At 66.7% G+C, this 57,042-nt stretch carries 47 protein-coding genes (1 of these 47 only partly in view); 30 read left to right on the forward strand and 17 right to left on the reverse strand.

The genetic code is table 11. The annotated features are described in order from the left end of the window. Positions 1–540: 540 nt before the first annotated feature. Together AC5P7U_RS16375 and AC5P7U_RS16380 are read right to left on the reverse strand one after the other, a co-directional pair. Entirely contained in the window at positions 541–1,968 is a 1,428-nt protein-coding gene (locus AC5P7U_RS16375) for an amino acid permease (protein ID WP_197565110.1), read from the reverse strand. Positions 1,969–2,050: 82 nt separating this feature from the next. After that, positions 2,051–3,526: an amino acid permease gene (locus AC5P7U_RS16380; RefSeq protein ID WP_006439800.1), complete on the reverse strand. Its 1,476-nt coding sequence runs from the start codon at positions 3,524–3,526 to the stop codon at positions 2,051–2,053. Between the two features lie 133 nt (positions 3,527–3,659). Here AC5P7U_RS16380 and AC5P7U_RS16385 point away from each other — a divergent pair, with 133 nt between their 5' ends. Then, entirely contained in the window at positions 3,660–4,274 is a 615-nt protein-coding gene (locus tag AC5P7U_RS16385) for an NUDIX hydrolase (protein ID WP_197565109.1), read from the forward strand. A gap of 71 nt (positions 4,275–4,345) precedes the next feature. On the opposite strand, the gene serA is transcribed toward AC5P7U_RS16385, so the two are convergent. Then, on the reverse strand, positions 4,346–5,587 hold the full coding sequence (gene serA, locus AC5P7U_RS16390) for a phosphoglycerate dehydrogenase (protein WP_014037034.1): 1,242 nt from the start codon (positions 5,585–5,587) through the stop codon (positions 4,346–4,348). A 169-nt stretch (positions 5,588–5,756) separates the two neighbouring features. Here serA and AC5P7U_RS16395 point away from each other — a divergent pair, with 169 nt between their 5' ends. The 3 genes from AC5P7U_RS16395 to AC5P7U_RS16405 all read left to right on the forward strand — a co-directional run bounded on the left by AC5P7U_RS16395 (position 5,757) and on the right by AC5P7U_RS16405 (position 9,344). Further along, positions 5,757–7,145, forward strand: coding sequence for an FAD-binding oxidoreductase (locus AC5P7U_RS16395; protein WP_197565124.1), 1,389 nt, complete (start codon positions 5,757–5,759; stop codon positions 7,143–7,145). A gap of 62 nt (positions 7,146–7,207) precedes the next feature. Continuing rightward, entirely contained in the window at positions 7,208–7,507 is a 300-nt protein-coding gene (locus AC5P7U_RS16400; RefSeq protein WP_006439835.1) for a DUF2388 domain-containing protein, read from the forward strand. A gap of 40 nt (positions 7,508–7,547) precedes the next feature. After that, positions 7,548–9,344 carry a DUF7844 domain-containing protein gene (locus tag AC5P7U_RS16405; RefSeq protein WP_495221274.1) on the forward strand — a complete coding sequence of 599 codons (1,797 nt, stop codon included), beginning with the start codon at positions 7,548–7,550 and terminating at the stop codon, positions 9,342–9,344. Here AC5P7U_RS16405 and AC5P7U_RS16410 read toward each other — a convergent pair. Together AC5P7U_RS16410 and AC5P7U_RS16415 are read right to left on the reverse strand one after the other, a co-directional pair. Continuing rightward, complete coding sequence (locus AC5P7U_RS16410) at positions 9,322–10,398, reverse strand: ATP-binding protein (protein ID WP_197564928.1); 1,077 nt, start codon at positions 10,396–10,398, stop codon at positions 9,322–9,324. The two genes, AC5P7U_RS16405 and AC5P7U_RS16410, sit on opposite strands and share 23 nt — an antisense overlap. After that, positions 10,398–11,114 (reverse strand): response regulator, encoded by a 717-nt coding sequence (locus AC5P7U_RS16415; protein WP_008267289.1) that lies wholly within the window; start codon positions 11,112–11,114, stop codon positions 10,398–10,400. The genes AC5P7U_RS16410 and AC5P7U_RS16415 overlap by 1 nt, the downstream gene beginning before the upstream one ends. A 129-nt stretch (positions 11,115–11,243) precedes the next feature. Here AC5P7U_RS16415 and AC5P7U_RS16420 point away from each other — a divergent pair, with 129 nt between their 5' ends. The 4 genes from AC5P7U_RS16420 (at position 11,244) to AC5P7U_RS16435 (ending at position 16,730) form a co-directional block, all read left to right on the forward strand. Further along, on the forward strand, positions 11,244–12,392 hold the full coding sequence (locus AC5P7U_RS16420; protein ID WP_197564929.1) for an efflux RND transporter periplasmic adaptor subunit: 1,149 nt from the start codon (positions 11,244–11,246) through the stop codon (positions 12,390–12,392). A gap of 36 nt (positions 12,393–12,428) precedes the next feature. After that, positions 12,429–15,578 (forward strand): multidrug efflux RND transporter permease subunit, encoded by a 3,150-nt coding sequence (locus AC5P7U_RS16425; protein WP_197564930.1) that lies wholly within the window; start codon positions 12,429–12,431, stop codon positions 15,576–15,578. Further along, positions 15,559–15,951: a nuclear transport factor 2 family protein gene (locus AC5P7U_RS16430; protein ID WP_006439874.1), complete on the forward strand. Its 393-nt coding sequence runs from the start codon at positions 15,559–15,561 to the stop codon at positions 15,949–15,951. The genes AC5P7U_RS16425 and AC5P7U_RS16430 overlap by 20 nt, the downstream gene beginning before the upstream one ends. Before the next feature lie 83 nt (positions 15,952–16,034). Next, positions 16,035–16,730 carry a COG3650 family protein gene (locus tag AC5P7U_RS16435; protein ID WP_197564931.1) on the forward strand — a complete coding sequence of 232 codons (696 nt, stop codon included), beginning with the start codon at positions 16,035–16,037 and terminating at the stop codon, positions 16,728–16,730. 82 nt (positions 16,731–16,812) lie between these two features. On the opposite strand, the gene yeiP is transcribed toward AC5P7U_RS16435, so the two are convergent. From yeiP to AC5P7U_RS16460, 5 genes are all read right to left on the reverse strand, one after another. Beyond that, the gene (gene yeiP, locus AC5P7U_RS16440; RefSeq protein ID WP_005409468.1) at positions 16,813–17,379 is read right to left on the reverse strand and encodes an elongation factor P-like protein YeiP; all 567 of its coding nucleotides are present in this window, start codon (positions 17,377–17,379) and stop codon (positions 16,813–16,815) included. 48 nt (positions 17,380–17,427) lie between these two features. Then, positions 17,428–18,198, reverse strand: a complete 771-nt coding sequence (locus AC5P7U_RS16445) for an SDR family oxidoreductase (protein ID WP_006440110.1) — start codon at positions 18,196–18,198, stop codon at positions 17,428–17,430. 100 nt (positions 18,199–18,298) lie between these two features. Next, on the reverse strand, positions 18,299–19,195 hold the full coding sequence (locus AC5P7U_RS16450; protein WP_197564762.1) for a hydroxymethylglutaryl-CoA lyase: 897 nt from the start codon (positions 19,193–19,195) through the stop codon (positions 18,299–18,301). Beyond that, the gene (locus tag AC5P7U_RS16455; protein WP_197564761.1) at positions 19,192–19,593 is read right to left on the reverse strand and encodes a VOC family protein; all 402 of its coding nucleotides are present in this window, start codon (positions 19,591–19,593) and stop codon (positions 19,192–19,194) included. The genes AC5P7U_RS16450 and AC5P7U_RS16455 overlap by 4 nt, the downstream gene beginning before the upstream one ends. Before the next feature lie 2 nt (positions 19,594–19,595). Then, on the reverse strand, positions 19,596–20,384 hold the full coding sequence (locus AC5P7U_RS16460; protein ID WP_049457462.1) for an enoyl-CoA hydratase/isomerase family protein: 789 nt from the start codon (positions 20,382–20,384) through the stop codon (positions 19,596–19,598). A gap of 119 nt (positions 20,385–20,503) precedes the next feature. On the opposite strand from AC5P7U_RS16460, the gene AC5P7U_RS16465 reads away from it, so the two are divergent. The 3 genes from AC5P7U_RS16465 to AC5P7U_RS16475 are packed head-to-tail and all read left to right on the forward strand — an operon-like array spanning position 20,504 to position 22,865. Then, positions 20,504–20,758, forward strand: coding sequence for a FeoA family protein (locus AC5P7U_RS16465; protein ID WP_005409473.1), 255 nt, complete (start codon positions 20,504–20,506; stop codon positions 20,756–20,758). Beyond that, positions 20,755–22,620 (forward strand): ferrous iron transporter B, encoded by a 1,866-nt coding sequence (gene feoB, locus AC5P7U_RS16470; protein ID WP_008265453.1) that lies wholly within the window; start codon positions 20,755–20,757, stop codon positions 22,618–22,620. Before AC5P7U_RS16465 ends, feoB begins: the two co-directional genes overlap by 4 nt. Beyond that, positions 22,620–22,865 (forward strand): DUF6587 family protein, encoded by a 246-nt coding sequence (locus AC5P7U_RS16475; RefSeq protein WP_414555179.1) that lies wholly within the window; start codon positions 22,620–22,622, stop codon positions 22,863–22,865. The genes feoB and AC5P7U_RS16475 overlap by 1 nt, the downstream gene beginning before the upstream one ends. Positions 22,866–23,009: 144 nt before the next feature. Here AC5P7U_RS16475 and AC5P7U_RS16480 read toward each other — a convergent pair whose 3' ends face one another. The 4 genes from AC5P7U_RS16480 to AC5P7U_RS16495 all read right to left on the reverse strand — a co-directional run bounded on the left by AC5P7U_RS16480 (position 23,010) and on the right by AC5P7U_RS16495 (position 25,441). Then, complete coding sequence (locus tag AC5P7U_RS16480) at positions 23,010–23,471, reverse strand: DUF4304 domain-containing protein (RefSeq protein WP_197564760.1); 462 nt, start codon at positions 23,469–23,471, stop codon at positions 23,010–23,012. Between the two features lie 138 nt (positions 23,472–23,609). Then, positions 23,610–24,191: an NAD(P)H-dependent oxidoreductase gene (locus tag AC5P7U_RS16485; RefSeq protein WP_197564759.1), complete on the reverse strand. Its 582-nt coding sequence runs from the start codon at positions 24,189–24,191 to the stop codon at positions 23,610–23,612. A gap of 55 nt (positions 24,192–24,246) precedes the next feature. Next, a complete protein-coding gene (locus tag AC5P7U_RS16490; protein ID WP_006440513.1) occupies positions 24,247–24,642 on the reverse strand; it encodes a MerR family transcriptional regulator in 396 nt (131 codons plus the stop codon). Positions 24,643–24,646: 4 nt separating this feature from the next. Next, a complete protein-coding gene (locus AC5P7U_RS16495) occupies positions 24,647–25,441 on the reverse strand; it encodes a 3-oxoacyl-ACP reductase (RefSeq protein WP_481458329.1) in 795 nt (264 codons plus the stop codon). 57 nt (positions 25,442–25,498) lie between these two features. Here AC5P7U_RS16495 and dapB point away from each other — a divergent pair, with 57 nt between their 5' ends. The 6 genes from dapB (at position 25,499) to recJ (ending at position 34,366) form a co-directional block, all read left to right on the forward strand. Continuing rightward, on the forward strand, positions 25,499–26,227 hold the full coding sequence (gene dapB, locus AC5P7U_RS16500) for a 4-hydroxy-tetrahydrodipicolinate reductase (RefSeq protein ID WP_197564758.1): 729 nt from the start codon (positions 25,499–25,501) through the stop codon (positions 26,225–26,227). 309 nt (positions 26,228–26,536) lie between these two features. Next, positions 26,537–27,664 carry a glutamine-hydrolyzing carbamoyl-phosphate synthase small subunit gene (gene carA, locus AC5P7U_RS16505; protein ID WP_049457474.1) on the forward strand — a complete coding sequence of 376 codons (1,128 nt, stop codon included), beginning with the start codon at positions 26,537–26,539 and terminating at the stop codon, positions 27,662–27,664. A gap of 149 nt (positions 27,665–27,813) precedes the next feature. Next, on the forward strand, positions 27,814–31,056 hold the full coding sequence (gene carB, locus AC5P7U_RS16510) for a carbamoyl-phosphate synthase large subunit (RefSeq protein WP_197564757.1): 3,243 nt from the start codon (positions 27,814–27,816) through the stop codon (positions 31,054–31,056). Between the two features lie 8 nt (positions 31,057–31,064). Beyond that, positions 31,065–31,529, forward strand: a complete 465-nt coding sequence (gene greA / locus AC5P7U_RS16515; protein ID WP_197564763.1) for a transcription elongation factor GreA — start codon at positions 31,065–31,067, stop codon at positions 31,527–31,529. 4 nt (positions 31,530–31,533) lie between these two features. Next, positions 31,534–32,451, forward strand: coding sequence for a phosphoglycerate mutase (locus AC5P7U_RS16520; protein ID WP_197564756.1), 918 nt, complete (start codon positions 31,534–31,536; stop codon positions 32,449–32,451). 157 nt (positions 32,452–32,608) lie between these two features. Continuing rightward, positions 32,609–34,366, forward strand: coding sequence for a single-stranded-DNA-specific exonuclease RecJ (gene recJ, locus AC5P7U_RS16525; RefSeq protein ID WP_197564490.1), 1,758 nt, complete (start codon positions 32,609–32,611; stop codon positions 34,364–34,366). A gap of 84 nt (positions 34,367–34,450) precedes the next feature. On the opposite strand, the gene AC5P7U_RS16530 is transcribed toward recJ, so the two are convergent. Beyond that, positions 34,451–35,500 carry a DUF1176 domain-containing protein gene (locus AC5P7U_RS16530; protein WP_006440932.1) on the reverse strand — a complete coding sequence of 350 codons (1,050 nt, stop codon included), beginning with the start codon at positions 35,498–35,500 and terminating at the stop codon, positions 34,451–34,453. Between the two features lie 228 nt (positions 35,501–35,728). On the opposite strand from AC5P7U_RS16530, the gene AC5P7U_RS16535 reads away from it, so the two are divergent. The 9 genes from AC5P7U_RS16535 (at position 35,729) to AC5P7U_RS16575 (ending at position 49,857) form a co-directional block, all read left to right on the forward strand. After that, entirely contained in the window at positions 35,729–37,972 is a 2,244-nt protein-coding gene (locus AC5P7U_RS16535) for a type VI secretion system Vgr family protein (RefSeq protein WP_197564489.1), read from the forward strand. A gap of 19 nt (positions 37,973–37,991) precedes the next feature. After that, a complete protein-coding gene (locus AC5P7U_RS16540) occupies positions 37,992–39,608 on the forward strand; it encodes a hypothetical protein (protein ID WP_197564488.1) in 1,617 nt (538 codons plus the stop codon). Beyond that, the gene (locus AC5P7U_RS16545) at positions 39,605–39,733 is read left to right on the forward strand and encodes a hypothetical protein (protein ID WP_006441023.1); all 129 of its coding nucleotides are present in this window, start codon (positions 39,605–39,607) and stop codon (positions 39,731–39,733) included. The genes AC5P7U_RS16540 and AC5P7U_RS16545 overlap by 4 nt, the downstream gene beginning before the upstream one ends. Before the next feature lie 19 nt (positions 39,734–39,752). Next, on the forward strand, positions 39,753–44,276 hold the full coding sequence (locus AC5P7U_RS16550; protein ID WP_495221275.1) for an RHS repeat-associated core domain-containing protein: 4,524 nt from the start codon (positions 39,753–39,755) through the stop codon (positions 44,274–44,276). A 15-nt stretch (positions 44,277–44,291) separates the two neighbouring features. Then, a complete protein-coding gene (locus AC5P7U_RS16555) occupies positions 44,292–44,690 on the forward strand; it encodes an Imm12 family immunity protein (protein WP_108765029.1) in 399 nt (132 codons plus the stop codon). 423 nt (positions 44,691–45,113) lie between these two features. Beyond that, complete coding sequence (locus AC5P7U_RS16560) at positions 45,114–45,503, forward strand: Imm44 family immunity protein (RefSeq protein ID WP_197564487.1); 390 nt, start codon at positions 45,114–45,116, stop codon at positions 45,501–45,503. A 154-nt stretch (positions 45,504–45,657) separates the two neighbouring features. Next, positions 45,658–46,011 carry an Imm12 family immunity protein gene (locus tag AC5P7U_RS16565; protein ID WP_197564486.1) on the forward strand — a complete coding sequence of 118 codons (354 nt, stop codon included), beginning with the start codon at positions 45,658–45,660 and terminating at the stop codon, positions 46,009–46,011. Positions 46,012–46,432: 421 nt separating this feature from the next. Then, on the forward strand, positions 46,433–46,759 hold the full coding sequence (locus AC5P7U_RS16570) for an SUKH-4 family immunity protein (RefSeq protein ID WP_197564485.1): 327 nt from the start codon (positions 46,433–46,435) through the stop codon (positions 46,757–46,759). Between the two features lie 182 nt (positions 46,760–46,941). Beyond that, positions 46,942–49,857, forward strand: coding sequence for a DUF2135 domain-containing protein (locus AC5P7U_RS16575; RefSeq protein ID WP_414555187.1), 2,916 nt, complete (start codon positions 46,942–46,944; stop codon positions 49,855–49,857). Between the two features lie 40 nt (positions 49,858–49,897). Here the strand turns inward: AC5P7U_RS16575 and AC5P7U_RS16580 are convergent, their stop codons facing one another. Beyond that, the gene (locus tag AC5P7U_RS16580) at positions 49,898–51,103 is read right to left on the reverse strand and encodes an acyltransferase family protein (protein ID WP_197564484.1); all 1,206 of its coding nucleotides are present in this window, start codon (positions 51,101–51,103) and stop codon (positions 49,898–49,900) included. A 175-nt stretch (positions 51,104–51,278) separates the two neighbouring features. Here AC5P7U_RS16580 and AC5P7U_RS16585 point away from each other — a divergent pair, with 175 nt between their 5' ends. Then, positions 51,279–52,139, forward strand: coding sequence for a LytTR family DNA-binding domain-containing protein (locus AC5P7U_RS16585; protein ID WP_197564483.1), 861 nt, complete (start codon positions 51,279–51,281; stop codon positions 52,137–52,139). 33 nt (positions 52,140–52,172) lie between these two features. Here the strand turns inward: AC5P7U_RS16585 and AC5P7U_RS16590 are convergent, their stop codons facing one another. Next, positions 52,173–52,913, reverse strand: a complete 741-nt coding sequence (locus tag AC5P7U_RS16590; RefSeq protein WP_080374907.1) for a M48 family metallopeptidase — start codon at positions 52,911–52,913, stop codon at positions 52,173–52,175. A 183-nt stretch (positions 52,914–53,096) separates the two neighbouring features. Here AC5P7U_RS16590 and prfB point away from each other — a divergent pair. The 3 genes from prfB to AC5P7U_RS16605 form a co-directional block, all read left to right on the forward strand. Continuing rightward, positions 53,097–54,222 (forward strand): peptide chain release factor 2 gene (gene prfB / locus AC5P7U_RS16595; RefSeq protein ID WP_099551678.1). Its coding sequence is split into 2 segments (ribosomal slippage): positions 53,097–53,171 and positions 53,173–54,222, totalling 1,125 coding nucleotides; the frame shifts between segments, so codons are not numbered across the junction. 45 nt (positions 54,223–54,267) lie between these two features. Then, a complete protein-coding gene (locus AC5P7U_RS16600; RefSeq protein ID WP_197564482.1) occupies positions 54,268–55,050 on the forward strand; it encodes an MmyB family transcriptional regulator in 783 nt (260 codons plus the stop codon). 694 nt (positions 55,051–55,744) lie between these two features. Further along, positions 55,745–57,042 carry the 5' portion of an NAD-dependent succinate-semialdehyde dehydrogenase gene (locus tag AC5P7U_RS16605; protein WP_197564621.1) on the forward strand. Its footprint extends 88 nt past the window's final position, so 1,298 of the gene's 1,386 nt are visible here — the first part of the coding sequence; it begins with the start codon at positions 55,745–55,747; the stop codon falls past the right edge of the window.

Genomic DNA, 57,042 nt, shown 5'->3' on the forward strand with positions numbered 1-57,042 from the left:
ACATCCACGGCTTCTACAATCCAGCCCGGCTACACTCGGCGCTGGGCTACCACTCGCCTAACAACTATGCCCGGCAGCTCCGGACTGCCGCCTGAAACGGCTTCATGGCGTCCGTTTTCAGGGGGCCAGATCAGACACCCCTGCGCAGCCCACCCAACCGGCCACGGACAGGTTCCGTGCGCGCCAGCCACGGAGTGAAGAAGGAAAAGCGAAAAGCGGGTCGCCGCGCTGCGCTTGCTCGGAGCCGAGCATGGCTCGGCTCTACAGGGAATTCATCGACCGGAGAGAATTCATCTCTCAGACGCAATTCATCCACGCATGGCGTGGATCTACTGGACGTGCCAGCAGACTGTCGGAGGTGGGGCGGGTTGGGTTCGCGGGGGTGTCCGCGGCATGGATGCCGCGGCCAAGCCCCCATGGACGGGTTCACGGCGTCCCCCGCGAACCCAACCCGCCCCACCAAAGCCTCAGCCCAGCGGTTGCCGTTGCTCCGGCTTCAAAGGCGGGTGCAGGGCCGCAGGCCCTGCAATGCAAAACCCCTTACTTCCCCCGCAGGCGGCTGTGCTTGAAGCCGTAGCAGAAATAGATCACGAAGCCGACGAACGTCCACACGCCCATCAGCATCCAGTTGTGCATCGTCATCGCCGACAGCAGCGCCAGGCAGCTCAGCACGCCCAGGCTGCAGATCAGCCACGCCATCGGCATGCGGAACGGGCGCGGCAGGTCCGGCTGGGTGCGGCGCAGGATCAGTACGCCGGCACACACCGCAGCAAACGCGATCAGCGTGCCCATCGAGGTCAGCTCACCCAGGATGTCCAGCGGGAACAGCGCCGCCAGCAGCGCGATGCCGATGCCGGTGATCACCGTGTTGATGTGCGGGGTGCGGTACTTCGGATGGATCCTGGTGAACACCGGCGGCAGCAGGCCATCGCGGCCCATGATCATGAAGATGCGCGGCTGGCCGATGATCATCACCAGCACCACCGAGGACAGGCCGACCAGGGCACCGACCTCGACCACCCAGCGCAGCCAGCCCAGCTGCGGGTGCGCCGCCACTGCGGTCACCACCGGCTCGTCGGTGCCCAGCAGCTGGTACGGCACCAGGCCGGTCATCACGGCGGCCATGGCGATGTACAGCACGGTGCAGATCACCAGCGACAGCATCATGCCGATCGGCATGTCGCGCTGCGGGTTCTTCGATTCCTGCGCCGCCACCGACACCGCCTCGAAGCCGATGTAGGCGAAGAACACCATCGCCGCGCCACGCAGCACGCCTTCCATGCCGTACTTGCCGGGGCCTTCGTTGGCGGGGATGAACGGGGTCCAGTTGCTGGTGTCGACGTACTTCCAGCCGACCACGATGACCAGCACGATCAGGCCGGTCTTGAGCACGACCATCGCCATGTTCATCGCCGAGGACTTGCTGATGCCGACGTAGCACAGCCAGGTCAGCAGCAGCACGAGGGCGGCGGCCGGCAGGTTGGCGATCGCGCCGGTCGGGCGCAGCTGCGCGTCGAGTGGCGCGCTGACCAGCGCCGCCGGTAGATGGATGTCGAACTGGCTGAGCAGGCTGAGGAAATAGCCGGTCCAGCTGACCGCCACGGCTGACGCGGAGACGCCGTATTCCAGCACCAGCATCCAGCCGATGAACCAGGCCGAGAGCTCGCCAAAGGTGGCATAGGTATAGGTATAGGCGCTGCCGGACACCGGCACCATCGAGGCGAACTCGGCATAGGCCAGTGCGCAGAAGGCGCAGCAGACCGCGGCCAGCACGAACGACAGCATGATCGCCGGGCCGGCGTGGTTGGCGGCGGCCTGGCCGGTGATGACGAAGATGCCGCCGCCGATCACCGCGCCGATGCCGAGGGCGGTCAGCCCCCAGGGGCCGAGGTGGCGACGCAGGCTGAGGCCGTTGGCGTCTTCATGGGCGGCATGCGGGTGCTTGGTGGCCCACAGTTGCTTGAACATGTGTGGTGGTCTTGTCGAAGCGCGCCGCCAGGGGCGCGCGGGGAAAACGGACGGGCCGGCGCGAGGCCGGCCCGTAGGCGGATCAGGGCGACTTGGCCAGCTTGCTGTTGCGGATGCCGTAGCCCAGGTAGATCAGCAGGCCGAGCAGCGTCCAGCCAACGAACAGGTGCCAGTGCACCACGAACGCCTGCCAGAACAGGAACAGGCAGGTGGCCGCGCCCAGCGGGCAGATGATCCACACCATCGGTACGCGGAACGGGCGGTGGATCTCCGGCTTGGTATAGCGCAGCACCAGCACGCCGATGCAGACCGTGGCGAAGGCCAGCAGGGTGCCCATCGAGACCAGTTCGCCCAGCACGTTCAGCGGCACCAGGCCGGCCAATGCGGCGGCGATCACGCCGACCACGATGGTGGCGACGTACGGGGTGCGGAAGCGGGCGTGGACCTTGCCGAAGAATTTCGGCAGCAGGCCGTCGCGGGAGATGGTGTAGGCGATGCGGGTCTGGCCCATCATCATCACCAGCACCACCGAGGACAGGCCGGCGATGGCGCCGATCTCGACCAGGGTCTTCAGCCACGACAGGGTCGGGTAGGGCTCCAGCGCGGTGGCCACCGGCTTGTCGGTGCCCAGCAGGTGGTACGGCATCATGCCGGTCAGCACCGCGCAGACGATGATGTAGACGATGGTGCACACCGCCAGCGAGCCGAGCAGGCCGATCGGCATGTTGCGCTGCGGGTCCTTGGTCTCGCCGGCGGCGGTGGAGACCGCATCGAAGCCGATGTAGGCGAAGAACACGATGGTGGCCGCGCGGAACACGCCGCTCCAGCCGAACTCACCCGGCACGCCGGTGTTTTCCGGGATGAACGGCTGCCAGTTGGCCGGATCGATATGGGCCGCGCCAATGCCGATGAACAGGCAGATGACGGTGACCTTGATCGCCACGATGATCGCGTTGACGAAGGCCGACTGGGTCACGCCCACGTACAGCAGGCCGGACACCGCCGCCACGATCAGCACCGCCGGCAGGTTGAACAGCTTGCCGGAGGATACGAACTCGCTGCCGGTCCAGGCAATGGGCGCGGCGCTGAGCAGGTCCGGGAACGGCATGTGCAGCGTGGTGGTGATGAAGCTGATCAGGTAGGCCGACCAGCCCACCGCGACCGAGGCCGAGGCGAACAGGTACTCCAGTACCAGGCACCAGCCGATGAACCAGGCCATGCCTTCGCCGAGGGTGGCGTAGGAGTAGGAATAGGCGCTGCCGGAGACCGGCATCATCGCCGCGAACTCGGCGTAGCACAGGCCCGCCAGGGCGCAGGCGAAACCGGCGATGACGAACGACAGCATCACTGCCGGACCGGCGTGGTTGGCCGCGGCCTGGCCGGTCAGCACGAAGATACCTGCGCCGATCACCGCACCCACGCCAAGCAGGATGAGGTGTTTAGCCGTGAGGGTCCGTTTCAACGTGGCTTCGCCGTCCAGGCTGCCTTCGATGGGTTCGCCGGCATCGACGTGCCCGGCCGGTTGGACCGGCTTGACCCTCAACAGAGCTTTCAGCATGCAGTACTTCCTAGTGATCGGATTGGGTGGGACGCCGATACGTTGCCGGCAACCCTGGAATGGTGAAGGCCGCGCGAACGGCCCGCTGTACCTTAGCCAAAGCTGAAGCCAACGCACAAGCGCAATCGCAACAATGAACGGCGATAATGAGCAGTATTTTTCCAGACGCCGCCCATTCATGAGCCAGACCGCCGAAACCCTTGCCGTGCTTGACGATCGCCTGCGTGGCCTGCTGCGGGACTATGCCCGTCGCGAGCCCGCCCACGACGCACTGGCTGCCGAATTCGGCACATTGTTGGATGATCCGGAAGATCCGTTCCGGCGCGAACGGCTGGCCGGCCACTTCACCGCCAGCTGCTGGCTGGTCAGCGCCGACGGGCAACGCCTGCTTCTGACCCACCACCGCAAGCTGCAGCGCTGGCTGCAGCTGGGCGGCCACGCCGACGGCGACCGTGACCTGGCCCGTGTGGCGCTGAAGGAAGCCGAGGAAGAATCGGGACTGAGCGGCCTGGTGCTGGAAGACCCGGCCATCTTCGATCTGGACAAGCACTGGATTCCAGAGCGCAAGGACGTGCCGGGGCACTGGCACTACGACGTGCGTTTCGTGATCCGCGCGCTCGGTGGCGAAGCCTTCGTGCTCAGCGAGGAGTCGCTGGAGCTGGCCTGGCGGCCGGTGACCGAAGTCGCGTCCGACCCGCAGTCGGACGAATCCATGCAGCGCATGGCACAGAGGTGGCTGGCCCGTTGAGATGAAAAGGGGACGGAGGGGATCAAGTCGTTTATGCCACAAACGACTTGATCCCCTCCGTCCCCTTTTTTTCAGTACAGGATGCGCGTGCGCAGCGTGCCCGGGATCGCGGCCAGTTCGTCGCGCACCGCGGCGGCCTGCTCCTCGCTGGCGGTGATGTCGATCACCACGTAACCCACCTTCGGGTCGGTGCGCAGGAACTGGCCGTCGATGTTGACGTTGTGGCGCGAGAAGATCTCGTTGACCTTGGACAGCACGCCCGGCACGTTCTGGTGGATGTGCAGCAGGCGCAGGCTGTCGGCATGCTCGGGCAGGGTCACTTCCGGGAAATTGACCGCCGACAGGGTGCTGCCGTTGTCGCTGTAGCGCACCAGCTTGGCCGCCACTTCCACGCCGATGTTGTCCTGCGCTTCCAGCGTGCTGCCGCCCACGTGCGGGGTCAGGATCACGTTGTCGTGGCGGGTCAGCGGCGATTCGAAGATATCGCCGTTACCCTTCGGCTCGACCGGGAACACGTCCAGCGCGGCGCCACCGACGTGGCCGCTGGCCAGCGCCGCGTCCAGCGCATCGATGTCGACCACGGTGCCGCGCGCGGCGTTGATCAGGTGCGCGCCCTTGCGCATCTTGGCCAGCTCGGTGCTGCCGATCATCCACTGCGTGGACGGCGTTTCCGGCACGTGCAGGGTGACGATGTCTGCGCGGGCGAGCAGATCGTCCAGGCTGGCCGCGGCCCGCGCATTGCCCAGCGCCAGCTTGGTTTCCACGTCGTGGAAGATCACCTGCATGCCCAGCGATTCGGCCAGCACGCCGACCTGGGTGCCGATGTGGCCGTAGCCGATGATGCCCAGCGTCTTGCCGCGTACCTCGTGGCTGCCGCTGGCCGACTTCGACCAGCCGCCGCGATGGCACTCGGCGTTCTTCTGCGGGATGCCACGGGTCAGCATGATCGCCTCGGCGATCACCAGCTCGGCCACGCTGCGGGTGTTGGAGTAGGGGGCGTTGAATACCGGAATGCCGGCCAGCTCGGCCGCGTCCAGGTCGACCTGGTTGGTGCCGATGCAGAAACAGCCCACCGCGATCAGCCGCTTGGCCTCGGCCAGCACCTCGGCGCTGAGCTGGGTGCGCGAGCGGATGCCGACGATGTGCGCCTCGGCGATGCGTGCCTTCAGTTCGTCCTCGGGCAGCGCCTTGGTGTGCGCTTCGATCTGGCTGTAGCCGGCGGCGCTGAACACCTCCACGGCGGTCTGGCTGACCCCCTCCAGCAACAGCACGCGGATATCCTGCTTCGGGAACGAGGTCTTCTTCGGCGACATGGGGCAACACGGCCAGTGGGACAGGGGCCAATCACTATGCCAGATCGCGAAGCCCATGGTGCAGTGCGCAATTGGTTGCATCCGTAGCTATCTGTACCGGTGTGGGGCTGGACGCTGGCGCGTGCCACTGGCACGCTTGCCCGTTCTTCACGCACCGCGCTGGACCGTCATGACCGATTCCCGCATTGCCTCGCTGCAGCAGGCCTGTCCCGGCCTGAAACTGAAGACCGATCCGGCCGATCTGGAGCATTACGGTCGCGACTGGACCCGGCGCTGGACGCCGGCGCCGCTGGCGATTGCATTGCCAGCCACGGTTGAAGAGGTGCAGGCGGTGATGCGCTGGAGCGCGGCCGAGGGCGTGCCGGTGGTGCCGTCGGGTGGACGCACCGGCCTGTCCGGTGGCGCGGTGGCGGCCAACGGCGAGCTGGTGCTCAGCCTGGAGCGGATGAACAAGGCGCTGGCCTACGACGCGGTCGATCGCACGCTGGTGGTGCAGGCCGGCATGCCGCTGGAGGCGGTGCACAACGCCGCGCTCGACCACGGCCTGATTTACCCGGTTGATTTCGCGGCGCGCGGCTCCTGCTCGATCGGCGGCAACATCGCCACCAACGCCGGCGGCATCCGCGTGATCCGCTACGGCAATACCCGCGAATGGATCGCCGGGCTGAAAGTGGTCACCGCCAGCGGCGAGCTGCTGGAACTCAACAAGGGCCTGATCAAGAACTCCAGCGGCTATGACTTCCGCCAGCTGCTGATCGGCTCGGAAGGTACCCTGGGGGTGATCGTCGAGGCGACGGTGAAGCTGACCGACCCGCCGCCGGCCAGCAATGTGATGCTGCTGGCCGTGCCCAGCTTCGAGGTGCTGATGCAGGTGTTCGCCGCGTTCCGCGCGCGCCTGCAGCTGCAGGCCTTCGAGTTCTTCACCGAGCGGGCGCTGGAGCACGTGCTGGCGCATGGTGCGCAGGCGCCGTTCGACGAGGTACACCCTTATTACGTGGTCACCGAGTTCGCGGCCAATGACGAGGCGCAGGAAGCGGCGGCGATGGCGGCGTTCGAGGACTGCATGGGCAACGGCTGGGTCAGCGATGGCGTGATCAGTGCCAGTGACGCCCAGGCTGCCCAGCTGTGGCGCCTGCGCGAAGGCATCACCGAGTCGCTTGCACGCTACACGCCGTACAAGAACGATGTTTCGGTGCGGATCTCGTCGATGCCGGCATTCCTGGCCGAGACCCAGGCGCTGATCGGGCAGGCCTATCCGCATTTCGACGTGGTCTGGTTCGGCCACATCGGTGATGGCAACCTGCATATCAACGTGCTCAAGCCGGACGATACCCGCGACGCCGATTTCCTGTCGCAGTGCGAGCACGTGACCAAGCTGCTGGCGCAGGTGCTGGCTCGTTTCGATGGCAGCATTTCCGCCGAGCATGGCATCGGACTGGTCAAGAAGGGCTACCTGGACAGCACCCGCGGCCCGGCCGAGATCGCGCTGATGAAGGCAGTCAAACACGCGTTCGATCCCCAAGCGCGGCTGAATCCCGGCAAGCTGTTCGACGTCTGAGCCGGGCAATTCCTTCACGTACCCGTTACGCTCCACGCATTCTCACAACCGGCTTCGAATCGATGACCCGTCCGCTTGTTCTACTCGCCCTGCTGTCCCTGCCGCTGGCCGGCTTCGCTTCCAGTTTCGCAGGCACCTCGGCCGGCTCGGCCACCGGCGCTTCCTCCGGTTCCTCGGCCAGCAGCTCGGGCGATGACAAGGTGGTGCAGGCCGCACGCGATGATGCTGCTGCGTTCGTCGCCAGCGACGGCCAGATCCGCGGCGCACGCCTGCAGGCCGCACTGGTCCACCTGCGCGAGCAGGATGCCGCTGCCCAGCAGCAGAGCGACCTGCAGCTGGCCCGCGCGCTGCTGGCGCGCTGATCCGGCCTTCGGGTAGTGCCGGCCGCTGGCCGGCAACGCCATGACATCTGCACGCAACGCAGCCACGCTTGGCGTGGCGCTACTGCTGATCGCCCACGTCGCGCACGCAGCCGACCGCCTGCAGCTCGACCCGGCAGGGCTGAGCCCTGCGCAGCAGCAACTGGCCGGCCAGACCCTGGCCGATGTGCAGTCACTGCTGCCGGACGGCCTGCTACGTGCGTTGCCGACGCAGGTGCAGGTGCGCTGGGGCGCTGACCTGCCCGCCGAGGTGCATGGCCGTGCATTCGCCGGCCGCATCACGCTGCGCCGCGACCTGCTGGACGACCGCGTGCCCGGTGCGCGACGGGCTCGACGCAGCGCACTGGTGCACGAGCTGACCCACGTCGCCGACCGCAATGGCGCCGATTGGTCGCGCAGTGCGCGCTGGCGCGATCTGGCCGGGTGGCAACGCAAGCCGTGGCATCTCGGTCGCGGCCACAACGACTTCCGTGATCGCAGCCCGGATGGCTATGAGCTGAAGGATCCGGCCGAATACCTCGCGGTGAATGCCGAGCATTTCGTGCTCGATGCCGAGTTCACCTGCCGTCGGCCGGCACTGGCGCAGTGGTACCAGGAGCACTTCGGCACACCGCCGTCGCTGCCGCAGCCGCAGTGCGATAGCAGTGTTCCGTTGCTGCAGGCGGAGCCGGAAGAGGGGGCGGCATCACTGCTGCAGCTGGATCCCTCACGGGTGTACGCGGTGGATTACCTGTTCGCCGAAGGCAGCGCGCAGCCGATGAGCCGCTGGGGCCACAGCATGCTGCGGCTGGTGATCTGCCGGCCCGGCCGCGCGCCGGGGCCGGACTGCCGCCTCGATCTGGAATACCACCGCGTGCTGTCGTTCCGCGCCTTTGTCGGCGATGTGCAGATTTCAAACTGGCGCGGCCTGACCGGCGGCTATCCCTCGCGGCTGTTCGTGCTGCCACTGCAGCAGGTGGTGGACGAGTACACCAAGGTCGAACTTCGCGGGCTGCAGTCGTTGCCCCTGCAGCTGGAACGCGACGAGATCGCCAGCCTGCTCGAGCGTACCGCGCAGGTGCACTGGAGCTATGACGGGCGCTATTACTTCGTCAGCAACAACTGCGCGGTGGAGACCGCGAAGCTGCTGCAGGCCGGTGTGCCGCGGCTCGGAAGTGCCGGCCTGGCGCAGCTGAGCCCGCGCGGGCTGAAGCGCCGGCTGGCGCGCCTGCAGGTGCTGGACGAGCAGGTGCTGGACGATCGCGATTCAGCACAGGCGCAGGGCTATTACTTCGCCTCGGCGCGTGACCACTTCCAGCAGTTGTTCAATGTGGCTGCCGCCCAGCTGGCGTTGCCCGCGCGCGATGTGCGCGGCTGGCTGAAGCTGCCCGCACGGCAGCGGGCACCGTGGCTGCTGCAGGGTGACCTGCGGGCGAGCGCGGGCCTGCTGCTGTTGGAGCAGGCTGCGCAACGGCGTGCCGAACTGCGCGCGCGCGATGTGCTCAAGCGGCAGCTGCTGGGTGCACCGGACAGCGCCCAGACCCGCAACCTGCGCGGGCTGCTGGAGCAGAGTGGGCAATGGCTGCGTCCGGGTACGTTGCTGCAGGGCGATGGCTATGGATTGCCGTTGGCCGACGAACAGGCGCTCCTGATGCAGGCCGTGGCCACTGCCAGTGGGCAGGCGGTACCGGCGTGGCAGGCGCTGCGCCTGCAGCTGCGCCAGCATCTGCCGGTGAACCAGCGCGAGGAAATGGATGCGATCGATGCCAATCTGGCCGCGCTTGGTGCACACCTGCGCACGCAGGCCGCCAACTCGCCTACTGGCGCGGCAGTTCGATGACGAAACGGCTGCCGCCGGCGTTGCCCGGGATGCAGTAGACGCGGCCACCGTGCGCGTCGGCGATGGCTTTGACCACCGCCAGGCCGAGCCCGCTGCCGCCGCCCTGGCGCGAACGCGAACCGTCGGCGCGCATGAACGGAGTGAAGATATCGGCGTGCAGGGCGGGATCGATGCCCGGTCCCTCGTCCTCGATGGCCACCTGCACATGCCCCGGCGTGTCATGCACGGCAATCCGTACCTTGCCCGGGCTGGCATAGCGCCGCGCGTTCTCCAGCAGCGCCAGCAGCGCCTGGCGCAGCCGGGTCGGGTCGCAGTGCGCGGTGTGTTCCTCGCGGCTGGTTTCCAGTTCCAGCACGAAACCGGCGGTGCGGAACTGCGGGTCGACCAGGGTCATCACCGAATGCACCTCGGCCACCACGTCGGTGCGCGCGCGGCGCACGTCCAGCCGTGCATTGTCGGACAGGCTCAGCACGCGCAGGTCCTCGATCAGGCGCGACAGGCCCTCGACCTGGGCCAGCAGGCTGCGGAACTGGGATTCGTCAGGCTGGAACACGCCCTCGGCCAGCCCCTGCAGGCGGCCACGCAGGATCGTCACCGGCGTGCGCAGCTCGTGGGCGATGGCGGCGTGCCACATGGCCCGCTCGCTCTCCATGTGCTGCAGGCGCCGCGCCATCGCATTGAAATCCTCGACCAGGGTGGCCACTTCGCCCGGCGAGTTCTCTTCGACGCTGGCGCGTGCACCGAGATCGCCGCCGGCCAGCGCGCGGACGCTGTCGACCAGCGAGTTCAGCGGCGACAGGATGCGATGTGCGAGGCGGAACGAGGCCGCGATGGCCAGGGCCAGTCCGGTCAGGATCACCCCGACCATCCACGCCAGCTCCGGCCCGGTAGGCAGCCAGCTTTCCGGCTCCTCGGCACTGCCGGGGAAGAACTCGACCAGCACTGCATACAACAGCCACGAAGACAGGATCATCATCACGATCACGCCGATCACCATCAGCGACATCGAGACGATGATGTGGCGGCTCAGACCGGAGCGGCGCAGGGGGCGCATCAGCGGTCGGCCATCAACCGGTAGCCGACGCCGCGCACGCTGGCCGGTACATTGAGCATGCCCACCTCATCCAGCTTGCGGCGCAGCTTGCTGACATGGCTGTCGACGGTGCGCTCCAGCGCTTCGCTTTCCGGCAGGCATTCATGCATCAGTTCGCTGCGGCTGAAGATGCGCGTGGGCGCCAGCGCCATGCAGTGCAGCAGCTTGAACTCGGTGAGGGTAAGCAGCACTTCGTGGCTGTAGCCGTCGCCCTCCACGTGCACCGCATGCGTTGCCGAGTCGATCAGCAGCGGGCCCACGCGCAGCGCGCTCGGCGCATCCACGCGCGAGGCACGCAGCGTACGCCGCAGCACGGCACGCACGCGCGCGGCCACCTCGGCCGGATTGAACGGCTTGACCACGTAGTCGTCGGCGCCCATGCGCAGCGCAGTCAGCTTGTCCAGGTCCTGGTCCAGTGCGGTCAGCATGATCACCGGCGTATCGCCGCGCTGGCGCAGCTGGGTCAGCACGCTCCATCCATCCAGCCGAGGCAGCTGCACGTCCAGCAGGACCAGGTCGGGGCGGGCGCTGCGGTGCAGGTCGAGCGCGCCGTGGCCATCGGCGGCACGCAGGGTGCGCAATCCTTCGCGTTCCAGATAGGCGGTAAGAATATCGGCGATCTCGGCCTCATCCTCGACGATCAGGACGAGGGCGGCGAGGGCAGGGGAGGCATGCATGCAGGGGCGGGGCCTTAAGGTGCTTGCCTCCATCGTATCTCCACAGTTCCTCCATCGAAACCCCATCATCGCCACGCACACTGCGTTCTTCGGAACCTTTCAGCCGCCCGCGCGGCATTGTGCACAGCAATGAGAACCTTCAGGACTCCGGCCGCGTTGATCGCGGCCTTCGCTCTGGCCATGACGGCCTGCTCCTCCCCCGAAGCCCCGCCCGAAGCCGCACCGCGTGTCAGCGTGGTCACTGTCGGCCCGCAGGTGGTGCAACGTGACGACGAACTGCCCGGCCGCGTGGCCGCCGTGCGCACCGCGCAGATCCGCGCACAGGTAGGTGGCATCGTGCAGCGCCGCCTGTTCGAGCAGGGCGCCGAAGTGAACGCCGGCCAGCCCCTGTTCCAGATCGATCCGGCCGCTTTCCGTGCCGACGTCGACTCAGCGCTGGCTGCGCTGCAGCGCAGTGAAGCGGCATTGGGCCGCAGCCGCGTGCAGTCGCAGCGACTGCATGCCCTGGCCGCCGCGCAGGCGGTCAGCCAGCAGCATCGCGATGATGCCAGCGCCGAGTACGAACAGGCACGCGCGGCAGTGAATGAAGCGCGCGCGATCCTGTCCCGTCGCCAGCTCGATCTGCGCTATGCGACGGTCAGCGCACCGATTGCCGGCCGCATCGACCAGGCGTTGGTGACCGAAGGGGCGCTGGTCGGCGTCGCCGATGCCGAGCCGATGGCGGTGGTGCAGCAGATCGACCAGGTCTACGTCGACGTGCGCCAGCCGGCCGCGCAGCTGGAGTCGCTGCAGCGCAGCGCCGCCGGCGCTGGCGAACTGCCGGTGACGATCATCGGCGCGGCCGGCAAGCCGCTGTCCGAACGCGGCCAGCTGTTGTTCTCCGGCATCAACGTCGATGCGCGCACCGGTGATGTGATCCTGCGCATCCTGGTCGACAATCCGCAGCGCCAGCTGCTGCCGGGCATGTACGTGCGTGCCAGGGTGCCGCGCGGCGCCCCGGCCAGTGCGCTGACCGTGCCGCAGCAGGCGGTGCTGCGCAGCGCGGGTGGCCAGGCCTACGCCTGGGTGATCGCGGGCGACGGCAAGGCAGTGATCCGCACGCTGGAGGTCGACGGCAGCGTTGATCGCCAGTGGCTGGTCCGGCACGGGCTGAAGGCCGGCGAGCGGGTGGTGGTCGAGGGCCAGGAGCGCCTGCAGGAAGGCGTGGTGGTCGATGCGCGCGACTGGCAGCGGCCTGTCGCCAGTGCCGGTGCGGTGCAGGCCGGCAGCAAGGGCTGAGCCTTTCCCGGGCCAGTCTCTCCAGGGAAATCCAACATGGCACGTTTCTTCATTGATCGCCCGGTGTTCGCCTGGGTGCTGGCGATCTTCATCATCCTGGCGGGCGTACTGGCGATTCCGCGCCTGGCCGTGGAGCGCTATCCGGCCGTCGCGCCGCCCAGTGTCAGCATCTATGCCAGCTACCCGGGTGCCAGCCCGCAGACGCTGAACGACGCGGTGGTCGGACTGATCGAGCGCGAGCTGTCCAGCGTCAAGCACCTGCTGTACTTCGAATCGTCGGTGGATACCTCCGGTGAAGCCTCGATCACCGCCACCTTCAAGCCGGGGACCAACCCGGAGCTGGCACAGGTGGACGTGCAGAACCGGATCAAGGCGATCGAGCCGCGACTGCCGCGCAGCGTGCGCCAGAACGGCCTGTTCGTGGAAGCGGCCGATTCCGGCTTCCTGATGCTGGTCGGCCTGCGCTCGCCGGATGCCAGTGTCAGCGAGGCGGCGCTGGGTGACTTCATGGCACGCAACATCATCGAAGAGCTGCGCCGCATCGATGGCGTCGGCCGCGTGCAGCTGTTCGGTGCCGAGCAGGCCATGCGGGTGTGGCTGGACCCGACCCGGTTGACCGGCTATGGCTTGACCATGGGCGATGTGGCCGCGGCCATCGAGCAGCAGAACCTGGAGATCTCGCCAGGCCGCATCGGCGATTCGCCGGGTGTCCCCGGCCAGCGCATCACCGTGCCGTTGAGCGCCGATGGCCAGTTGTCCACGCCGGAACAGTTCGCCGCCATCGTGCTGCGTGCGGGCAGCGACGGTTCAAGGGTCGTGCTGGGTGATGTCGCCCGTGTGGAGCTGGGCGCACAGAGTTACGCCTGGGGCACGCGGGAAGACGGTCACCCGGCGACGGCGGCCGGCGTGCAGCTGCGCCCGGGCGCGAACGCAGTGCGGACCGCCGCCGCAGTGCGCGAACGCATGGCCGAGCTGGCACCGCTGCTGCCGCGTGGCGTGGAGTCGAGCATTCCGTTCGACACCGCGCCGTTCGTCAAGATCTCGATCCAGAAGGTGGTGCAGACGCTGCTCGAAGCGATGCTGCTGGTGTTCGCGGTGATGTACCTGTTCCTGCAGAACTGGCGTTATACGCTGATTCCGGCGCTGGTCGCCCCGATCGCGCTGCTGGGCACCTTCGCGGTGATGCTGGCGCTGGGTTTCTCGATCAACGTGCTGACCATGTTCGGGATGGTGCTGGCGATCGGCATCATCGTCGACGATGCGATCGTGGTGGTCGAAGGCGTGGAACGGATCATGGCCGAGGAGGGCCTGCCACCGCGCGAGGCCACCATCAAGGCGATGCGCGAGCTGACCGGTGCGGTGATCGGCATCACTCTGGTACTGACCGCGGTGTTCATTCCGATGGCGTTGGCCAGCGGCTCGGTGGGCGCGATCTACCGCCAGTTCACCGTGGCGATGGCGGTGTCGATCCTGTTCTCGGCGCTGCTGGCGCTGAGCCTGACCCCGGCGCTGTGCGCGACCTTGCTGCGCCCGAACAGCCATGGTCATCACGGTCGTGGCGGGCTGTTCGGCGCCTTCAATCGTGGCTTCGAGAGGATGACCGGGCGTTACCAGCGCGGCGTGGCCTCGGTGCTGCAGCGGAGCGGGCGGGTGATGGGCGTGTTCGCCGCGCTGGTGGCCGCGTTGCTGCTGGGCCTGCACTGGCTGCCGGGTGCGTTCCTGCCGGAAGAGGACCAGGGCTACTTCATGACCTCGATCCAGCTGCCCGCCGAAGCAACGGCCGAGCGCACCCTGGCGGTGGTGGAAGCCTACGAACGGCACGTGGCCTCGCGCCCGGGCATCGGCTCCAACCAGTCGATTCTTGGCTACAGCTTCTCTGGTTCGGGCCCGAGCGCAGCGCTGACCTACACCATGCTGAAGGATTGGGGCGAGCGCGCCGGTGCTACCGCCGCCGGTGAGGTGGCGGCGGCGCAGAAGGCGATGGCGGCCGTTGCCGAGGGAGAGGTGATGAGCGTGATGCCACCGGCGATCGACAGCCTGGGGCGTTCGTCCGGTTTCTCGCTGGCCCTGCAGGCACGCACCGGGCAGAGCCAGGCCGAGTTGCGTGCGGCCCTGCAGCAGCTGCTGAAACTGGCCGAGGCCAGCCCGCTGCTGTCGGAGGTGCATGCCGATGGCCTGCCGGCCGGCACCAGCGTGCGGCTGGACATCGACCGCGCCAAGGCCGAGGCGATGGGCGTGGGCTTCGAGCACATCAGCAGCACGCTGTCGGCAGCGATGGGCTCTCAGTACGTCAACGATTTCCCCAACAAGGGCCGGTTGCAGCAGGTGATCCTGCAGGCCGACGCACCGCACCGGATGGAACTGGAGGACGTGCTGAAGCTGTACGTGCGCAACAGCGAAGGCGGCATGGTGGCGCTGTCCGAACTGGTCACGCCGCACTGGACCGAGGCGCCGCTGCAGCTGCAGCGCTATCTCGGTTTCCCGGCGCTGAATCTGTCCGGCGCACCGGCTTCGGGCGTGTCGACCGGCCAGGCCATGGCGGAGATGGAGCGGTTGGCCAGGCAGCTGCCCTCCGGCTTCGCCCTGCAGTGGACCAGCCAATCGCTGCAGGAGCGCGAATCGGGGGCGCAGGCACCGTGGCTGCTGCTGTTGTCGATGCTGGTGGTGTTCCTGGTGCTGGCGGCGCTGTACGAGAGCTGGTCGATTCCACTGGCGGTGATGCTGGTGGTGCCGCTGGGCCTGCTCGGGGCGGTCGCGGCGGTGCTGTTGCGCGGCATGCCCAATGATGTGTTCTTCAAGGTGGGCATGATCACGGTGATCGGGCTGTCGGCGAAGAACGCGATCCTCATCGTCGAATTCGCGCGGCAGCTGCAGCAGCAGGGGCGCGGCCTGGCCGAAGCGGCGCTGGAGGCGGCGCGGCTGCGCCTGCGGCCGATCGTGATGACCTCGCTGGCGTTCGCGCTGGGCGTGGTGCCGCTGATGCTGGCGCAGGGCGCGTCGAAGGAAACCCAGCAGGCGATCGGAACCGGTGTGTTCGGCGGCATGGTCAGTGCGACCGTGCTGGCGGTGTTCTTCGTGCCGGTCTTCTATGTAGTGGTGCAGGGCGCGCGGCAATGGATCGCGCAACGCCTGCGCAGGCGCCGGCCGATGCCGGAAGGATCCGTGGATGGAACGGGACATCGTTGAAGACCTGCATGAACTGCAGTTGATCGCACTGGAGCAGCGCCTGTGCCAGGCGCTGCTGGCCGGCGACCACGATGCGCTGGGCATGCTGGTATCGCCAGCGCTGTTCATGATGGATGGCCAGGGCGGGCGCATGCTCGAGCTGCCCTGGCTGGGCGAGTGGCTCGCAGGCCACCTGCAGGTGCGCAGCCTGCAGCTGCACACGGTGGAGACGCTGCTGTGCGGGCGGCTGGCGCTGGTGTCCAGCGATGTACGCCTGGCGGTGTGTCGGCAGGGCCGTGAGTGCGAATTGAAACTGCGCCTGCTGCGGGTGTGGACCTGCAGTTCCGGCGACAGCGGCGCTCAACTGCTGTCGATGGCGGTGCTGGCCGCGTGAGCGTGGTCAGGCCGCTTTCAGGCCCCGCTCACCGCCAGGTGATAGGGTCGATCCTCTCAGTAGTGTCGACAAGGAGTCGAGCCATGCGTGTAGTTCCCAGTCTGTTGGCAGCCTCCCTGGGGTTGGTGCTGGCTGCGTGCCAGCCGGCACAGCCGCCCGCCGCGGGCGGCAATGATGCCGCGCCGCCGGCCGCGCCCGAACCGGCTGCCAGCACCGGCGCCGGCAGCGAGACCTTGTACCAGTGCGGCGATCTGAACGTGCGCGCGACCTTCAATGGCGAGGATGCGGCCACGGTGGTGATCGGCGATCGCAGCTTTGCGATGACCTCCGAGCGGGCGGCGTCGGGCGCGAAGTATGGTGATGGCCAGGGCAACAGCTTCTGGACCAAGGGCAGCGATGACGGCCTGTTGAGCCTGAAGGGCGAGCCGGACCGCGAATGCCACGCGGTGGAAGCCACCGAGGGCGATGGCAGCGCCGGCAACGCGGCGTTCCGTGCTACCGGCAACGAACCGGGCTGGCTGGCGGTCGTGGATGGCGACAAGCCCGGCCTGCAGGTGGAAGTGGATTACGGTGAGCGCCGCTTCGACGTGGCCAAGCCCACCGAAGGTGCCGACGGCTGGAGCGGGAAGGCGTCCGATGGCACCGACGTCAAGCTCAGCTTCCAGCGCACCACCTGCCAGGACGACATGAGTGGCGAATCGTTCGAGGCCAAGGTGAATCTGACCATCGGCACCCGCCAGTACCACGGCTGCGGCAACTTCGGCGCCCAGCAGCCATAAGTGATCCGTAGAGCCGTCACGGCGCCCGGCTGAACGGAGGATGCTGCCTGCGGCGGCGTGCGCCGCAGGCAGCACGAGGCGCTTAGTCGGCGCGTCCGGCGAATTCACCGGTGGCGGTGTTCACCAGCACGCGTTCGCCGTTGACGATGTACTCCGGCACCATGATCTCGATGCCGGTGTTGAGCTTGGCCGGCTTCGGGCGCTTGGTGGCGGTGCCGCCCTTCAGTTCCGGCGGGGTCTCGATCACTTCCAGCACCACCGAGGCCGGCAGCTGGATCGCCACCGGCTGCTCGTCAATGACCTGCACGTAGATGCCGGTCAGGCCGTCGGTGATGTAGCCGGCGTCGTCGCCGATCACGTCCGCGTCCAGCGTGTACGGGGTGTAGTCCTCGTCATCGAGGAACACGAAAGCGTCGCCGTCCTTGTACGAGTAGGTGGACTGGCGGCGCAGCAGTTCAACCTCGACCAGGTTGTCGTCGGCATCGAAGCTGGCGTCGAGCTTGTTGCCGCCCGGCACGCTGTACATGATGAAGCGGAAGCGGACGTTGCCGCCGCGACCCTGCGGCGAGCTGCGCTCGATGTCGCGGATCTGGTACACGCCGTTGTTGTACTCGACGACGTTGCCCTTCTTGATGTCGTTGGCTTTCATGATGATGTTGGTCGTTGGGGGAGGGCGCCGTCCCGGCGCCCGGGGGAATCACTTCGGAGCGAGGCGGGTAGCGCCGTCCAGGCGGATGGTCTCGCCATTGAGATAGGTGTTGCCGAGGATGAAGCCGACCAGGCTGGCGAAGTCTTCCGGCTTGCCCAGGCGCGACGGGAACGGGATCGAGGCGGCCAGCGACTGCTGCACGGCTTCGGGCATGCCGTCGACCATCGGCGTCCAGAACACGCCCGGCGCAATCGTGTTGACGCGGATGCCGAAGCGCGACAGTTCGCGCGCCATCGGCAGCGTCATCGAGACCACGCCGCCCTTGCTGGCGGCATACGCGGCCTGGCCGATCTGGCCTTCATAGGCGGCGATGCTGGCGGTGTTGATGATCACGCCGCGCTCGCCGTCGGTGCCGGCCTCGTTGTGCTGCATGCGGTTGGCCGCGGCCTTGGCCACGTTGAAGCTGCCGACCAGGTTGACCATCACCGTGCCCTGGAAGCCGGCCAGCGGCATCGGGCCCTCTTTGCCCAGCACGCGACCGGCGCCGAGGATGCCGGCGCAGTTCATCGCTACGTTCAGGCCACCGAGGAAATCGTGGGCCTGGTCGATGGCGGTGGCCACGGCCGCCTCATCGCTGACGTTGACGTTGAAATAGCGAGCCTTGTCGGCACCCAGTCCGGCAACGGCGGCTGCGCCCTTGTCGTCGTTGAGGTCGAACAGGGCCACCTTGCCGCCCTCGGCGACGAGGTGCTGGGCCACGGCCAGGCCGAGGCCGGAGACGCCGCCAGTGATCACGGCACGTACGGAAGACAGCTGCATTGAACGGTCCTGCAGGTTCGAGAACCGCCGATTCTAACGGAAGCCACGACCGTCGCTGTTGTGCACTGCGCCGCCTTTGCGGCGCGGTGCGGTGCGGCGGTCAGCCGGCGGCGGCCAGCGCCTGGCCGGTGCGGCTGGCGGTGGCGCGGCCGAGCAGGCCGGCCAGCCAGCGGCCGGTCTCGGCCAGTGCCGGCAGGTCCACGCCGCTGTCCAGGCCGAGGCCCTGCAGCAGGTAGACCACGTCTTCGCTGGCCACATTGCCGCTGGCGCCCTTGGCATACGGGCAGCCCCCGGCACCCGACACCGCGCTGTCGACCACGCGCACACCTTCCTCCAGGCAGGTGGCGATGTTGGCGATGGCCTGGCCGTAGGTGTCGTGGAAGTGCACGGCCAGCGCCGCCATCGGAATCTCGGCGGCGACCGCCTTCAGCATCGCCTGTGCCTTGCGCGGGGTGCCGACGCCGATGGTGTCACCCAGCGAGATTTCGTAGCAGCCCATCTGGTGCAGGGCACGGGCCACGCGCACCACGTCGGCCAGCGGCACGTCGCCCTGGTAGGGGCAGCCGAGCACGGTGGACACATAGCCGCGCACACGCACGCCGTCGGCGGCGGCACGGCGCAGGATCGGCTCGAAACGGGCCAGCGACTCGTCGATGCCGGCATTGGTGTTGGTGCGGTTGAATGCCTCGGAGGCGGCGGTGAACACTGCCACTTCCTCCACGCCGACCGCGCGCGCACGGTCGTAGCCCTGTTCGTTCGGCACCAGTACCGGGTAATGGATGCCGGGCTTGCGCTGGATACCGGCATAGACCTCGGCGGCGTCGGCCAGCTGCGGGATCCACTTCGGGCTGACGAAGCTGGTCGCTTCGATGCTGCGCAGGCCGGTGGCCGACAGGCGGTTGATCAGTTCGATCTTGTCGGCGGTGGACACCGACTGCTTTTCATTCTGCAGGCCGTCACGCGGGCCGACCTCGACGATGCGGACGTAGTCGCTCATGCCTGTACCTCGGAGCCGGGGCGGTGGCAGACCGCTTCGATGTTGTTGCCGTCCGGGTCGAGCACGAAGGCGCCGTAATAATCCGGGTGGTACCACGGGCGCAGGCCCGGGGCGCCATTGTCGCGGCCGCCGGCGGCGAGGGCGGCGGCATGGAAGGCGTCCACCTGCGCGCGGCTGGCGCAGGCGAAGGCCACGTGCACGCCGTGGCTGGCGGTGCCGCCATTGCCGAGCCAGAAGAACGGCTTGCCGTCGCTACCGAAACCGATGTGGTCGTGGGCGCCGCTCTGTTCGGCAGTCACTTCCATCACCACGCCGATCTGCAGCGGCGCCAGCGCCTGCAGGAAAAAGGCTTTGCTGCGCGCCAGGTCAGCGCTGGTCAAACCAAGATGATCGAGCATGTTCAGGCTTCCGTGACCCAGTGGGGGGCGCGCTTGTCGAGGAACGCGCCCAGGCCTTCCTGGCCCTCGGCGGAGACCCGCAGGCGCGCGATCAGCGCGGCATTATCCCGATCCAGCGCGTCGCGATCATGGCTGTCGCGGACCTGCCGGACCAGCTGCTTGGCAGTGGACGAGGCGATCGGGCCGGCCTTGTCGAGCAGGGCCAGCTGGCGTTCCAGTGCCTCGTCCAGGCGCTCGGGCTCGACCAGCTGGTGGACCAGGCCGATGCGCAGCGCGGTATCGGCGTCGAAGTGCTCGCCGGTGGCGAACCAGCGCCGGGCCTGGCGCGGGCCGATGGCCTCGATCACGTAGGGCGAGATCACCGCCGGCAGCAGGCCGAGGCGGCTTTCGGTCAGGCCGAAGCGGGCCGAGGTGCTGGCGATGGCGATGTCGCAGCAGGCGACCAGGCCGACACCGCCGCCGAAGGCGGCGCCATGGACCCGGGCCAGGGTCGGCTTGGGCAGCTCGTCCAGGGTGCGCATCAGTCGCGCCAGCGCCAGCGAATCCTCGCGGTTGTCGGCCTCGCTGGCGGCCGCCATGCCACGCATCCACTGCATGTCGGCGCCGGCCGAGAAGGAGGCGCCGTGGCCGGCCACCACCACCGCGCGGACCGCATCATCGCGGCCGGCGGCTTCCAGCGCCGCAGTCAGCCGCGCGATCAGGCTGGCGTCGAAGGCGTTGTGCAGCTCCGGCCGGTTCAGCCAAAGGGTGAGGACGGCGCCACGGCGCTCGATCTGCAAAGCATCGTTCATGGGATTCCAGGGTCACTCCATACCTGTATGGATCATAGCGGGCCATTGGTCATGGGCCATGACGCGACGCGGGAATGTTAGAATCGAGAACCATTTACATCCAGCAGAGATTACGCTAGATGACGCTGTCCGAACTGCCGCTGCACACCTCGGCCGTGGTCGAATCCGTGCAGGACCTGCATGCCAACGATGCCATTGCCCGTCGCCTGCGCGAGCTGGGTTTCGTCAAGGGCGAGGAAGTGCGCCTGGTGGCCAAGGGTCCGGTAGGCGGGGAGCCGCTGCTGGTGCAGGTCGGGTTCACCCGGTTCGCGCTGCGCATCAGTGAAGCCAAGCGCGTCGTGGTTGACGCCGCCAGCCAGGAACGACGTGCATGACCGCTACTGCCTCTACCGCCCCCCTGCGCGTCGCGCTGGTCGGTAACCCGAACAGTGGCAAGACCGCCCTGTTCAACCAGCTGACCGGCAGCCGGCAGAAGGTCGCCAACTACACCGGCGTCACCGTCGAACGCAAGGAAGGCCGCCTGCGCGCGCCGTCCGGTCGTGAATTCGCGGTGCTCGACCTGCCGGGCGCGTACAGCCTGCAGCCGGCCAGCCTGGACGAGGCGATCACCCGCGACCTGTGCCGCGGCTTCTACCCGGGCGAAGCCGCGCCGGACGTGCTGCTGTGCGTGATCGATGCCACCAACCTGCGCTTGCACCTGCGCTTCGCGCTGGAGCTGCGCGAGCTGGGCAAGCCGATGGTGGTGGCGCTGAACATGGTCGATGCCGCCCAGCGCCGCGGCATCCAGGTGGACGTGGCTGCGCTGGAGCGCGAGCTGGGCGTGCCGGTGGTGGAAACCGTGGCGGTGCGGAAGCAGGGTGCCAAGGCACTGGTCGAGCGCCTCGATGCGATGGTGCCGCACCTGGATGCACCGGTGCCGGGCCCGGAAGGCGGCATCGACTACCACGCCAAGGTGCGCCAGATCCTGTCGGTGGCCGTGCGCATGCCGGCACGTACCGCCAAGATCGATGACGCGCTGGACCGCTGGCTGCTGCACCCGGTGTTCGGCCTGGTCAGCCTGGCGGTGGTGATGTTCCTGATTTTCCAGGCGGTCTACGCCTGGGCAACGCCGCTGATGGATGCCATCGAGGCCGGCTTCGCCTGGCTCGGCGCCTTCGTCGGCAGCGTGCTGCCGGAAGGGCCGCTGGCCAGCCTGCTGACCGACGGCATCATCGCCGGCGTCGGCGGCGTGGTGGTGTTCCTGCCGCAGATCCTGATCCTGTTCTTCTTCATCCTGGTGCTGGAAGAGTCCGGCTACCTGCCGCGCGCGGCCTTCCTGCTCGACCGCATGATGGCGGCCGCCGGCCTGTCCGGCCGCTCGTTCATCCCGCTGCTGTCCAGCTTCGCCTGTGCGGTGCCGGGCATCATGTCCACCCGCAGCATCCAGGACCCGCGCGACCGCCTGGCCACGATCCTGGTGGCACCGCTGATGACCTGCTCGGCGCGCCTGCCGGTGTATGCGCTGCTGATCGGTGCGTTCATCCCGCAGAAGACCGTGTGGGGCGTGTTCAACCAGCAGGGCCTGGTGCTGTTCGGCCTGTATGCGGCCGGCATCCTCAGTGCGCTGGCGATGTCGTGGATCATGAAGAAGTGGCGCCGCGACAAGAGCGAGCATCCGCTGATGCTGGAACTGCCGTCGTACCGCCTGCCGCATGTGCGCGACCTGGCGGTGGGCCTGTACGAGCGCGGCATGATCTTCCTCAAGCGCGTCGGCGGCATCATCCTGGCGCTGACCATCCTGCTGTGGGTGCTGCTGTCGTTCCCGGCGGCGCCGGTGGGCGCCACGATGCCGGCCATCGACTACAGCTACGCCGGCCAGATCGGCCACGCGATGGCGGTGTTCTTCGCGCCGCTGGGCTTCAACTGGCAGATCTGCATCGCGCTGATCCCGGGCCTGGCCGCGCGCGAAGTGGCCGTGTCCTCGCTGGCCACTGTGTACGCGCTGTCGGCGGCCGATGACGATGCCGCCAGCCAGGCGCTGACCCCGCTGATCAGCGACGGCTGGTCGCTGGCCACCGCATTGTCGCTGCTGGTCTGGTACATCTACGCCCCGATGTGCATCTCGACGCTGGCCACCATCAAGCGCGAGACCAATTCGTGGAAGACGATGGCCTTCTCGGCGTTCTACCTGTTCGCCGCGGCCTACGTGGCGGCGCTGATCACCTACCAGGTGACCCGGGCGCTGGGAGGCGGCTGATGGACAGCGGATTGCTGCTGCAATACCTGATCATCGCGGTGGCCGTGCTGGTCAGCGCCTGGGTGGTGTTGAAGAAGCAGTTCCCGGGCACCGTGCGCAGGGTGCGCGGCGCATTGGCGCTGGCCCTGCTGAAGCCGGGTCGCGCTGCCTGGCTGCAGGGGCTGGGCCGGAAGGTCGCGCCGCCGGCGACGGGCGGCGGTGGCGCATGTGGCGGTTGCGACAGCTGCGGGCCGACCAAGAAGTAGCGCCGGGCTTGCTCGACGGCGGGCGCCCGGTGGGCGCGAACTTCACCCGATGGGTGCGAGCTTCACCCCGTGGGTGTGAACTTCGCCCGGTGGGTGTGAACTTCGCCCGGTGGGTGCGAACCTTGGTTCGCACGCTTCCCGGGTTCAGACCTCCCTGCGGATGAGCGCGCGGAAGTTTCCGTCCCGATTCAATCGCCGCACCGACTCGCGGTTTCCGTGGGCTTCCGCGAAGCCCGCCACATCGGCAAGGGCACCGAGCAGCAGGCCTTTCAGCGCATCACGATTGCCTGCCTCAAGCAGATCATCCAGATCCTGCTGGATGAAGGCCCGGCGCAGGCCGGGCGTCTCTTCGATCCGCCAGTCGACATGCGGCGTGGGAATGCTGGAGCGGTACCTGAACGCAGTTTCCAGGTCGGAAGGCGCAAGCGGATACTCAAGCAGCTCTGGAAAGTAGAGCCCGGCATTCACATAGAAGCCCCGGTGTTCGCTGCCGCGTTGGTGATTCACGACAAGCAGGGCGCCCTCCAGCAGCCGGTAGCGGGTGGTGGTGGTCCCGGCAAAGCCTGTCTTCCTTGCGCATCTGCTGAAGACCGTCGCGGATTTCATGGGGCCCGCCTGGGCTGGAGGAAGGGCCCACAGCCTTGTCGCGCCGTGCGCGGGGGTCAATTGGCAAACGCGACACGCGCAACGAGCGCCCCAGGTGGGTGCGAACCTTGGTTCGCACGCCTTGCCCATGGCGTGGACCTACCTGGCGCGGGAACCCAGCTCCGCTGCCAGCGCCAGCCAGCTGCTGCGTTGCGCCGGCGTGCTGCTGCGCACCGCACCGAGGCGGCTGATCTTCACTGGGCCGAAGCCGCAGAACGCCAGGATGGTGGCGCGGATCTGCACAATGCCCGGGTCGCGGTAGATCCAGCGGTAATACCAGGGCGGTGTGTCCAGGGTGGTGATCACCCGTGCGCTGCGGCCGGCCAGTAGCCGGTCCCACCACACCGAATCGCGCCGGTAGCGGAAGGCGTATCCCGGCAGCAGCACGCGGTCGAAGAAGCCCTTCAGCAGGGCCGGCATCGCGCCCCACCAGGTGGGATAGACCAGCACCAGGTGATCGCAGGCTTGGATCGCATCGGCGACGTCCTGCAGATCGGCTTCCAGGGGCTGGATCTGGCGGTAGCCGTGGCGCAGCACCGGGTCGAATTCGAGTTCACCCAAGGCGATCAGGCGTACCCGGTGGCCGGCATTTTCGGCGGCGGTGGCGTAGCGCTGGGCGAGGGCGCCGCACAGGCTGTCACGGTCGGGATGGCCGAGCAGGATCAGGATGGAACGGGACACGGCAACCTCGGACAATGGAAAGTGCGCGAGGGTGGGCTATGCCCCTGGGGCAGAGTCAAACGCCGGCGGAGCAGCCGGTGGGCTGCAGGACGCAGTCGCCATTGCCGGAGCGCAGCCACTGCCGTAGTTCGTCGCTGACCTGCAGCAGGGCCCGATCGACCTGTTCCAGCCGTGCGCGCTCACGGGCAATGTGGCTGCGCTGCTGCTCCAGCAGGGCCAGTACGGCCGGCCAGTCGAGCCGTCCATCGCGGCCCTGCAGCCGCGAGACCGCCGCCAGGGTGATGCCCAGTGCCAGCGCCTGGCGGATCAGCTGCACCCAGGCTACGTCCTGTTCGCTGTAATCGCGATAGCGGTTCAGGCGCGGCACCGGTGGCAGCAGGCCGCGCGCTTCGTACAGGCGGATGGCCTTTGCGCTGGCGCCGGTCAGGCGGCTGACCTCGGAGATGCGCATCGGTTCAGTCCCGCACCAGCCCGCCATCGACCACCAGGTTCTGGCCGGTCACCGCGCGCGACCAGGGGCTGGCGAAGAACAGCGCCGCATCGGCGAACTCGGCCGGGGTGGTGACGCTGCGCAGCGGGGTGTTGGCGGCGATGTAGTCGAACACCGCCTCGGGCGTGGCAGCGCTGGCATCGGTGGTGCGCAGCAGGCCGCCGGACAGCATGTTGACGGTGATGCCATGCGGGCCGAGGTCGCCAGCCAGGGTGCGGGTCAGTGACAGCAGCGCGGCCTTGGCGGCGGTGTAGTCGTGGTAGGGCACGACCGGGTTCTGGAACAGGTTGGTGCCGATGTTGATGACGCGGCCGAAACGGCGTGCCTGCATGCCGGGCAGGGCGGCCTGCACGGTGTTGAGCGCGCCACGCACGCTGCCCTCGAACTGCGCCTGGAAGGCTGGCCAGCCGATATTGGCGGCGCTGTCGCGCGCATCGCCATTGAACGAGAAGCTCGCCAGCGCGTTGTTGACCACGGTGGTGACGCCCTGGCCGAAGTGCGCCAGCGCCTGCTGCAGCATGGCGTCCACCTGGGCGCGGTCGGTGACGTCGGCCGGCAGCGCGATCGCCTGTCCGCCCAGCTCGGCAGCCAGGGCCCGTGCGGTGGCCTCGCTGCGGTGATGGTTCACGATGACGCGCGCACCCTGCGCGGCGAAGGCGCGGGCAATGTGCGTGCCAAGGCCGCGGCCGGCGCCGGTGACCAGCACCAGTTGTTCGCTGATCTGCATGGTGGAACTGCCATCCATTGCGTGAGAGGGCATGCAGCGTAGCAGCGATGGCGCTTGCCGGAGCGGGTGCGCTGCCGCTAGCCTGCGGGCATGAACCAGACTCCCCTGCGATTGCTCATTCACGGCGCCTCCGGGCGCATGGGTCAGGCCCTGCTGCGGCTGGCCGCTGAACACCACGAAACCCTGCAGATGGTGGCGGCGGTGACCGGCCGCGCGCCGGCCCAGCGCGTGGTCGACGGCGTGCCGTTCTTTGCCGCCAGCGAGCTGCCCGGCGCGCCGGTGTTCGATGTGGCGATCGACTTCAGCCTGCCCGAGGGTTTCGACCCGATGCTGGCGCTGTGCGTGGAGCGGGGCGCAGGCCTGGTGTCGGGCACCACCGGCATCTCCAGTACGCAGCGCCAGGCGCTGGAGGCGGCGGCAGCGAAGATCCCGCTGGTCTGGGCCTCGAACTTCAGCCTGGGCGTGGCGGTGCTGGACGAGCTGGTCGAGCGCGCCGCACAGGCGCTGGCCGGTTGGGACTGTGACATCGTCGAATCGCACCACACCCAGAAGAAGGACGCGCCATCGGGCACCGCGCTGACCCTGGGTGCGGCCGCGCAGCGGGGTGGGGCGCAGCCGCACTACGCCAGCCTGCGTGCCGGCGATATCGTCGGCGAGCATCTGGTGCAGTTCACCGGCCCCGGTGAGCGCATCGAGCTGGTGCACCGCGCCACCAACCGCGACATTTTTGCCCGCGGCGCGCTGTTCGCCGCCCGCCAGCTGCATGGCCGGGCGGCCGGCAACTACCGGGTGCGGGACCTGCTGGACGGCCCCCGGTAACGGTCCAGGTCGATGGTAGATGCCAACCTTGGTTGGCAGGCTTTCCGGGAAGCGCCAACCAAGGTTGGCGTCTACCAGGGTCATGGCGGCCCCGCATACGCCGCCGGATTGAAATGAATGCGCAATCGCCTGTTCATGAAACGCGATAACCGCTGGCGCGAGCGCCCCGGCAGCGCTACAATTCGCACTCGCCGAATCACGAAAGCCGGACCGGTCCCAGACCGTACGTCCGCGCTTTTTTGCAACCGGATTTCCGTGAAGCGCAGGCGTGACTTCGGCAGCCCCCTCGGTAGCCAAAGTGAGATTCCCGTGACCCAAGCCGCAATCCTCGTCCTCGAAGACGGCACCGTATTCGAGGGCGAATCCGTAGGCGCGCCCGGCCTGTCCGTCGGTGAGGTGGTGTTCAACACCGCCATGACCGGCTACCAGGAAGTGTTGACCGACCCGTCCTACGCCCGGCAGATGGTCACGCTGACCTATCCGCATATCGGCAATACCGGCATGACCGACCAGGACAATGAAGCGTCCAAGGTGTGGTCGGCCGGCCTGATCGTGCGCGACGTACCGCGCCGCCCCAGCAACTGGCGCAGCCAGGTGTCGCTGCAGGACTGGCTGATCCAGCGTGGCGTAGTCGCCATCGCCGGCATCGACACCCGGAAGCTGACCCGCATCCTGCGCGAAAAGGGCGCGCAGAACGGTGCGCTGATGGCCGGCGACATCGACGTGGAAAAGGCACTGGAAGCCGCCCGCAAGTTCCCGGGCCTGAAGGGCATGGATCTGGCCAAGGTCGTCACTACCGAGAAGACCTATACCTGGACCGAGGGCCAGCTGGACCTGGATGCCAATGCCTTTGTCAGCGTGCCGGCGAAGTTCAAGGTCGTGGCCTACGACTTCGGCGTGAAGACCAACATCCTGCGCATGCTGGCCGAACGCGGCTGCGAAGTGACCGTGGTGCCGGCGCAGACCCCGGCCGCCGAAGTGCTGGCGCTGAAGCCGGACGGCGTGTTCCTGTCCAATGGCCCGGGTGACCCGGAACCGTGCGACTACGCCATCGAAGCGATCAAAACCTTCATCGACGTGAAGATCCCGACCTTCGGCATCTGCCTGGGCCACCAGCTGCTGGGCCTGGCCTCGGGCGCCAGGACCATGAAGATGGGCCACGGCCACCACGGTGCCAACCACCCGGTGCAGGACCTGGACAACGGCCGGGTGATGATCACCTCGCAGAACCACGGCTTCGCGGTTGATGAATCGACCCTGCCGGCGACCCTGCGCGTGACCCACCGTTCGCTGTTCGACGGCACCAACCAGGGCATCGCCCGCACCGACGTGCCGGCGTTCTCGTTCCAGGGTCACCCGGAAGCGTCGCCCGGCCCGACCGATGTCGGCCCGCTGTTCGACCGTTTCGTGGCCCTGATGGAACAGAGCAAGGCGTGATCAGTACGTCGCCGGCTTGCCGGTGGCGTCGCGATGGACCGTAAGCCCCCGCATCGCTGCTGCCGCTGGCGCGGCGCTGCGGATCAAGATTCCTGATCGACAGCGTGCGATCACCCCCCTTGTCACGCTGTACTGACTTAGAGAAGAAAATGCCCAAGCGCACTGACCTCAAGACCATCCTCATCATCGGTGCTGGCCCGATCGTCATCGGCCAGGCCTGCGAGTTCGACTATTCCGGCGCCCAGGCCTGCAAGGCCCTGCGCGACGAGGGCTACCGCGTGGTGCTGGTCAACAGCAACCCGGCCACGATCATGACCGACCCGGAGATGGCCGACGCCGTCTACATCGAGCCGATCAACTGGCAGACGGTCGAGAAGATCATCGCCAAGGAAAAGCCCGACGCGCTGCTGCCGACCATGGGTGGCCAGACCGCGCTGAACTGCGCGCTGGACCTGGCCGACCACGGCGTGCTGGAGAAGTACAACGTCGAACTGATCGGCGCCAAGCGCGAAGCGATCCGCATGGCCGAAGACCGCGAGCTGTTCCGCGTGGCCATGGGTGAGATCGGCCTGGAATGCCCGACCGCTGCCGTCGCCCACACCCTGGACGAAGCGCTGGAGATCCAGACCCGTGTCGGTTACCCGACCATCATCCGCCCCAGCTTCACCCTGGGCGGCAGCGGTGGCGGCATCGCCTACAACCGCGAAGAGCTGGTCGAGATCGTCAGCCGTGGCCTGGAGCTGTCGCCGACCACCGAAGTGCTGGTCGAAGAGTCGGTGCTGGGCTGGAAGGAATTCGAGATGGAAGTGGTCCGCGATACCGCGGACAACTGCATCATCGTCTGCTCGATCGAGAACCTGGACCCGATGGGCGTGCACACCGGTGACTCGATCACCGTGGCCCCGGCGCAGACCCTGACCGACAAGGAATACCAGCGCCTGCGCGATGCCTCCATCGCCGTGCTGCGCAAGATCGGCGTGGATACCGGCGGCTCGAACGTGCAGTTCGGCATCAACCCGAAGACCGGCCGCGTGGTCGTCATCGAGATGAACCCGCGCGTGTCGCGTTCCTCGGCGCTGGCCTCCAAGGCCACCGGCTTCCCGATCGCCAAGGTCGCCGCAAAGCTGGCCGTGGGTTACACCCTGGACGAACTGAAGAACGAGATCACCGGCGGCCTGACCCCGGCCTCGTTCGAGCCGTCCATCGACTACGTCGTCACCAAGATCCCGCGTTTCGCCTTCGAGAAGTTCCCGGCTGCCGACGCCCGCCTGACCACCCAGATGAAGTCGGTGGGCGAGGTGATGGCGATGGGCCGTACCTTCCAGGAGTCGGTGCAGAAGGCCCTGCGTGGCCTGGAAACCGGCAAGGTCGGCTTCGACCCGACCGGCCTGGACCTGGCCAATGAAGAAGACCTGCAGACCCTGCGCCGCGAGCTGAAGGCGCCGGGCCCGGAGCGCCTGTTCTTCGTCGCCGATGCCTTCCGTGCCGGCATGAGCGTGGAAGAGATCTACGCGCTGTCGTTCATCGACCACTGGTTCCTGGACCAGATCGAGGAAATCATCGCGGCCGAAGCCGAAGTCGCTGCTGGCGGCATCGATGCGCTGGACGCGGCACGCCTGCGCAAGCTCAAGCGCGCCGGTTTCTCCGACGCCCGCCTGGCCCAGCTGACCGGTACCAACGAAGCAGCCATCCGCGCGCTGCGCCGTGCGCACAAGGTGCGCCCGGTCTACAAGCGCGTGGACTCCTGCGCAGGTGAGTTCTCCACCGGCACCGCCTACCTGTACTCGACCTACGAGGACGAGTGCGAGGCCGCGCCGACCAACCGCGACAAGATCATGATCCTCGGCGGTGGCCCGAACCGCATCGGCCAGGGCATCGAGTTCGACTACTGCTGCGTGCACGCGGCACTGGCGCTGCGCGAGGATGGTTATGAAACCATCATGGTCAACTGCAACCCGGAAACCGTGTCGACCGACTACGACACTTCCGACCGCCTGTACTTCGAGCCGCTGACCCTGGAAGACGTGCTGGAGATCGTCGAACTGGAGCAGCCCAAGGGCGTGATCGTGCAGTACGGCGGCCAGACCCCGCTGAAGCTGGCGCGTGCGCTGGAAGCCAACGGCGTGCCGGTGATCGGTACCAGCCCGGACTCCATCGACCTGGCCGAAGACCGCGAGCGCTTCCAGCAGCTGGTGGACAAGCTGGGCCTGAAGCAGCCGCCGAACCGCATCGCCCGCAACGACCAGGAAGCGCTGCTGCTGGCCCGCGAGATCGGCTACCCGCTGGTGGTGCGCCCGAGCTACGTGCTGGGTGGCCGCGCGATGGAAATCGTCTACGGCGAATCCGACCTGGCCCGCTACGTGCGTGACGCGGTGAAGGTGTCCAACGATTCGCCGGTGCTGCTGGACCGCTTCCTCGACAACGCCGTCGAGTGCGATGTGGACATCATCGCCGACAAGGAGGGCAACGTCCTGATCGGTGGCGTGATGGAGCACATCGAAGAAGCCGGCGTGCACTCGGGTGACTCGTCCTGCTCGCTGCCGCCGTACTCGCTGTCGGCCAAGACCCAGGCCGAACTGCGCCGCCAGGTGGTGGAGCTGGCCAAGGCCCTGAACGTGGTCGGCCTGATGAACACCCAGTTCGCGATCCAGACCAGCGAAGAGGGCGATGACACCATCTACCTGCTGGAAGTGAACCCGCGCGCCTCGCGCACCGTGCCGTTCGTGTCCAAGGCCACCGGCATGGCATTGGCCAAGATCGCCGCGCGCTGCATGGCCGGCACGACCCTGGCCGAGCAGGGCGCGACCAAGGAAATCGTGCCGGACTACTACTCGGTGAAGGAAGCAATCTTCCCGTTCGCCAAGTTCCAGGGCGTCGATCCGATCCTTGGGCCGGAAATGCGTTCCACCGGTGAGGTGATGGGCGTGGGCCGCACCTTCAACGCCGCCTTCGCGCGTGCGCAGGAAGCCGGTGGCATCAAGGCGCCGCCGGTCGGCAAGGCCTTCGTCTCGGTGCGTGACCCGGACAAGAAGCGCGTGCTGCCGGTGGCCAAGGCGCTGCTGGCGCGTGGCTACAGCCTGGTGGCCACCCGTGGCACCGCCGCATGGCTGCAGCAGCACGGCATGGACTGCGAGATCATCAACAAGGTGGTCGAAGGCCGTCCGCACATTGTCGACTCGATCAAGAACGGCGAGATCGTCTACATCGTCAACACGACCGAAGGTCGTTCGGCGATCAATGACTCGTTCTCGATCCGTCGCGAGGCGCTGCAGCACCGCGTCACCTACTCGACCACCATTGCCGGCGCCAAGGCGCTGGTGGATTCACTGGAATTCCGCGGCACCGGCCCCGTCTGGTCGCTGCAGGAGCTGCACAAGGAGTTGAATGCATGAGAGCCCCCATCACCATGAAGGGCGCGCAGAAGCTGCGCGACGAACTGGATCACCTGAAGTCGGTCAAGCGCCCTAAGGTGATCGCCGCGATCGCCGAAGCGCGTGAGCACGGCGACCTGAAGGAGAACGCCGAGTACCACGCCGCGCGCGAGGAACAGGGCTTCATCGAAGGGCGCATCAAGCAGCTGGAAGGCGAGCTGTCGCACGCCGAGATCATCGATGTGAGCAAGCTCAATGCCGGCACCAAGGTGGTGTTCGGTGCCAGCGTGACCCTGGCCGACGTGGAAACCGACGAAGAGAAGAAGTACCAGATCGTCGGTGACCTGGAAGCGGACATCAAGCTGGGCCTGATCGCCATTTCCTCGCCGGTGGCGCGCGCGATGATCGGCAAGCTGGAAGGCGATTCGATCGTGATCGACGCGCCGGCCGGCCAGCGCGAGTACGAGATCGTCAGCGTCAGCTACGTGGACTGACGAGGTGGCAACGGCGACCCTGCTGTTGCCGGCACGCAGCCGCCTTGCGGCGGCTGCATTGCCGGACGACGTGGCGCGCGCGCTGGGTCGCGCCACTGCTTTGCAGCTGGACGCCGGTGAGCGCGCCCAGCTGCAGCGTCATTTCACCGTGGCCGCGCCGCAGTGGCCGGTGGCTGCGTTGACCCGCCAGCGTGACGTCGGCGATGCCGCCGGCGCCCGCTGGCTGCGGGCCGATCCGGCCTGCATGGTGCCGGACATGCACGGCGCGCGGATGATGGCCTACGGCGAAACGCTGCGGCCGACCCTGGCCGACAGCCTGGCCCTGTTGCCGGTGCTGCAGCCGTTGTTCGCCGATGCCGGGTTCGTGCTCGACGCACCGGATCCTTCGCGCTGGTACCTGCGGCTTCCGATCGACCTGGCGCTGCCCGGGTTCGACAGCCCGGACGAAGTGCTGGGCGATGACCTGTTCTCGCACCTGCCGGAAGGCGAGGGCGGCCGCCGTTGGCGGGCCTTGATGACCGAGGCGCAGGTGCTGCTGCACAACCATTCCTGGAACCAGCAGCGCGTGGCCCAGGGACAACAGCCGATCAATTCGCTGTGGTTCTGGGGCGGTGGCGTGATGCCGGTATCGGTCAGCACGGCGCACGCGCAGGTGCGCAGCCGCGATGCCCTGCTGCAGGGCCTGGCCCTGGCGGCTGGCGTGGCGGTGGATGGCGAGCAGGCGGTGGATGCACTGGTCGACCTGCGCCAACTGCGTTCATCGCAGCAGTTGGGCAATGATGCGATCCGGCCGCTGCTGGCCGCGCTGAAGCGAGGCGAGCTGCAGCGACTCGTGCTGGACTTCGAGGATGGCCTGCAGTTCCAGTTGGACCGTGGCCAGCGCTGGCAGTTCTGGAAGAAGCCGCGGCAGCTGCACGACTGATCGGGTTGGATCCGTTTTTTGTCGGAAAACGGCTCTGCCCCGATGGTTACCGGGGTTGCCGGCCAGCGGCCGGCACTACCGCAGCTGCCGGGCGCAATCCCGCCAGCCTCTCCCACGCGCGGTATCATCCCTCTGTCTTTCGTAACCGGCGATGCCGATGTCCCTTGCCGCCGATGCCGTGCAGCCCACCTCTGATACGCCGACGATCCGCCGCCGCGATGCGGTCGCACCCGGCAGCTGGCCGGAGGGCACGCTGCCGCTGCTGGCCAGGTTGTACGCAGCGCGTGGCGCGGAAACGCCGGAGCTGGCACTGCCGAAACTGGGCAGTCTGCACGCGCCCGAGCTGCTGACCGGCATCGATGATGCGGTGGGCCTGCTGGTCGAAGCCATCGCCCATGACAAGCGCATCCTGGTGGTGGGCGATTTCGACTGCGATGGCGCCACCGCCTGTGCGGTGGGCGTGCGTGGCCTGCGCATGCTCGGCGCGCAGCATGTCTTCCACGCAGTGCCCAACCGCATGTTGCATGGCTACGGCCTGTCGCCGTCGCTGGTGGACGAACTGGCCGCGCTGCAGCCGGACCTGCTGGTCACGGTCGACCACGGCATTGCCTGCCATGCCGGTGTCATCGCCGCCAAGGCGCGCGGCTGGCAGGTGCTGGTCACTGACCATCACCTGCCGGGCCCGCAGCTGCCGCCGGCCGATGTCATCGTCGATCCGAACCTGGATGGCGATGCCTTCCCCAGCAAATCGCTGGCCGGTGTCGGCGTGATTTTCTACGTGCTGATGGCGTTGCGCCGGCAGATGCGCGAGGCCGGTGTCTTCGCCGATGGCAAGGGGCCGGACCTGACCGCGCTGCTGGACCTGGTGGCGGTGGGCACCGTCGCCGACCTGGTGGCGCTGGATCCGAACAACCGTGCACTGGTCAGCGCGGGCCTGCGCCGGCTGCGTGCCGGGCAGGGCTGTGTCGGCCTGCGCGCCCTGATCGAAGCCAGTGGCCGCGATGCCGCACGACTGACCGCCGCCGATATCGGCTTCGCACTTGGGCCGCGCCTGAACGCTGCGGGCCGGCTGGAAGACATGGCGCTGGGCATCGCGCTGCTGCTGACCGAGGACCCACGGCAGGCACGCGACATTGCGCAGACACTTGAGCAGATCAATTCGGAACGGCGCGCGGTGCAGCAGTCGATGACCGACGACGCCGAGCAGGCGCTGACCCGCGTGGTGCTGGACATGGCCGGACAGCGGCCGGTGGCGGCCTGCCTGTTCGATGCTGACTGGCACCCGGGCGTGGTGGGCCTGGTCGCATCGAAGATGAAGGACCGCCTGCACCGTCCGGTGATCGCCTTTGCTCCGGCCGAACCGGGCGCCGACACACTGCGTGGCTCGGCCCGCTCGATTCCCGGCCTGCACATCCGTGACGCACTGGCGCTGGTCGACGCACGCCATCCGGGCCTGATCGAACGTTTCGGCGGGCACGCGATGGCCGCCGGCCTCAGCCTGCGCCTCGATCACATTGATGACTTCAAGGCCGCTTTCGTCGCCGTGGTGCTGGAAATGCTCGACCCGGCGGCGCTGCAGCAGCAGGTGCTGAGCGACGGTGAACTGGCGGCGGACGAGCTGGACCATCGCCATGCCGACGCGCTGCGCCTGGCTGGGCCGTGGGGGCAGGGCTTCCCGGAACCACTGTTCGACGGCCACTTCGAAGTGGCCAACTGGCGCGTGCTGAAGGAGCGCCACCTGAAGCTGGAACTGCGCTTGCCGGGCGTGCCCGGCACGATCAACGCCATCCACTTCGGCGGCTGGCACGGCAATGCGCCGGGCCGCCATGTGCATCTCGCCTATCGCCTGGCCTGCGATGACTATCGTGGTGGCAGCGCGATCCAGCTGATCGTCGAGCACTGCCTGCCCACCTGAAAAAAGGGGACGGAGGGGATTAAGTCGCTTGTGCCTTGTTTGCCACTTGCGACTTAATCCCCTCCGTCCCCTTTTTCTGTGAGGTCAGCGGACCTCGGTCACCAGCGTCGGCAGTTCCCAGGTGCCACCGGGCACGCCGCGGCATAGGCCTGCTGCGATTTCGGCGCTCGCGACGAAGGCCGTGCCAGTCCAGGTCCAGGTGCTCTGCGAGATGCAGTCGCCCAGTCCGCGGCCCTTCTGCACGGCGATGATCTGCCCATCGTCATAGTCGATCGCATCACTGGTCACCCACTGCGGTTGGAACGGGGCCTTCGGGCGGGCCACCCAGTAGCCGTCGCCGGTGTTGTAGGCCGCGCGCCAGCAGGGCACGTTGACCAGCACGTGCTGCGCGTCCAGGCGACGTATCTCCAGTGCCGAGTTGCTCAGCGGGATATCGGCATCGGCCTCCAGCAGGCCCTCGCAGCTGTTGTCCTTCAGCGTGGCACGCAGCGCCGCGCGCAGCGCGGGCGAGGCCGCCAACTGCACGAAGGCCGGGTCATCCGGAATCGAATCGGACGTCGATGCGCTGCGCACGACGGGCACCGGCAGCGCGTCCGGAACGCTGGCTTCGGGCGTGCTGCCCTTGCGCATCACGGCACCGGGCGTGCCGAGGCGGCCCTGGTACTCGTCGATCTTCAGCAGGACTGCGGCAGCGCCCTTGTCCGACAACGCCCAAGTTTGACCGGTGGCATCGCTCACGCTGATCCCACCGTCGCGCACCAGTGCCGACAACAGTGCGGCGGTCTGCGCGGCAGTCAGGGCATAAATGCCTTCGCCCTCGTCCGCTACCAGCACACCCAGGTCCTGCTGGCGAACATGCAGGCGCAGCGCGCCGGCGGGCCGGGCCTGGCCTTCATCCGGCTGCAGCGAAAGACGGCCCTGCATGGCCTGGTTGGCGCCGCCCTTGCGGGTCAGCAGCACGCTGAGCGTGCTCTGCTCGTCGGCGGCGTAGCCGGCGGCGCGGCAGGTACGGGTGTTGTCACAGGCCACCACCCAGTCGTGGTGCTGGAAGTACAGGCCGCTGGAGGGTGCCCCGGCGTTGGCAGCGGGCGGGGTGGCCAAGGCCAGCAGGGCAATGGGCAGGAACTGACGCATGGGTATCCATACACATGGGCGGGGCCACAGAGTGCCCAGCCAGGACCGTCAGCGCCAGCCTGAATGGCTGCGCTGTGCTCTCCGTATTTGTGACGTGGTTCGCGCTGTCGTGAAAATCCTTAATGAATTCATCTCCTTATCCAGCGCTGATTGCGTCAAAAAGCTGGCACATGGCACAGGTCAATGGCAAAGTCGGGCCACGACCAACATGGGACGACGGAACGCCCGATGTACGCCGAATCACTGCTTCCCGGCGCCACGCTGCAGCGCCTGCATCAGGACCGACGCCTGATCCGCGTCGAAACCGCTTTGGATCCGGACACGTTCCTGGTCAAGCGCTTCGACGGGGCCGAATCGGTGTCCGCGCCGTTTGCGTACCGCATCGATCTGCTCTCGATCCAGCCGCGACTGGAGCTGAAACAGCTGGTCGGGCAACCGCTGCGGCTGCAGCTCGGCGATGAGTTCGGCAACCGCAGCGTGCATGGTTACGTGCGCGAGTTCGCCAGCACCGGGCAGCAGGCGCAGTTCAGCGCCTATCGTGCCGAGCTGGCGCCGTGGTTCGCCTTCCTCGACTACACCTGCAACTGCCGCATCTTCCAGGACCGGAACGTGCTGCAGATCATCGAGGAAGTCTTCGAGGGCTATGCGCAGCTGGCCAGGTTCCGCTACGACCTCAATGCCGGCAAGCTGGCGCCGCTGCCGTATTGCGTGCAGTACAACGAATCGGACTTCGCCTTCGTCAGCCGCCTGCTGGAAGATGCCGGCCTGTACTACAGCTTCGTCCACGACGAAGAAGGCCATGAGATGGTGATCAGCGACGATTCGACGCTGAGCACTGCCCATGGCGAGCCGCAGCCGATCGCGTTTGTTTCCGACCAGGGCACCCTGGCCAGCACGGGCCTGCATCGCTGGGGGGCGCGGCGCCGGGTCGGGCCGAGCGTGCAGACGCTGCGCAGCTTCGACTTCAAGCAGCCGGGCGAACGGCTGGATGGCAACCAGGGCAACCAGGTGCCGCTGGGCCTGCTGCCGCCGTTGGAGCAGTACCGCTACGACGGTGCCGCGCGCTTCATGAACAGCCGCATCGGTACGGCGCTGGCCGCGGTGCGCAACGAGGAAGTGACCTGGCCGACCAAGCTGTTCGAGTGTGCGGGCAATGCCGGCGAGATGGAGGCCGGCGGCTGCTTTGATCTGGAACGGCATCCGGACTTCATCGGCCGCGACGACACCGATCGCAGCTTCTTCGTGGTCAGCATGCAGCGCGAAGGCCACAATAATTTTGCCGCCGATTTCGGCAGTGCAGAAGCGCCCAGCGTGGAAGTGCAGGCCGAAGTGCTGCGGCGGCGCATCCCGTACCGCCCGCTGCGGCTCACCCCCTGGCCGCGCATGCCGGGCCCGCAGACCGCCACCGTGGTCGGCCCGCCGGGCGAGGAACTGCACGCCGACCGCTATGGCCGGGTGAAGGTGCAGTTCCATTGGGACCGCCAACTGGACCGTCGCGAGAACGCCTCGTGCTGGATCCGCAGTGCCAGCCCCTGGGCCGGCGCGGACATGGGCGGCGTGTCGCCGCCGCGCGTGGGCCAGGAAGTGATCGTCGACTTCCTCGACGGTGATCCGGACCGGCCGATCATCACCGGCCGCGTCTACAACGAAGACAACATGCCGCCGTTCGGCATGGAGGTCAGCGGCCTGAAGTCGAAGACGGTCAAGGGCGCGGGCTGGAATGAAATCACCATGCACGATGGCGCCGGCGGCGAGCTGCTGAACATGCGCGCCCAGCGTGACATGGTTACCACCGTGCTCAACGACCAGAACGCCAGCATCAAGAACAACAAGTCGACTACGGTGGCGGTCAACCACACGATGGGCGTCGGCGCCAACCAGGACATCAGTGTCGGCGGCAACCGCGGCATCACTGTGACCGGCACCGATACGCTGGGTGTCAGCGGCACCCGTACCACCAATGTGACCGGCGCGGTGACCGAGAAGTACGAGACCGGCGAAACCAAGACGATTGCCGCCGCCGGCTATACCGAGACCATCACCGGTGATTTCAAGACCACGCTGACCGGCAACTACACCAGCCAGCGCACCGGTACCTGGACCGAGACCGTCACCTCCACCTCCAGCCGCACCGTGGGTGGGCTGGTCACCGAGACCCTGCAGGCCGCGCGTGAAGTGACGATCACCGGGCAGGACAAGCGCAAGGTGCAGGGCAAGGTCGACGACAGCAACGTCGGCGAGCGCGTCATCGATGTCACCGGCAACTTCAGCCAGGATGCCACCGGCACCCACAGCCAGGGCTCGGACGGCGCGATGAGCCTGGAGTCGGCGGTCAAGCTCACCAGCAAGGTTGGCGGTTCGGTCATCGAGATCACCGACAGCGCGATCAAGATCACCGCCGGTGGTTCCGAAGTGGTGATCGACGCCGGTGGTGTATCGGTCAACGGCAGCGAGATCAAGCTCAACTGCTGAGCCGCAAGGGAGAAGTACGATGCAGGACACCCCCATGCTGCGTGGCCTGAATGCACTGCGCGATGCCTGGCTGGAGGCGTGCGCCGACAGCAGCCGGCGGCTGCTGGTCTGGCGCCTGCCAGCGGCGGCGAGCCGTTTGCTGGCCGCGTTCTTCGAAATGCAGCGCAACGATGCCGGTCGCGATACGCCGGACTACTTCCTGCGCATCGATACCGCCTACGAACTGGGCTTCCGCTACAGCCGCCAGCTCAAGCAGGACCTGCTCGAGCGCTATGTGGCCAGCCAGGAAGATCTGCGCGCGCAGCAGGTGCCGCTCGGTTGGCGTGGCCCGCACGAAGGGCATCCCGACAGCGCACAGGGTGTGGTCGAGGTGCTGGAGAGCTTCATCGAGCATCATGGTGAACACCTGCGCTTGCTGGCGGCGGTGCTGGAGCCGGAGCGTTGCGTGCCTGGCGAGGGCTTCGAGCGTTGGGTGGACGCCGCGCTGACCGCCGGCCCTGGCCCGCGCCTGCGCCTGGTGCTGGTGGATACAGAGGAGGATCCGCGCTGGCAGTCGCTGCTGGAACGGCACGGCAGGATCGCGCGCGTGGTCAGTGCGCCGGTCGACATGTTCGGCATCGCCCGCGATACCGCCGCGCAGTCTGGCGGCCGCGGCCCGGAAGTGCTGTACCGGCAGCTGCTGGCCGACCTGATGCTGCTGCTCGAACGCGGCAGCCCCTCGCAGGTGGTGGCCCGCGCCGAGCGCGCACAGGGGCTGGCGCAGCGGCAGGGCTGGCAGGACCAGCAGTCGGTGGTGCAGATGATGGTGGCCGGTGCATGGTTGAAGCACGGCGATCACGGCCAGGCGATCAACAGCTACCGGCAGGCGCGCAGCGCGGCCGAGGGCGCGCGCATGAGCGGCAACCCGGCTGCACCGGAACTGGTGATGCAGAGCTGGTTCGGCGAGGCCGGCTGCTGGCTGGCGGCCAAGCAGCCGGAGCGCGCCGCACAGACCTACCTGCAGGCCTCGACGTCGGCGGCAAGCATTCCGCACCCGATGTTCGCGCTGGAAGGCCAGCGCATGGCCGGGTGGTGCCAGCTGCAGGCCGGCCAGCGCGAGGCCGCACGCACCCAACTGCTGGAGGCGATCCGCATCGCCAAGCCATTGGCGCTGGCCGACCGCAAGGCCACCACGCTGCCGCAGGCGCTATGGGACCTGCTGCAACTGCAGGATGCGCGGCGCTGCGATTCGCTGCAGCAGGTGGCGGTTGATTACCTGCAGGCCAGCACCGGCCTGCTGGAAAAGGCCGACGCGCAGGGGCGTGCGCTGGGGCCGCGGCCGGTGCGGCCGGCACTGGATGCCATCGACGCGGAGCTGGATGCTGCGCTGGAACGTGGCTTCCACCGCGCCCAGCAGGAGCGCGAGCGGCTGATCCAGGGCGGCGATGAGTTCTTCCGCAAGATCGTGGCTGTTGGTCGTGATTTCCTAGACCCGGGCTGGAACGGCCTGCCAGCCATCGAGCACCCGCTAGACCATGACATTCCGGTGTGGAGCGAGCCGCCAGCGATGCAGCCGTTGCCCGACCCCAGTGGCCTGCTGCAGCCGCCCGCGGCCGCACCCGCCGGAACGACCGTTACAGGAGTGGCTGTTGCATGAAGTCGAACAAGACCGTGGTGATGCTGGTGGCCATCGTGCTGGGCATCATCGTCGTGACCTGGATCAGCGCCGAGTACCGTGACGAAGTAAAGGCGTTCCTGCGCGCGTTGTTCCGCGCCTTGTAAAGCAACAGGGAGTGTTGCCGTGAGCATCGCCGCCAAGCATTTCGATCCGCAGCTGGGCATCGACATCCACATGTACGCGGTGCCACCGTGCCCGCTGCCGACGCCGCACATCGGCCTGGTGCTGGATCCGTTCGACTACATCCCGTTCATCGGCTCGACCATCAAGGTCAATGGCGTGCATCGCGGCACCGCCGGCACCGGCGGCCTGGACATCCACATTCCGCTGGGCGTGTGGGGCCCGCCGTTGGCCGCGCCGATGGGGCCGCAGTTCGACGGCGAAGAGATCTTCATGGGCAGCCGTACCGTGTCTGCCGATGGCGAACCGTTCTCGCGGCTGGCGATGCCGGTGCTGGACTGCAACCTGGCCGGGATGATCAATCCGTTCCGGATGAAGAAGCCGAAGAAGCCGCTGCGCGCGATGTCGCTGCCGACCGGCTTGAACGTGGCCATTCCCACCAGCGTCACCGTCGGCGGTCCGCCGACGGTGTCATGGACCGCGCTGGCGTTCCGCGCCGCATTCGCCGGGCTGGGCAAGCTGCGCAAGAGTGCTTTCTTCCGCAAGAAGATGGATGCGTTCGCCAACTGGCGGCGCGGCAAGTGGGGCCATCTGCCCTCCAGCTTCCTGAAATGCAAGGTGCTGCGTGCCGAGCCGGTGGATATCCGCGATGGCAGCGTGGTGGTCAGCCACCAGGACTTCGACATTCCGGGGCGGCTTTCCTTTGCCTGGCAGCGCAGCTACGGCTCGCGCTGGGCCGGTGAGCCGGGTATTTGCGGCGCCGGCTGGCAGACGCCGGCTGATATCCGCCTGGAACTGCTGGACGACGGCAGCGTGTGGCTGTCCGGCCCGGACCAGGCTGCGTTCTTCCCCGAGTTGCCGCCCGCTGAAGGCGAGGCCGGCGCCATCCTCGATTTCGTTGATGGCGCGCGCCTGCTGCGTCGGCGCGGGCAGTGGCTGGTGCGCTTCAAGAGCGGGCTGAAGTACGTGTTTGGTGGCGAACTGCCGGCAGGCGTGAGCGCACTGCCGAATCCACAATCCTGGCCGATCGAGCGCATCGAGGATGCCCATGGCAACCACTGGCGGTTCGAGCGTCGCGACGGCCATCTGGTACGCATCGTCGAAAGTGGCATCGGCGACCTGCAGGGCCGTTTCATCGAAGTGGAGGCGCGCCACGGCCGCATCGACCGCATGGCGCTGCATGACCCGGCCACCGGCCTCGTGCATCCGCTGGTGAGCTATCGCTACAGCGCCGACGGCGATCTGCTGGCGGCGGTGGACGCGCTGGGAGCGCCGCGCACCTTCGCCTACGAACAGCACCGCATGGTGCGGCACACCGACCGCGTTGGCCTGTCGTTCCATTACGCGTTCGACGCGCAGGGCAGGGTGGTGCACTCGTGGGGCGACGGTGGCCTGTACGACTACCATTTCGAGTACGACGCGCTGCTGCGCGAGACCCGGGTAACCGACTCGCTGGGCCACTTGAGCGTGGTCAAGTTCGACGAGAATCAGCTGCCGCTGTGCGAGATCGATCCGCTCGATGGCGTGACGCTGTTCGAGTACGACGATTTCGGGCGGACCGTGGCGGTGACCGATCCGGAGGGGCTGCGTACGGCGTTTGCCTATGATGCGCAGGGCAACCTGGTCTGCCTGACGCGCGCCGATGGCACGTCGATCCAGATGGAGTACGACCTGGACGACCATATGGTGTCGCTGCGGACGCCGGATGGCGCCGACTGGCAACAGGCGTATGACGGGCAGGGTCAGTTGATCAGCCAGACCGACCCGTTGGGTGCGACCACCCGCTTTGAGTACGACGCACAGGGCCAGTTGAAAGCCCAGATCAACGCGCGGCAGGCGGTTACGCACCTGCGCTACGACCGTCATGGCCTGGTGGCGGCTGTCATTGATGCGCTCGGCTATGAGAGCCGCTTCGATCACGATCCGCTCGGCAATCTGCTGCGCCAGGTGGATCCGCTGGGACAGACCAGTCGCTACGAGTACGACGCCAAGGGACGCCTGCTGGCCACTGCTGGCCCCGATGGGAACGGTGTGCGCTGCGAGTACGATGCCGAAGATCAGCTGGTGCGCTACACCGATGAAGTGGGCGCGCAGACGCGGCTGCAGTACGTGGGCATCGGCCAGATCGGCAAGCGCCTGCAGGCCGATGGCCACAGCGTGGAGTACCGCTACGACACCGAAGAACAGCTCATCGCGGTCATCAATCAGCGCGGCGAGACCTATCAGCTTGTACGCGATGCGCTGGGCCGCATCGTCGAGGAAGTGGACTACTGGGGGCAATCACGGCGTTACAGCTACGATGCTGCCGGGCGGCTGACCGCGACTCTGGATCCGCTGGGCCAGCGCATCGCCTTTACCACTGACAAGCTTGGGCGCATCACCCGCAAGACGCTGCCGGATGTACGCCGTCCTGGCCAGCAGGTGCAGGAACACTTTGTCTACGACGTGCAGGGGCAGATTGTCGAGCTGCGCAATCCGGCGCGCACGGTCAAGCGCCGCTATGACACGCTGGGCCAGTTGCTGGAAGAGCTGCAGGATGGCTTCCGCGTGGGCTATGGCTACGATGAAGTGGGAAATGAGGTCCTGCGGGAGACCTCGGCGGGTAACCGGGTGGCGTTTGGCTACGACCTGCGCGACCAGACGGTGTCGGTGGCGATCAACGACGAGTCGCCGATCTCCATTGAGCGCGACGCGTTGGGTCGCACGACGCGCGAGCAGTTGAGCCCGCATCTACAGCGCGACTTCACCTATGACAGCCGCAACCTGCTGACCTCGCAATCGGTACTGAAGGATGCTGCGCCGCTGTTCGAAACGCGTTATGACTATGACCGCAGTGGCAACCTGACCCGGCGCAGCGACAGCGCACAGGGCGTGGACGAGTACCGCTACGACGCGATCGGGCGCCTGCTGCAGCACATCGACCCCAAGGGGAAGGTGGAGCGCTACTTCAACGACCCGGCGGGCGACCGGCTGCGCACCGAGGTGAAGCAGGTGCAGGCGCGCAAGGTGGTGGGCGGCGACGATGACGACCTGACCACCTGGACGCGCGAAGGCTCCTACCAGGGCATGCACTACGTGTTTGACCGGGCAGGCGACCTGGTGCGCAAGGGCGTGCCGCATGGGGATGCGCCGGATGACCTGACGCTGATCTGGGATGCCAACCATCGGTTGGCCGAGAGTCGCCGCAACGGGCAGTCCACGTACTACGGCTATGACCCGCTGGGACGGCGGGTGTTCAAGCGCAATGCAACGCAGACGACGTGGTTCTTCTGGGATGGAGATGCCTTGCTGGGTGAGGTGCAGCAGGCCAACGATGCCGAAGAGGCGGCGCCGGTCTGGGTGGGTAATGTGGCGAGCCTGGTGGAGGTGAGGCGCCGGCAGCGGCGGTTGGAAAAGCTGCATGAGCGGGTGCGGGAGTATGTGTACTACCCGGGGACGTTTGAACCACTAGTATTGCTCGTGAAGCAGAAGCAGGGATGTGCTTACGAGACTCCGACTGTAGTGCGTAGTGCGCCCTGCGGCCAAGCAAGAGTTGAACCTGCCACGGCCCTCAGGAAGAGACCCGCGTTGATGGGCTCGACCCGTGGCAACGGGTTTGGCGCGTTGGGCCAGGTCGCTTTGGGTGAGCCGATAGCTGCCATTGCTACGGTGCCAGAGGAAGGCAGTGCTGAGTTCCGCTCCTACGCCATCGGAGATGGGCCGGCAGCCGATCCATCGAGAGAAGGGGCGCTTGATGGTCTGGATGGGCGAATTCAAGCGGCCGGAAAGGATATTCCGGCGACCATAGCACTGCTCTACCAACTCGACCCGAATGGGGCAGCAGCTCGAGTTCTGGATTCAAGCGGGGCTTTGCTGTGGCAGGCACAGTTCACGGGCCTCGGCGCTGCATATGTCTCTGAATGCTGCGGACTGGAACAACCTCTGCGCCTGCTCGGGCAGTACTACGACGAAGAAACTGGTCTTCACTACAATCGGCATCGGTACTACGATCCTTGGGCCGGAGGCTACATCTCGCAGGATCCAATTGGCCTGGATTCTGGCGTAGCAAATGTGTATGAGTTCGGGCCCAATACGCTGTGCTTTGTCGATCCCCTGGGGCTATGGAACAAACATCGAAAGAATGGCCAGTTTGCACGAAAGCCCGGGCCTAAGCCTAAGCCTAAGCCTAAGCCGAGTGTTCATGGCAATTCGAAGACGTCAACTAAGCCCTCAGTGTTGTACGCGCAGTACGACGAATCCGGCGTTTTCCAGAAGTGGGGAATCACTCAAGAAGTGGCAAATCCGAGGGCTCGATACGGTAGTTCAATTCCGCGAGACTGGGACGTCATTGAGGTGGCCAGAGGGACTAGGCAGGACATGCTCAATCTTGAACGGGAGTTGACAAGCGCACTGCCGGGACCGAGGAATTTTGAAAGCTGGGCTGGTAGCAACCCAAGTGCAACGCTATCCTCGGCTGCGAAGAATGCATTGGCGGCGGCCGATGACCTGGCCAAGAGACTTGCGGCTGCCGCCGGCTGTCGCAGCTAGACCTATGGAGGACAGATGGATGTAACTTTGAGTGGAAGGATGGGCGGGCCAGAGACGGGGGTGAAGTATCTTCCTGAAGTCGTGCAGGCTCGCGCCAGGCTGAAATCAGCATTTGAAGTAGTGTCCATTGAAGGTCTGGAGACGATTGATGTCGAGTTGTGGATCAGTGGAAGCTTGACTGAATACTGCCCGGCAGGCCTCTCTTCTTCGGCTAGATTTTCAGCCAAGAAGAAAAGTGTTGTGCTTGCCATCTGCATTGCGAAGGATGACGCCGCTGCCGTTGATGATGATTCCACTGCATCTGCAATTGGCGACTGGCTGATTCGCGGTTTCGAGAGCGTAAAATTGCCTCGAAGTGCTGGCAAAATCGAATTTTCAGGTGCTGTTGATGCATTGAAATCTTGCTTCAAGTGATTGGTTTGAGAGATCCGGCGAGGACTGGTTGGGGTTTTGCTTCTGAGCGCATTGGCGCGATGATCGCAGGATCATTGTGTGCGAGGTTTTTTCTGTTCGTGTTTGCTCCTCCATATCTCGTGGAGGAGGAGGAGCGAGCTTGGCTTGCTTCTGCCTGTTTCTTACAGATCCTGGCTGCGGGAGTATGGGAACCCTTTCTTCCGTTCAGATTAGGTGCTCCTCATTGATGAGCCTGAAAATTGAGATGCGGCAGATGATGTTCCGGTCCAGAATGCTCGCTTGGTCGAGGAGAATTGCTCGGGTCTGGGAGGTTGTGCATTCAGGCATCGCAAGGCGTCGGGGGTTCGCTATGAAAATGCGCGACGAGCGGGCAGGACCTCGCGCTCACCGTCGAAAGCTTCGAATGCAAGCGCTGAGGGAGACATGAAATTTGGATTGTCCACGGACACAAGTGGCGAAACGCGCGTCTATGAAGTTGCGAATGAGCTTGTTTCGGTGTTCCCAGCTCTAGAATCAAATTTGCACTTGATCAGTCTCGAGGTGTTCTTCGTCTTCAGATGCCTTCCAGATAAGCTGGGCAGGAAGTCATCACGTCGTTTTTCGAAGGCTGAATCTGTTCTCTTTCTTGACATGTGCTTTTCAGAGGATTCGCTGAAAGACATGGATGTTGAGCAGCAAAGGTCTGTCGTTGCGAAATATTTCTTCAATTACGTTGAGGACTCGCTGGGAAAGTATAAATTTGAAGGTCTTGATGTCGCATCCTTCATGTTTGCACTTAAGAAGGAGGCGGCATCAATTGGTTGGATTGACTGAAGGTGAAGTCGTCTCTTTCCGTAGCCGTTGAGCTTGCGGCTGTAGCCTGAGTGTCCCTCGGATAGCTGCAATCGCCTGGCCTCTCAGTAGTTGTTGAGGGATGGCCCAGCCTTGTGCGCATCGCCTTTATTTGCGACAAGCTTGCGCGCGTCACATGAAGATCCTTCCCGGAATCGTCCAGGCTCGTACTTGGCTGAAATCTGCCCTTGAAGAAGTATCCGTCGACGGCTTGGATGTGATCGATGTCGAGCTGTGGATCAGTGGCAGTGTGACCGACTATTGTGCGGCAGGCGTTTCATCGACGACCAAGTTCTCTGCCAGAAGGAGAAGTGTGTCTATCGCCATCTGCATTGCAATTGAAGAGGCCTCGCGCATCGATGATGATTCCGTCGCATCTGCAATTGAGCGCTGGCTGGTTCGTTGCCTTGAAAGTGCGGCGCTGCCTCGAAGTGCTGGCAACATCAGTTTGTCGGGCGCTGTTGATGCCTTGAAGTCGCGCTTCACGTGATTGGCCCGGGAGGTCCGGTGAATCCTGAGTGGGACTCCGATTTTGAGCGCCTTGGTGCGATGATCGCCGGATCATCACGCGCGAGGGTTTTTCCTGGTTGTGAGGAGAATGGATTCCCCCCCCTCGGGGATGCTCCCTGTTTATGTTCCGGACTCCGATGATGCCTTCTACTTCGATACGCGCAGTGAGCTCAAAGGTGGGGAGTACCCAGTTCTCAGGTACGACTACAACACCGGTGCATTCGAGACGTTTTCGAGCTCCTTTGCTGGGTTCCTCGTGGAGGTTGTTCGTCGGGCTGGGTAACAGAGCATTTCGTTCGCGCCGCTTGCGTGGACGGCCTATCCGCGGGAAGGAGCTTCTCGTCGTTGCGCACGAGCCATGGGGACGGGAGCTTTTGCTCTGCCTATCAGCAGGCGGAAAGGTGATTGCGGCGGGTGATGGCATACATAAGTTCGTCAATGGTCGCTTGTCCAGCTTCCTCGGGTTTCTGGCGTTGTATGAGGCATTTCAGGAGCAGGCCAGGTCAGGGGAATCCGGTCCCGTTGTCTACTCCCAGTCAGAGATGCAGGCCAGGCTTGAGGCCTTCAGGCGAGGTGAGTTCCAAGCGCGTCCGACAGTGCAAAGGTTCAATCGTGATGTTGCAATCAGCACGATGGCGGCGGAATGGACCACGCTTGACCCTGCTGCACTCGCGGAAGGCGCGTGGTGGTCTGTTGTGCTGGAGCAGCTGGAAGACGGCCAGATCTGATGTTGCGCGACGCAGGGGAGCGTCGCATGTGGCTGCAAGGATGACTGGACGGGAGGCGATTCTGAATCAGGTCAAGGCAGGCGGCGGTCTTGGAAAGGGGCATGCGCGCCGGCTGCCTCCCCAGCAACCCCGTTCCCCCTACCCAGGCGTTGAACCATCCATCCTCCCGCTGGAGCCGTCCAATGCCCCTCGTCCTCCGCCGCGCCCCCTGCGTGCTGGCCCTCTTGCTCGGCACCTTGGCCGGGTCTGCCTACGCACAGTCTCGCCCGGCCGTCCGGCCGCTTGCTCCAGCCCCCCTGCTGCAGGTTGCGGGTGCCGAGCAGCCCATTGAGCTGCGCCAGGCCAGCATCGAGGGTGAGGTCCGCGCCGGCATCGCCCAGACCCGCATCACCCTGGAATTCCACAATCCGAACCGGCGCGTGCTGGAAGGGGAGTTGCAGTTCCCGTTGGCCGAGGGCCAGCAGATCACCGGGTTTGCCCTGGATATCGGCAGCGAACTGCGCCAGGCGGTGCCGGTGCCCAAGGATCGCGGCCGCCAGGTCTTCGAGGAGATCGCCCGCCGTGGCGTCGACCCCGGTCTGCTGGAGCAGACGGCGGGCAACCAGTTCCGCCTGCGCATCTACCCGTTGCCGGCCGGTGGCAGTCGCCGCGTGCAGCTGGTGCTGCGCGAGCCGCTGGCCTTCTCGGGCCAGAGCTGGCGATGGACGCTGCCGCTGCAGTTCGCCGCAGGTGCCGCCTCCGTTGCAGTGAAGGTGCAGGCGCCGGGGGCGATGGCCGCAGGTACCGCACCGTTCCAGATCACGGCGGGCCAGCTGCAATGGCAGGGCCGCGGCGCGCAGCTGCCGGCACAGCTGCAATGGACGCTGCCGTCCGAACGCAAGCCGCAGGTGCAGGTGGCACCGTGGCAGGACGACCACTATCTGCTGGCGCAGCTGCCGGTGCCGGTCAGCGGTACTCCCCGCACGCCGTCGAGCGAAGTCGGCCTGCTGTGGGACGGCTCCGGTTCCTCCGGCCAGCGCGACCGCGCGCGTGAGCTTGCGCTGCTGGATCGCTACTTCGCCGCGATGGGCAATGGCACGGTCGCGCTGACCGTGCTGCGCGACCGTGCCGAGCCGGTGCGCCGCTTCCGTATCCGCGCAGGCAACTGGAGCGAGCTGCGCGCGGCTTTGCAGGCGGTGCGCCCGGACGGGGCCAGTGCGCTGGCCCAGTGGCAACCGCAGCCGAGCGTGAGGGAGTACCTGCTGGTCAGCGATGGCCTGCTGACCTATGGGCCGGAGCAGCTGCCAGCGATGGCGCCGGAGCAGCGCCTGTTTGCAGTCAGCAGCGCCGGTGCCCGCACCGACAGCACGCGCCTGCGCAGCTGGAGCGAAGCGCATGGCGGCCGCTTCGTCGCGCTCGGCAAGGATGTCGACGCCGCTGCGCGTGAGCTGCTGTCCCCGCCGCTGGATGTACAGGTCGACGCGGGGCGTGGCGTGCAGGACGTGGTGATTGATCGTCGCAGCGAAGCCGAAGGCTGGCTGTGGCTGCATGCCCGGCTGGCGGCTGACGGTGTGCCGATGCGGTTCCGTGTCGGTGCCGGTGATTGGCAGGCATTGCCAGCAACGCAGAAAGGCGATGACGGTGAATTGCTTGCGGGGCTGTGGGCGCAGGCACGCCTTCAACAGCTGGCCGCCGATCGTCGCGGCAATCGCGAGGAAATGCAGCGCCTGTCGCAGCAGTTCGGCCTGGTCGGGCCGGATACCTCACTGATCGTGCTGGAAACGCTGGAGGACTACCTGCGCTATGCGATTCGTCCGTCCGGAAAGCTGCGCGCCGAGTATGACGCCCGCTTCGCGCGGCAGGTGAGCGACCGTGCCGCTGCCGATCGCGAGCGTCTGGACGAGGTTGCTGAACGTTGGAAGGAGCGCCAGCAATGGTGGAGCCGCAGCTGGCCGAAGGATGCGCCGCCGCAGTTGAAGGGCAGGGCACTGGAAGTGGCGTCCGCAGATTACGCGATGGAATCGGCGCCGATGGCGATGTTGGCTGCGCCTGCACCAGCGGCTCCGCCTGCACCGATGGCGGCGGCCGAACAGCGCAGAGAGGCCGGCAGCGCGCGCGCGCGCCGCTCCGTGTCCGCGGCGAACCAGGCGCTCGACGCGGTGGTGGTCACCGGCTCGGCCATCGATCAAGCGGGGCCCGCCAACGAAGGCGAGCTCGGCATCCAGCTGGCCGCATGGCAGCCGGATTCAGCGATCGCCCGCCGCCTGCGCCAGGGACCTGCCTCGCGGTTGTATGACCGCTACCTGGCCGAACGTGAGGCACATGCGGACAGCAGTGCGTTCTTCCTGGATGTGGCCGACCTGCTGCTGGAGCAGGGCCAGCGCGAGCTGGCGCTGCGCGTGCTGTCGAACCTGGCCGAGATGGACCTGGACAACCGCCACCTGCTGCGCGTGCTCGGCTACCGGCTGATGCAGGCCGACGCGCCCGCACTGGCGGTGCCGGTGTTCGAACAGGTGCTGGCGATGGGCCAGGAAGAACCGCAGAGTTTCCGTGACCTCGGCCTGGCGCTGGCCGCCGCCGGCAAGCCGCAGCACGCGATGGCGCCGCTGTACCAGGTGGTGGTGCGGCCGTGGGACAACCGTTTTGATGGTATTGCGCTGATCGCGCTGGACGAATTGACCAACCTGGTATCACGCAGCCGCCCGGTGCTGGACACCACGGGCATCGACCCGCGCCTGCTGCAGGCGATGCCGCTGGACCTGCGCGTGGTGCTGGCCTGGGATGCCGACAACAGCGACATGGACCTGTGGGTGACCGACCCGAACGGCGAGCGCGCGTACTACGGCAACCGCCTGACCTACCAGGGCGGGCAGATGTCGCAGGACTTCACCGGTGGCTACGGCCCGGAGCAGTTCTCGCTGCGCAACGCCAGGCCCGGCAGGTACAAGGTGGAGGCGAACTACTTCGGTAGCCGCCAGCAGCTGGTGACCGGCGCGACGACCCTGATGCTGCGCCTGACCACCCACTGGGGCACGCCGAAGCAGAAGGACCAGATGGTCACGATGCGGCTGAAGGACCGCGCCGAGACCGTGCTGGTGGGTGAGTTCACGGTGGAATGAGTCACCCAGGGTCGATGCGGAGCCGAGCAGGGGCTCGGCTCTATGAGGCCGCCGTCGCGGCGTGTGCGGTCGGCAATGATCGTGGCTCGGCACGCAGCCCGAACAGCGGCCGCAGCCAGCGCACGCGGCGGATCAGCAGCTCGTGGATCAGCAGGCAGCCACCGACGGTACCGCCGAGCAGAAGCGCCGGCTCGGTCCACGCGCCAAGCTGCAGCGGCTTGAGCCAGAACAACAGCGCGATGATCAGGCTCTGGTGCAGCATGTACCAGGGATAGATCGCCTCGGTGCAGTACGGCAGCCAACGGAACGGGCGGTCGAGGATGACCTTGCCCCAGCCGAGGATGGCCAGCAGCGCGGTCCAGACGTACAGCGACTGGCTGGTCCGGACCTGCAGGTCCCAGAAAGGAGCGGGCCACTGCCGCAGCGGCGAGTCGGCCGGCAGCACCTGGCCGAGGATGCGCAGGCCCATGTACCAGCCGACGGCGGCAAGCGCCAGCCACAGCGTGGTGCGGCGCAGGGCAACCACCCGTTCCCAGAACACGGGTTCGCGACCGAGCAGGTAACCGGCCAGGAACACCGTGGCGTACTTCGCGTGCTGGTACCAGTCGCCGAGCAGGGCATTGGTGGACGGGTAGATCGGCTCCAGCCAGACCACCCAGGTAAGCAGCAGCACGAACGGAATGCCGATCAGCAGCCAGCCCGACGCCGCAACGCGGGCCATGGCGCGGCGCACCGGCGCGCGCGCCAGCAGCGGCATCAGCAGGGCCAGCGCCAGCGTGTAGTTCCACAGGTAGGCCAGGTACCACAGGTGGTTCCAGGTGATGCCGTACTGCCAGCCGGCAAAACTGCCTTCCGGCCACGGCCGCACCTGCCAGTAGCGCAGCAGGAAGGCGCCGAAGCCCGGTGCGACATGGCCGTTGGCCACCCCTTCGCAGTAGGGTTGGATCGGCACGATGATGAACATGCCGAACAGCAAGGGCAGCAGCAGCCGCCACGTGCGCAGGCCTGCAAAGCGCAGCAGCCTGCCTTCCGGCCGCATCAATGCAATGGCGATGCCCGAGATCAGGAACAGCAGCGACATCCGCCAGCGGTTGACGAACACCATTGGCCACTGCAGCCATTCGGCGGCATGTACGCTCTTGAGGTGGAAGCCCCAGTCGTCCACGTAGGCCATGCCGGTGTGGTAGAGGATCAACAGGGCGAAGGCGAACACCCGCAGGGCGTCGATGTCGTGGCGTCGGTTCATGGGTAGGCCGGGCAGGGAGGTCAGGCCACGGTGAGCGCCAACACGCGCTGTGACCATGGCGCTGGGCCCGCTGGTACCGCCAAGGTGACCAATGGCGGGCGGCGGGGGACCAGTGGAGCCGCTACCCTCGTCCCCTTGAGGCACGCTGGAGCACCGCAACGAGATGGATGCAGCAATGGCACAGGGGCGCCCGACGCGCTGGCGTACGTCAACCCGCATTCTGGTATGGACCGCGATCCTGTCAGTTTCAGCGGTGAGCAATGCGCTGGTGGAGGTGATGGACGCAGGACGCCGGGGCGCGGATCTGGGCCTGTGGGAGCCACTGATCTGGGAGTTCAGCAGCCTGAGCCTGATCCTGGCGACCCTGCCGCTGCTGTGGTGGGGGTGCGAGCGCTGGCCCCTGCATGCCGATACCTGGCGCCGGCGGTTGCCGTTGTACCTGCTGGCCAGCGTGGGCTGGTCGCTGCTTCACGTAGTGGGAATGATGGTGGTCCGGCACCTGGCCTACGCGGCAGTGGGCTATCGCTACCAGGACGATGCCGGCTGGCTGGAGCGCTTTGCCTACGAATACCTGAAGGATGTGCGTACGTTTGCGCTGTTCGTGGCGCTGGAGCACCTGGCCAGCTGGCTTGGGCGGCGGCGCCAGGGCGAGGCGAGCCTGCTGGCCGAGCCTGACGTTGGCGTCCCGGTGGAGCCGGTCGAGCGCCCGCAGCACTTCCTGGTGCGCAAGCTGGGCAAGGAGTTCCTGGTCGCCACCGAAGACGTCGAATACGCCCAGGCGGCAGGCAACTACGTGAACCTCCACGTGCGTGGCCATGATTACCCGCTGCGGATCACCATGTCGGTGCTGGAGCAGCGGCTGGATCCGGGGGTGTTTCTACGCCCGCATCGCAGCTGGATGATCAATCGTGGCCAGTTGCGCTCGATCGAGCCACTGGAGGGCGGCGAGGCGCTGCTCCACATGGCCGATGGCGTCAAAGTACCGTGCAGTAGACGACAGCTGCCCCAACTCCGGCTCGCCCTGGCGGGCGGGTGAGCGGGCGGGCCGTGTGGCCCGCCCGCGGTCAACTTACTTCTTGTCCTTCTTGATCATCGCGTCGATGCGCGCAGCGCGGGCTTCCGAGCCTGGGTGCGAGGACATCAGGCCGCCTTCGCTGGACAGCTTGCGGAACATGCTGGCCAGTGCCGCCGGGTCGTAGCTGTGGCGCTTCATGAACTGGTAGCCGTACTCGTCCGCCGCGCTCTCTTCCTTCTGCGAGAACTGCGCGTTGACGAAGCCTTCGGCCAGCTCGCCCAGCTGGCCCTGGCTGAGCTGGGTCAGGTTGCCATTGCCCGAGGCGGCCAGGCCTTCGCGGCCAGCCGAGGCGAGCAGGGCCGTGCGCATCTTGGTCTTGCTGTGCCCCAGCTTCACGTGGCCGATTTCGTGGCCGATCACGCCACGCACTTCGTCGTCGCTGGCCATGTCCATCAGGCCGGTGTAGACGCGCACGCAGCCGTTGGCCATCGCCCAGGCGTTGACGTCGGCGGTGCGGTAGACCTTGAAGTTCAGGTTCAGGCCGTCCTCGTTGGCCAGGCCTTGGGTGATCTTGGCCAGGCGCTGGGCATAGGGATCATTGCCGGCAACCACCTGGTTGTCCTTGTCCATGTAGGTGCAGGCCTGGTCTGCGGCGGCCGAGACCTCGGCGTCGGACAGGGTCAGCGCCTTGCCGGCCTTCATGCCGGTGCTGGTCAGGCCCTTCAGGTCGATGGCCGAGGCATTGGCGGCCAGCAGGCAGGCGGCCAGGCAGAGGGTGGAACGCATGATCGTCATTGAATTGATGCTCCTTGGATGGGAATGGACCGCGCGTCCCCCTGTACCCGCGGCGGTCGGGAAGTCTACCGGCATCGTGCGGGCCCGTGTCCAGGCGCGGGACCACCGGGTTCGGGCCGCCTCGCCGCGGCCGGGCGGCTGCGGTATCATTTGCAGTCATCTTTTGAATGCATGACCGCCGACATGATCGAACTGAATCCTGTCCGCCAGCGCATCACCGATCTGACCGATCGCGTGCTGTCGCTTCGGGGGTATCTTTGACTACGACGCCAAGAAAGAGCGTCTTGAAGAAGTAACGCGGGAGCTGGAAAGCCCCGACGTCTGGAACAACGCCGAGTACGCCCAGAACCTGGGCCGCGAGCGTTCCAGCCTGGAAAAGACCGTGGGCGGCATCGCCTCGGTACTGGACGGCCTGACCGACGCGACCGAACTGCTGGAGCTGGCCGAGTCCGAGCAGGACGAAGACACCGCGCTGGCCGTGGTCGCCGACCTGGACAAGCACCAGGCGCACGTCGAGAAGCTGGAATTCCAGCGCATGTTCTCCGGCGAGATGGACAATGCGGCGGCATTCGTCGACATCCAGGCCGGTGCCGGTGGCACCGAAGCCCAGGACTGGGCCGAGATCCTGCTGCGCATGTACCTGCGCTGGTGCGAATCGCGCGGCTGGAAGACCGAGCTGATGGAAGTCTCCGGCGGTGACGTTGCCGGTATCAAGTCGGCCACGCTGCGGGTGGAAGGCGACTATGCCTATGGCTGGCTGAAGACCGAGACCGGCGTGCACCGCCTGGTGCGCAAGTCGCCGTTCGATTCGGACAACCGCCGCCACACCAGCTTCACCTCGGTGTTCGTGTCGCCGGAAATCGATGACAACATCGACATCACCATCAACCCGGCCGACCTGCGTACCGACGTGTACCGTTCGTCCGGTGCCGGTGGCCAGCACGTCAACAAGACCGAGTCGGCGGTGCGTATCACCCACATCCCGACCAACATCGTCGTGGCCTGCCAGACCGGCCGCAGCCAGCACCAGAACCGCGACAACGCGATGAAGATGCTGGCCGCCAAGCTGTACGAGCTGGAAATCCAGAAGCGCAATGCCGAGAAGGATGCGGTGGAAGCCACCAAGTCCGACATCGGCTGGGGCAGCCAGATCCGCAACTACGTGCTTGACCAGAGCCGTATCAAGGACCTGCGTACCGGCATCGAGCGTTCGGACACGCAGAAGGTGCTCGACGGTGACCTGGACGAATTCGTCGAGGCCAGCCTGAAGGCCGGCCTGGCCGTGGGTTCCAAGCGCGTCGATGCCTGATCCACGTGCCTGCGCGGATATCATCGCCTTCCGCAACGGAGGGCGATGATGCGCAGCGAAAGTGAACGCAAGGAACTGGGTGGCTTCCTCAAGGCCTGCCGCGCCCGTGTCGACCCCACCACGCTCGGCCTGCCGGCCGGGCGCCGGCGTACCCCGGGCCTGAAGCGCGAGGAAGTGGCGCTGGCGATCGGGGTCAGCGTCAGCTGGTACACCTGGATCGAGCAGGGGCGCGAAGTTCGCGCCTCGCCCGAGGTGCTGGAGCGCCTGGCGCAGGTGCTGCGCATGAGCGACGACGAGCGCGCCTATGCGTTCGCGCTGTCCGGCTATGGCGTGCCATTGGAGTCGCCGGACGAGAGCGTGACCGACGGCCTGCGCCAACTGGTGGAGGCGATGCAGCCGATCCCGGCCTACGTGCGCAATACCCGTTTCGACATCCTGGCCTGGAACCCGGCCATCGCCGAACTGTTCGTGGATTACAGCCAGCTGGCGCCGCATGAGCGCAACACGCTGCGGCTGATGTTCCTGTACCCGCCGTACCGCACGCTGATCCTCAACTGGGAAGAAATGACCCGCGGCCTGCTGGCAGGCTTCCGTGCGGCGATGGCGCAGGCGCCGGACAAGGCGCCGTTCCTGGCACTGGTCGAGGATATCGCGGCGCACAGCGAGGAATTCCGGCAGTGGTGGCCGGAGCACGACGTGCGCCGGTTCGACGAAGGTGCGAAGAAGCTGAACCATCCCACGCGCGGGTTGCTGGACCTGCAGTACGTGGCGCTGGTGCCGGAGAGCCGGCACGACCTCTCGCTGGTGACCTACCTGCCGCGGAAGTAGGGGTGTTCGGCAGGGCTTGCAGCCCTGCACCCGCAGAGGCCGAAGCAACTGCAACAGCAACAGCAGGCTATCCGTGGGGTGGCGGGGCGGTGCCGGAGTGCGGGGACGCCGCAAGTACGTCCGTGTAGGCTTGGCAGCCGCTTGCTCGTGTGCGCGTTCCTGCGCACACGGCAAGACCGGGGTTGGGCGTCCTGCCCAGCCCGCCCGAGGCATGCCTCGGGCCCATGCGGCTGACACCCCGCACTCCGACACCGCCCCACCTTCGACAGGTTCACGCGGCTGTTGGTGGGTGTCGACCTTGGTCGACACATCTGTCAGATATCGAAATTCACGATGAGATCCGACCCCGTGCCGACCAAGGTCGGCACCCACCAACAGCAGCAGGAAATTGTCGAAGGCGGGGTGGGTCCGGTTGCGGGAGTGTCCGCGGCATGGATGCCGCGGCCAAGCCCCCAAGGACGGGTTTACGGCGTCTCCCGCAACCGGACCCACCCCGCCATCCCACGGAATCCCGGCTTTTGACGTTGCTCTGGCTTGAGCGGGTGCAGGGCGCAGCCCTGCCAAGAGCCGCCCATTCAGGCAGGTAAGTGCAGGTCACAGGATAAGCAGACGCCTTGTTGCTGCCATCGAACAGGTCCACATTCCTGTGCAGGAGACGGGCCACTGCCCGTCGTCGAGACACCAGGAGACCTGCATGTCCGCTGCCCCCAGCACTGCCATTTCCCGCGATCCGGCCACCGGCCAGCTCATCGCCAGCCATCCCTTCGCCACCGACGCCGAACTGGAGGCGATCCTTGACCGCGGCCAGGCCGGCTTTGCCGCCTGGAGCGAAACCAGCCTCGAACAGCGCGCCGGTGTGCTGCGCGCGATGGCTGCCGTACTGCGCCGTGACCGTGAAAAGCTGGCCGCGCTGGCCACCGCCGAAATGGGCAAGGTCCAGGCCGAATCACTGGCCGAGATCGAAAAGTGCGCCGTGCTGTGCGACTGGTACGCCGACCACGGCGCGCAGTTCCTGCGCGACGAGCCGACCCAGGTGCCCGATGACAAGGCCTACGTGTCCTACCTGCCGCTGGGCGTGGTGCTGGGCATCATGCCGTGGAATTTCCCATACTGGCAGGTGATGCGTGCGGCGGTGCCGATCCTGATGGGCGGCAACGGCTTCCTGCTGAAGCCGGCCGAGAACATCGTGGGTACCGCGCAGCTGCTGGATGCCGCCTGGCGTGATGCCGGGCTGCCGGACGGCACCTTCATCGCCGCCAACATCAGCCGCGAGGGCACCAGCCGCGCGATTGCCGATGACCGTATCGCCGCGGTGACCCTGACCGGCAGCGTGGCGGCCGGTCGCAGCATTGCCGCCCAGGCCGGGCAGGCGCTGAAGAAGGTGGTGCTGGAGCTGGGTGGCTCCGATCCGTTCATCGTGCTGGCCGATGCCGATCTCGATGCCGCCGTTGATGCCGCGGTGGCCTCGCGCTTCCAGAACACCGGGCAGGTCTGCATTGCCGGCAAGCGCATCATCGTCGAAGAGGCGGTCTACGACCGGTTCGTGGCGCAGTTCTGCCAGAAGGTGCAGGCGCTGACCATTGGCGATGGCCGCGACCCCGGCAACCGCATCGGCCCGATGGCGCGCCAGGATCTGCTTGAGCAGCTCGATGCGCAGGTGCGCGCTTCGGTGGAGGCCGGTGCGCAGCTGCTGGTCGGTGGTCATCAACTGCAGCGCCCGGGCGCGTTCTATGCCCCCACTGTGCTGGCCGGCGTGGCGCCGGGCATGCAGGCCTTCGATACCGAGACCTTCGGCCCAGTGGCCTCGATCAGCCGCGCGCGCGATGCCGACCATGCGGTGGAACTGGCCAACCAGAGCGAGTTCGGCCTCAGCGGCAACCTGTGGACCGGCGACCGCGCGCGGGCCATGCAGCTGGCGCGCCGGCTGCAGACCGGGGGCGTGTTCGTCAACGGCTTCTCGGCGTCCGACCCGCGCGTGCCGATCGGTGGCGT

The organism is Stenotrophomonas sp. YJH_SMC_57 (assembly GCF_059369755.1).

Coding starts and splice junctions, on each gene's coding strand:
- AC5P7U_RS16375 (WP_197565110.1), bottom strand. CDS start 1,968: ATGTTCAAGCAACTGTGGGCCACCAAGCACCCGCATGCCGCCCATGAA.
- AC5P7U_RS16380 (WP_006439800.1), bottom strand. CDS start 3,526: ATGCTGAAAGCTCTGTTGAGGGTCAAGCCGGTCCAACCGGCCGGGCAC.
- AC5P7U_RS16385 (WP_197565109.1), top strand. CDS start 3,660: ATGAACGGCGATAATGAGCAGTATTTTTCCAGACGCCGCCCATTCATG.
- serA (WP_014037034.1), bottom strand. CDS start 5,587: ATGTCGCCGAAGAAGACCTCGTTCCCGAAGCAGGATATCCGCGTGCTG.
- AC5P7U_RS16395 (WP_197565124.1), top strand. CDS start 5,757: ATGACCGATTCCCGCATTGCCTCGCTGCAGCAGGCCTGTCCCGGCCTG.
- AC5P7U_RS16400 (WP_006439835.1), top strand. CDS start 7,208: ATGACCCGTCCGCTTGTTCTACTCGCCCTGCTGTCCCTGCCGCTGGCC.
- AC5P7U_RS16405 (WP_495221274.1), top strand. CDS start 7,548: ATGACATCTGCACGCAACGCAGCCACGCTTGGCGTGGCGCTACTGCTG.
- AC5P7U_RS16410 (WP_197564928.1), bottom strand. CDS start 10,398: ATGCGCCCCCTGCGCCGCTCCGGTCTGAGCCGCCACATCATCGTCTCG.
- AC5P7U_RS16415 (WP_008267289.1), bottom strand. CDS start 11,114: ATGCATGCCTCCCCTGCCCTCGCCGCCCTCGTCCTGATCGTCGAGGAT.
- AC5P7U_RS16420 (WP_197564929.1), top strand. CDS start 11,244: ATGAGAACCTTCAGGACTCCGGCCGCGTTGATCGCGGCCTTCGCTCTG.
- AC5P7U_RS16425 (WP_197564930.1), top strand. CDS start 12,429: ATGGCACGTTTCTTCATTGATCGCCCGGTGTTCGCCTGGGTGCTGGCG.
- AC5P7U_RS16430 (WP_006439874.1), top strand. CDS start 15,559: ATGGAACGGGACATCGTTGAAGACCTGCATGAACTGCAGTTGATCGCA.
- AC5P7U_RS16435 (WP_197564931.1), top strand. CDS start 16,035: ATGCGTGTAGTTCCCAGTCTGTTGGCAGCCTCCCTGGGGTTGGTGCTG.
- yeiP (WP_005409468.1), bottom strand. CDS start 17,379: ATGAAAGCCAACGACATCAAGAAGGGCAACGTCGTCGAGTACAACAAC.
- AC5P7U_RS16445 (WP_006440110.1), bottom strand. CDS start 18,198: ATGCAGCTGTCTTCCGTACGTGCCGTGATCACTGGCGGCGTCTCCGGC.
- AC5P7U_RS16450 (WP_197564762.1), bottom strand. CDS start 19,195: ATGAGCGACTACGTCCGCATCGTCGAGGTCGGCCCGCGTGACGGCCTG.
- AC5P7U_RS16455 (WP_197564761.1), bottom strand. CDS start 19,593: ATGCTCGATCATCTTGGTTTGACCAGCGCTGACCTGGCGCGCAGCAAA.
- AC5P7U_RS16460 (WP_049457462.1), bottom strand. CDS start 20,384: ATGAACGATGCTTTGCAGATCGAGCGCCGTGGCGCCGTCCTCACCCTT.
- AC5P7U_RS16465 (WP_005409473.1), top strand. CDS start 20,504: ATGACGCTGTCCGAACTGCCGCTGCACACCTCGGCCGTGGTCGAATCC.
- feoB (WP_008265453.1), top strand. CDS start 20,755: ATGACCGCTACTGCCTCTACCGCCCCCCTGCGCGTCGCGCTGGTCGGT.
- AC5P7U_RS16475 (WP_414555179.1), top strand. CDS start 22,620: ATGGACAGCGGATTGCTGCTGCAATACCTGATCATCGCGGTGGCCGTG.
- AC5P7U_RS16480 (WP_197564760.1), bottom strand. CDS start 23,471: ATGAAATCCGCGACGGTCTTCAGCAGATGCGCAAGGAAGACAGGCTTT.
- AC5P7U_RS16490 (WP_006440513.1), bottom strand. CDS start 24,642: ATGCGCATCTCCGAGGTCAGCCGCCTGACCGGCGCCAGCGCAAAGGCC.
- AC5P7U_RS16495 (WP_481458329.1), bottom strand. CDS start 25,441: ATGCCCTCTCACGCAATGGATGGCAGTTCCACCATGCAGATCAGCGAA.
- dapB (WP_197564758.1), top strand. CDS start 25,499: ATGAACCAGACTCCCCTGCGATTGCTCATTCACGGCGCCTCCGGGCGC.
- carB (WP_197564757.1), top strand. CDS start 27,814: ATGCCCAAGCGCACTGACCTCAAGACCATCCTCATCATCGGTGCTGGC.
- recJ (WP_197564490.1), top strand. CDS start 32,609: ATGTCCCTTGCCGCCGATGCCGTGCAGCCCACCTCTGATACGCCGACG.
- AC5P7U_RS16530 (WP_006440932.1), bottom strand. CDS start 35,500: ATGCGTCAGTTCCTGCCCATTGCCCTGCTGGCCTTGGCCACCCCGCCC.
- AC5P7U_RS16535 (WP_197564489.1), top strand. CDS start 35,729: ATGTACGCCGAATCACTGCTTCCCGGCGCCACGCTGCAGCGCCTGCAT.
- AC5P7U_RS16540 (WP_197564488.1), top strand. CDS start 37,992: ATGCAGGACACCCCCATGCTGCGTGGCCTGAATGCACTGCGCGATGCC.
- AC5P7U_RS16545 (WP_006441023.1), top strand. CDS start 39,605: ATGAAGTCGAACAAGACCGTGGTGATGCTGGTGGCCATCGTGCTGGGC.
- AC5P7U_RS16555 (WP_108765029.1), top strand. CDS start 44,292: ATGGATGTAACTTTGAGTGGAAGGATGGGCGGGCCAGAGACGGGGGTG.
- AC5P7U_RS16560 (WP_197564487.1), top strand. CDS start 45,114: ATGAAATTTGGATTGTCCACGGACACAAGTGGCGAAACGCGCGTCTAT.
- AC5P7U_RS16565 (WP_197564486.1), top strand. CDS start 45,658: ATGAAGATCCTTCCCGGAATCGTCCAGGCTCGTACTTGGCTGAAATCT.
- AC5P7U_RS16575 (WP_414555187.1), top strand. CDS start 46,942: ATGCCCCTCGTCCTCCGCCGCGCCCCCTGCGTGCTGGCCCTCTTGCTC.
- AC5P7U_RS16580 (WP_197564484.1), bottom strand. CDS start 51,103: ATGAACCGACGCCACGACATCGACGCCCTGCGGGTGTTCGCCTTCGCC.
- AC5P7U_RS16585 (WP_197564483.1), top strand. CDS start 51,279: ATGGCACAGGGGCGCCCGACGCGCTGGCGTACGTCAACCCGCATTCTG.
- AC5P7U_RS16590 (WP_080374907.1), bottom strand. CDS start 52,913: ATGACGATCATGCGTTCCACCCTCTGCCTGGCCGCCTGCCTGCTGGCC.
- AC5P7U_RS16600 (WP_197564482.1), top strand. CDS start 54,268: ATGATGCGCAGCGAAAGTGAACGCAAGGAACTGGGTGGCTTCCTCAAG.